This is a genomic window from Frigoribacterium sp. VKM Ac-1396, from assembly GCF_015350895.1.
In the GTDB taxonomy this organism is placed as follows: domain Bacteria; phylum Actinomycetota; class Actinomycetes; order Actinomycetales; family Microbacteriaceae; genus Frigoribacterium.
The window spans coordinates 282658-338225 of sequence record NZ_JADKSD010000003.1 but is presented as its reverse complement, the minus strand read 5'-3'; the positions used below and the strand labels follow the sequence as shown (position 1 = coordinate 338225).

Below are 55568 nucleotides of genomic sequence, written 5' to 3'. Positions count from 1 at the left end.
GCTTGAGAATCTCGTCGCTGTGCTCCGGCGGGAAACGCAGCTGCAGACTATCGTCGCCGAGATGTCCTAGCGTGACCAGAATGGGTACGACTCCATTGTCAGTTCTCATGGAGTAAGTGTCACAGACCGTGAGCGTGGTCTTGGTCGCGCACACATGCTCCGCCTAGGGGGCATCGACGAATTGGGGGAACAATGGCAATTAAGAAGCGCTCGGATACGCAGTTACGCGCTGAAACTCCGGAAAAGCTATTTCCTCTGCTACGGAAAACGGGGGCAAATTCAGACACGCTGTGGCCGCAACAAGTCGATCTGCTGCGCGAGTATGCCGAGAAGCGCGTGGGTGCCCGCGATCTTGCGATTGAACTGCCGACTGGTACGGGAAAGACACTGACCGGCCTTCTTGTCGCGGACTGGCGGCGCCGCGAGGGCAAGGGACGCGCTGTTTTCGTCTGCCCTACCAAGCAGCTCGTCCGTCAAGTCGTGACCGCGGCGGAGAACGAAGGTATCGACGTCGTTGATCTCTCAGGGTCTTGGAAGCAGTGGGATGCGTCTGCTCAGAACAAGTACGAGCGCGCGAAGGCTACCGCTGTGGTCACCTACAGCTCGGTATTCAACACCTCACCGAAGTTGATCGAGGCAGACGTCATTGTGTTCGACGACGCACATGCGGGCGAGCAGTACGTGTCCAAGGCGTACACCGTCGAAGTGCCACGCCACCCCTACGGGTCGATTTGGAGCGAGGCGTTAGAGGCGGTCGCGCCGATGCTCCCCCAGGAGCGGTATCAGCAACTCATCGGGAACACCCCCGGTGCAGGCACTCGTGAACTCGTTGATGGTCTCGTCCTTGCTCAACGCGACGACGTACTGCCGGGGCTGGCACGTGCTCTCGGCGCCTTCACGCGTGTTGACCGTTCCGATCGGTTCGCAGCAGCGCAGAAATTTGCCTCCGATGCGATAGGGGGCCACCTCGCTGCATGCACCCTCTATGTCTCTTGGTCGAAGATCGAAGCCCGACCCGTCACCCCGCCCACATTCGAAAACTCGCTGTTTGCCTCGGCAACGCAAAGGGTCTACCTCTCGGCGACGCTTGGAACCTCCGGTGAGTTGGAGCGCGCCTTCGGAAGGCCATCCGTCGCACGTTTGCACCGCCCCGACGGAGCACCGACACCCACCTCCGGGCGTCGCTTCGTTGTGTTCCCGCACCTGGTTCCTGATACAGATCCGGACGAGCTCACGAAAGAGCTCATTAAGGCCGTCGGTAAGTCCATCGTCATCACCCCAAGCGAGAAAGACGCGGAAAACGCCAGCACAACGATCTTGCCCAAGAACTGGACTGTGTTCCGGAAAGGCGACGTCGAGGATTCGCTCGACGATTTTGCTGCGTCGACCAAGTCGGTCGCTTTGCTCGCCAACCGTTATGACGGCATCGATCTTCCCGGCAAGGCCTGTCGATCAGTGACGATGGCTGGTTATCCAGGCGTCACCAACCTCCAGGAGCGGTTTTACGCTTCCCGTGCCCGCGCGTCCGCCATTTCAGCCGAACGGGTGCGGAGTCGCGTGGTTCAGGGCATTGGGCGGTGCACGCGAGGCCCAAGGGACTGGGCGCTCGTCATTGTCGCCGATAGAGATACCACCACATACCTCTCCCGCGAAGAAATGCGGGCGACGCTGTCCCCCGACCTGCAGTCCGAAATTGAGTTCGGCCTGGACCAGTCCGACACCTCCCTTGATGACGTCCGGGAGAACGTCGCGATGTTCCTCGAACAGGGCAAGCAGTGGCGAAGTGACCCAGAGGAGGAGCTCGCGAGAGTTAGGTCTGCTGCCGTGCAGCATGAGCCTGCAGAGGCGCCAGGACTCGCGGAAGCGGCAAAGCACGAGGTCGAAGCGATGGAGAGAATGTGGAACGGAGATTGGAAGGCCGCCAGCGAAAAGCTCCACCTGGCGGCGACCGCCTTGACCTCGTATCCAGCGGTGCGGGGCTACCAGGCCACGTTGCTATTCCGCGCCGCAGTCACCATCGATAAGGCCGCCCGCGACGCGAACGACCAAGAGTTGGCCGTGAGGGCGGATGCGCTTGCCGAGCAAGCGGTCGACGCCGCCAAGCCCGCGACGTGGATGGCCGCGTTTCTTCCGTTCCAAGGTCGGCAAGCGCTCGCTCCGAGTGCACAACTTCTGAGCGCAGCATCGCGGCTCAGCGTCTACATCGACGGGGTGGGAAGTCCCGCGAAGTTCAAGACCGCGTTTAGGAACATGTTCGATGGCCTCTCGCAGATCGACCATAAGGCTTATGAACCCGCGCTCACACAGCTAGGGCTGTTCCTGGGGGCATACGCCTTCAAGCCGAAGGGCAACTCGCGCACTGATTCCGCTTGGTGCTGGGACGAGACACAGTGGATCAGCGTCGAGGCGAAGAGCGAACACAAGATCGATGGCGTTATCGGTGTGACCGACACCTTGCAGGTGAACGGGCACCTGGCGCTTGTGGCTGAAGACAGAGCAGCCGCTGTCCCTGAGATCAGTGCAGCGGTCATGGTATCCCCGCGCACGCTCGTTCATAAAGATGCGATTGCCGTTGCCGACAAAGACAGCTACCGCGTGACACCCGACGACATCCGCGTACTCGCGACAGACACCGAGCGGCTCTGGGAAGGTCTGCAGATACTGCGCAACATAAAGGTGCCGAGTGAACGAACCGATGGAGTTGTGAAGTTGCTCGATCAGCACCGGCTCCGGCCGGAAGACGTTCTCGACAGGCTTACTGTCACACGTATCGGAGAAGTTTGACGGCACCGTCTGCCGCTCGTGCCCTCGCGAGGGATGAGGAGTGCCCGTCAGCCACGGGCGGGGCCCCGAGCGGATAGATGCCGTCCTTGCCGGGGTGGAAGAAGCCCACCCGCAACTTGGGGACCTGATCTCAGTCGTGCTCTAGACCCGTCTGCTCCTGGCGGCGGCGCAGACCACGTCGGCCCGCGGGGGTCAGGCCCAGGCCGGCGAGTAGAGCGGCGGCTCCGATGAGGGCGGCAGCTGATGTCGCACCTACGTCCGAGCCCGTGAACGCGAGGGCGCCGCTGGAGGCGGCCGCGTCCGCACCGGCCGCGTCCGCACCGGCCGCGGGTGCCGGCGTCGGGGCCGGACCGGCTGCTGCCGCGACGTAGTCGACCACGAGGCGGCCCGTCACGGCGGTGCCGTCGGTCCGCTCGGCCACGAAGGTGATCGGGTCGGGGTCGCCGACGAGGGTGCGGGAGGGCGTGAAGACGACCTCGCCGGTGGTGGGTTGCACCTGCCACGTGCCGTCGTCGGTCGTGACCTCGGTGGCGGGTGCCTCGTTCGGCTGGATCAACACCACCGACTCGGGCACGACGTCGGGCAGGGCCGCGGGCAGGTCGAAGACCGCCGGGGCACCCGCAGGCGGCGTCACCACGACGTCGGGCACCGTCACCACCGGCGCCGGCGGCACCACGGGGGCCGTTGTCACCGATGGCGTCGCCGTCGACTCGACGGCGACGCCATCGACGGTGTCCACCCGGTACGACACCGGCGTCGCCGTTCCGACGAAGTCGGGCTCGGGCGTGAAGACCAGCTGACCGCCGTCGACCGTCCAGGTGCCCTCCCCGGGCACCACCACGGTCGTCGCGTCTTGGCCGTTCGGGTCTACGAGACGGAGGGTGGCGGGGTCGACCGACGCCGCGCCTCCATCGTTGTCGGTCACCGCGAGACGCTGGGCAACTCCCTGCACACCGGTCGACGTGTCGGGCGTCGCGACCGCGGTCACCGTGGGCGTCAGCGTCGAGGTGGCGGTCGCGCCGGCCGCATCGGTCACCACGTACGGCACCGGCGTCGCCGTGCCCGTGAAGGCGGGCTCGGGCGTGAAGGTGACGGTTCCGGAGGCGCGGTCGAGTTCGTAACGCCCCTCACCGGGCACCACCACGACCGTTCCGTCGGCGTCCACGGTGGCACCCTCGGGCGCCTCGAGACGGGTGGCCGTGGGGTCGAGCGGCACCAGCGGGTCCCCGGCGGTGGCCACGACCGGGAGGGTCTGCGGGGCTCCCTGCGTGCCGGTCACGGCGGTGGGCGTGGCGACCGGCTGCACGGCCGTCGCGAAGACGGTGCTGACGAGGTCGAGGCCTCCGTCGGTCGTCTCGTTGGTCGTCGTCGTGAACGGACCGGTCATCGAGGTCTCGTCATTGCCCACCAGCGAGACGCCGTACAGGGGCTGCCCGGGCTGCACGCCCAGATCGGTCAGCGAGACCGAGACGCCCGCGATGGTCTGCGCCGCCGTGTAGTCCAGCGGGCGGTAACCGGTCGTGCCGGGTAGCTGCTGCAGCACCGTCGACGTCACCCCGGTCAGGATCGGACCCCACGCCGACCTCGGCACCGACACGATCGGGCCCTATGCCACCGGCGCTCCAGCCCCGTCGACCGCCGTCACGGCCGCCAGCTTGAACGCGTCGTTGCCGCCACGCTCGACGATCGAGACCGCGACGGCAGCCGGGTCGGAGGCGGTCAGCGGCGACTCGCGCAGCACGCTGAACCGCTCGACGTCGTTGGTCGTCACGCCTCCGGTGTTGCCGAACAGGTTGTCCGACCCCTCGGTGACGAACGGGCTGCTCAGCACGTCGGCCATCGTCCGGCCGGTCGGGTCGCCCGAGACTCCGGTGAAGGGCGAGCCGGCGGGGGAGTTCGCGACCCAGATGTTCTCGCGGTCGCCCGTCGCGGTGGCGTTGTCGACTCGCAGCACCTCGGCGCTCACGGCCGTGTCGTCACTCGGCAGCACCGTGAACGTGCGCCCACCGGCCTGGTACGACACGAGCTGCTGCTGCGTGCCCTGGCCGTAGCGCATCGTGACGGCGCTGCCGCAGCGGACGCGGCCCGTGTTCACGAGGCTCGACCCGCACGTCGCCGCGAGGGTCGTGGGGACGTCGGCCGGTGTGCCGGCGACGGGCGTGACCACGGCGCCGGTCATGCCGATCGGGGCGGCGAGGGCCGCCTGGGACGGGATCACCGCGGCGAGCCCCGCGATGGCGGTCGCAGCGACCAGCGCGAGCGAACGGGCCAGGAGGCGAGGCGGACGGCGGGAGGCGGAGGAGGCGCGCATGGGTGATCCGGGTCTGCTCGAGGTGTCGGGGCGGGGACGCAGGTGGGGGAGGGGCGCGCGGTCGGGCGCCGCGCCTCCTCGGGTCGTCGTTGACGTGCTGGCGCCGCACCCGACGGGTGTCGTCGGCGTGGGGCGGGACGCTGGGCGACACCTGTCGCCCACGCCTACCCTGGTCCACATGACCGACCTGCCTGCCCGCACCCGTTTCGCCACCGTCGACGCCGAGCGCTCGGTGGCCTTCGCGGAGGTCGACCTCGAGGCTCCGGGGGAGCAGCAGGTCGTGGTGCGCATCCGGTACACGGGGGTGTGCGCGACCGACACGCACGGGTGGGCGTCCGGCGGCCTCATCCCGGCCGCGGTGTTCGGCCACGAGTGGACCGGCACCGTCGTCGCCGCCGGCAGCCAGGTCACGACCGTCACCGTGGGGGACCGCGTCGTCGCCAGCGTCGGCCCACCCTGCGGCTCGTGCGCGATGTGCCGTGCCGGACACCCCGACCACTGCGACACCGCCTTCGCCGAGGCCAACGGCATCTCGCCCGACGCCACCACCCACGGAGCCTTCGCCCAACACGTCACCGTCAACGAACGCCGCGTCCAACGCGCCCTCGACGGCCTCACCGACGAACAGCTCGGTCTCGTCGAACCCACCGCCGTCACCTTCCACGCCGTCCGCCGCGCCGGCCAGCGCCTCGGCTCGGTCGTCGTGGTGCAGGGCGCCGGCCCCATCGGCCTGCTCACCGCCCAGCACGCCCGCCACGCCGGTGCCGGAGCCGTCGTCATCGTCGAACCCATGGAGGCGCGGCGCGAGACCGCCCGCCGCCTCGGCTTCACCGACGTCCACGCTCCCGGCGAGGGTTTCACGGCTCGGGTGCTCGAACTGACCGACGGTCTGGGCGCGGACGTCCTCTACGAGTGCACCGGCGCCTCCTCGCTGTTCCAGTCGAGCGCCGAGCTGGTCCGCCGCGGCGGCACGCTCGCGCTGCTCGGCTACCCGATGACCACTTCGGAGGTCTCGTACGGCGACTGGCAGAGCCGCGAGCTCACCGTCATCGGCAGCCTGGCCTACACGCACTCGGACTTCGTCGGCGCGATGCGCGCGCTCGCCGACGGTTCGGTCGAAGCGGGACCGCTGATCACGGGGACGGTCGGGCTGGACGAGCTGCCGGGGTTGCTCCAGGAGCTGGACAGCGGGAAGACCGAGCATGCGAAAGTGCTCGTCGCGCCGAACGGGTGACGTGGGGCGCCGGCTGCGGCGCCCGCGCCCGCCGCGCGCGATCGAGTTGCCGCTCGTTGCGGCTTCGGGCGGCTCGTACCCGCAACCATCGGCAACTCGACCGCGCCTCGCAGAGCCGACCCGCGCCTCCTCGGGTCAGGGGCGGTCGGGGACGCAGACGTAGTCGTCGCCGAAGGCCTCGGTGACGCGGCGGATGGCCTCAGGCGTGCCCCACTGCTCGATGTGCTCGCACGCGTGGTCGGCCCGGGCGGCGTACATGCCGAAGGCCCCGACGTCGACGTAGGTGTAGTCGTGGCCGCCGTCGGAGCGGCCTCCGGTGCCGGGCTCGTCGGGCAGATCGATGACGTAGCCGTCGGGGAAGCGCAGCTCGACTCCGTGTGGTGCGCAGGTCGGCAGGGTCTCGGTCGCGAGGTCGGCGACGATCACCGCCTCGTAGGTCGTGCAGTACGGGATGCGTGCGTCGGCCCCGGACAACGACAGCGGCACGTCCGGGTCGGCCCGCACGGCGAGCACCAGGAGCACCGTCACCACCAGTACGGCGGTGAGGAGGCCGGCGAGGAGCTTCATGGGGCGACCGTACCGCCGCGCCGCCGGTGGCGGTGGACGGACGCCGGGATCGGGGGAGGCGCAGGTCGCGCGACCGACGCCCTCGCATCGTGAGCGGATCGAGGGGGAGCACGTTCCGGTACGGGCCGTGTTCGCGTGCATTCCTCACTTCCCTTGGGCCGTGCCGATGCAGTACGTTCAGCGCCACGGCTACTCGTCGGTAGCGGACCATGTCGGTGAGCGGTCGGGGGCGCGATGGCACAGCAAGCGGATCATGCCGTACTCGTCGGCCAGCTGCTGGGTGAGGTCGGCACGGTGGATGCCTCGGGAGAGATTCGGTTCGTCGTCGCGATCCGTCAGGGTTACGAGGTGCGCGAGTTCGACGCGGGCGATGCCGCCGTCCTCGAGCGCCACCGCTCGCCTCAGGCGATGGAAGGTGACCGGGTCGAGGCACTCGTCGACCGAGGCGCCCTCTTCCGGTTCTCGGAGGGTTCGAGCCTGACGACCCGGGGCCTCCGGGCTCTGGCGACGGGTGATGCGATCGGCTTCGACGACCAGAAGCTGGGGTTCCGGCTTCGAGGGGCCGGAGGGCAGGAGACGCTCGTGTCCGAAGCGGTCTACTGGTGCTGGGTGTACGCGTCGACCGCGGCCTCGGTCGAACAACTGACGGAGATCGCGGCCGCACTGCTCCCCGACGTGGACGCCGCGTCGATCCGCGCCGATCTCGAGGCTGCCCTGCCCCGCCTGCTGCTCACGCGGTGCCTGACGCTCGACCGGCAACTCGAGTCCGAGTAGGCCCCTGTGAGCATCGGTGACTCGCTCGCGCGGTCTGCCCGCCTGGCAGCCGCGAGACGAGCCACCGCCGAGTTCCTCCGATCGAACGACGGACGGTTGACTCGCATCGCCGAGCGCTTGGACGGGGCGACGGAATGGGGTGAGGCGCTCTTCGACAGCGTGGAGGCAGGCCTGGAGGTCGCCACGAAGCGCGCCGAGGAGGTCGGCTGGGACCTCGAGGCGGCGGGGATCAAGCCGGTCGCGGACAAGGCCGTCAAGGAAGCGAAATCGTTCGTCGCCGCATCACGGGTCGTGGCCGCGACGGGCCGGATCGCAGGCGCGACCGGCATCGTTGCCGCCTCGTTCCTTCATCGACCCGAGGGTGCGGCTGCCGCACGAGAGGAACGCCGTGTCGCAGTGACGGCGATCGTCTCGAACACGGCCACGATCATCGCGAAGGCCCCGAAGATCTTGGTTGCCGCGACTGTCTTCTGGCCCGCAGTAGCTCCGGTGGCCGTCATGGCAGGGGTGGCGGCGCCCCTGCTCGCCCTCGCGGTCCGTAGGTACGCGGAACGCCGGAAGGCCGCTGACGAGAGACCTTCGGCACCCCACGCGACCGACGCCGGCCCACCTCGGTCTGCCGTCGGAGGGTCAGGTCAGCCGCTCCACACGTCTGGCGCCTCCCCAGGTCGAAGTTCGACGCCGTCTGCGCCCAGGGCGGTCCCAGGGCTCGTAGGGACCGCCGTCGTGTCACCGCTCGTCGCATCGTCTGCGCCCCCCAGCGCGTCACCCCCGCCGACCACCCAGAGTGAAGGAACGTCCATGGCCGTCCACGCCGACCCCGAGGTGTTGCGCACCTACGCCTCCGCCGTCCGACAATTCGCCTCGGATGTGGAGGCAGCCCGGAGCGTCTTGGAAGCAGCCCGGTCCTCGGCGTCCGAGTCGTGGGCCGACTCGTTCTTCGACACCACCGAAGGCGACGTCGAGGAGATGCTTTCCCAGGCAGACGTCGGGGAGACCGCGCGGAACATCGCGGAGAAAGTCGACGCGAAGGCCGCCGTCCTCGACGAGTACTCTTCGTGACCCTCAGACTCGAGCAGCATCCGGACGACCATGCTTCCGCGGTGCGCTGGTTCGACCGGCGATCGGCAGAGCTCCTCTGGCTCGCCCGTCGGGTGGACGAGCTCGAGCGCGAGGAGGTCGACGCCCACACGCAGGGTCTCCAGGCCGCGGGCCGGGCTGCCCGGGCTCGCGACCGAGCCGTCGTCACCGAGGAGATCGCACGCGCCGAGCGAGCCATCGCCGAGCTCGAGAGGGTCCTGGGTCCGCGACTCACAGGCCACTGGGCGGATGACGTGTGGGCTGCCGGGCTCCGAGCGGAGTCACCCGGCGCACGTCCTGGGGACTTGATGCGGGTGGGGCACCTGCACGAATCCGCCGCGCCGGTGTTCATCGACCATCCGGCTCGTGCCCACCTGCACATCCGTGTCGCTGCCGGTCTCGAGGAGCAGGTCTCGCCCCTGCTCGACTCGATCCTGCTCCGAGCCCTCCTGACGACGTCAGACCCCGTGGTCCACACCGTCGACACGCACGGAAACGGCCGCCTGGTCGCCGCGTTCTCTCCGGGGAACACCGCTGTCGTCCCGCGGACGAGCGTCACGGACCAAGCGACGGCGAACCAACTCGACGACCTGTCGATGGTCGTCGCCGACATCACGGCAGCGAAGCTCCGGGGTGCCTACGCCGACGTCGACGACTACAACGAGTCGGCGCTCGCCAAGGGCTTGCTGCCCGAATCCCACCGATTCGTCGTCGTCATCAGTCCGGCCGCCCTCGACCGCCGTGCGACGGTCCAACTCGCCCGTCTCGTCCGGACCGGGCATGAAGCCGGCGTCCACATCATCACGATCTCGTTCGACGGGAGTCATTACGACCCCACGGCTGCCGGCACACGTGTGGACCTCCTGCCCGACGGTGCCGTCGTGCACGCCGAGGGGACTCGGCTGCGCTTCCAGGTCGATCCGGGCCCGGACGTCGCACTCATCCACCGGTCGGTCGAGACGGTTGCCGACGCGTACAGAGAGCGTCTCGTAGCTCGCATGATCGATCTCACGTTGTTGCACGACGAGGCCGACCGGTGGCGCGAGCGTCCGAGCACGTCGGTGTCGACGCCGATCGGGATGGCCGGCGAAGAACGAGTGGACATCGGTCTCCACATCGAGCGCGGCGACGTCCACGCCTTGGTCGTGGGGCAGACCGGAGCCGGCAAATCGAGCCTGTTGCACGCCCTCATCCTCGGGCTCGCCGAGACGTACTCGCCGGACGATCTCCAGTTCCTCCTCGTCGACGCCAAAGCGGGTGTCGAGTTGGGGTCGTACGCGGACGACGTCAGGTCCGGGCGACCAGGCCTGCCACACGCGCGAGTGGTCGCCGTCGAGTCGGATGTCGAGATGTACCTCTCGGTGCTCGATCACCTGGGCGCCGAGATGCAACGACGAGCCCTGCTGTTGAAAGACCACGGCGTCGCCAACTTGGTCGAGCTCGACCCCGTCCGGCGACTGCCCCGGCTCGTCGCGGTCCTCGACGAGTTCCACGTCCTCCTGAACGACGATCGGTACCGTGCTGAGGCCGCGCGACATCTCACCGACATCGCCAAGCAAGGTCGCTCGGTGGGCATCCACCTGGTGCTTGCCACGCAATCGACCGCGGGCCTCGGTTCACGCGGAGAGAACAAGGCCCTCTTCGACAACGTGGGCCTGCGCATCGCCTTCCGAACCGACGCGATGACGAGTGAACAGATGCTCGACGGAGACGCCGGGGCCTCGAGGATCGCTGGTGCCGGGCAGGCCTACGTGAAGCGCAGCCTGGGCGTCGATGTCGGCGAACCCCGACTCGTGCAGGTCGCGTTCGAACCCCGTCCACGACGCGAAACCCGCATCGCCGAACTGGCCGCCACCGCCGTGGAACGGGGAGTCATCGGCGTCCCCCGGAACGAGCGTCACGTCTTCGGGGACGCCGCGGGAGAACCTCTGTCTCGATGCCTCGAACTCGTCCGCTCACTCCGCTCACCCGTCACCGACCGGCAGATGTGGGTGGGGTCGCCCACGACCATCGACCCTCTGTTCGCTCCTGTCCTGCGGAGACGGTCCGGGGGCAACGTGCTCCTGATCGGGGGAAGCGCGACCCTGGTCGCGAGGACGGTCCTGCCGATGCTGCTGGGAGCCTCGTCGACCACGCGTCCTGTTCGCATCGACATCGCCTCGCCTCGCGACCTCGAGGCGACGCGCGCGATGTCGGAATCACTGGCTGAGTTCGCGACCGCCGCGGGCATCCCTTTCCGGGATTGGGGCGACGACCCCACCGAACTGCTCGCGGAGGTCGAGACGACAGTGGTGGCCGGGCCGGTGTCCGACCGTCTCGTCGTCGTCCTCGACACGCACGATCGAGCGGAGGGTGGCTCGTTGGAGCACATCCTCAAGGCGGGACCTGACGTCGGGGTCCACACCTTCCTGTGGGTGCGGAACCTGTCGCAGCTGGTCTCGCAAGTCCTCGGCCGTTCCATCGGTGGCCCGGCCAAAGTCCTGGGTCTGTTCGCCACGCAGATCGAGGCCGACGTCAACCACGCCGACCGTTCCGCGCTCGGCCTGCCCCGTCACACCGTGCCGAACAGCGGGAGGACCGTGGTCTGGAGCAACGACGACGCCAACACCACTCGTACGGTCGTACCGTTCTGCACGCCACGCCCCGGTGAGATCCGGGAACTCGTGACGGGGCACTCGGCCATCGGCCCGGGGGATGACGCTCATGACTGATCCGTCCGCCGACGGTCTGCGCGGCCTCGCCCGTGACGCCCTGTCGATCCTGGCGACGGCACCCGCCGACCTCCGGGTCCGCGAGCAGGCGTCGAGCGAGAAGGAAGAAAAACAGATCCGTTCGATGCGGGCAGCGTCGGAGGAGCGTCGACGGTGGGCGGCCGAGAGGGCTGCTGAAGCCACCGGTGCCCGAGACGTCGTGCAGGGCAGCGGTGCCGCTCTTCGCGAGGTCCCCGTGCCGCCGGTGGATCTGCAGGCCGGGTGCGACGCAGCCATGGTGGCCGCACTAATCGACACGAGGGCCCAGGAAGTCCGCACCGTCTACGAGGACCTGCCGCGACTGCAGATGAGGGGAGACCTGCGACGAAAGGACGCCATCGCGCTGCCGCTCGTCGGTGGCGTGACGCTGCTCGGTGTCCTCAGCGTCATCGCCACCAGCGGGGGCTTCGCGGGGTTCTTCGAGGTGCTCCTCGCCGGTGCCGTGACGGGACTTCTCGCTACGGTGCCGATCGCCGTCCTCGGGGGGCGGTTCTTCCCGGAGCTCGCCGGTGGCCGCCCGTCCGTCCCCGGCGGTGCAACCCCGAAGAAGGGCGTGTGGTTCGCCTTCCGTGCGTCGTTCGGTGTCGTGACCTTGATGGGTGGACTCTTCCACCTCTCGTCCTTCGGCTGGTGGATCGTGTTCGTCGCAGCCGTGCCTCTTCTCGCGACCTCCCTGTTCCGTCTTTCCAGGGCCGTTCGCGCCATGTCGTGACATCCGGAGGCGCTGGTCGGGTGACCAGCGCCTCCTTCTGTCGTCCGCCGCGTCAGGCCGCGACGTCGAAGACGACGACCCGGGCGGACGCGTCGCCGAGATAGGTCGCCACCGGCTGGTGCGACGGGTGGGGGAGGTAGGCGTCGCGGGCGGCGGCGTCGCGGAAGCGGACCACGAGCATCCAGTCGAAGCCGGCCTCGAGCTGCTCGGGGCTGACGCTCTCACCAGCCGACACCGACAGCACGCCGTCGATGCCGGTCAGGTGCTCGGTCGACAAGCGTGACGCCTCCTCGGCCACGTCGGCCGGCGCCCCCTCGGCCCACTCGACCAGCACCACGTGCACGATCTCGTCCGTGTCGGTCATCCGCGAACCCTCCAGTCGACGCTGCCACGAGAAGCGGCAGGTCACCTGATCCTGACACGGGCACCGGCCGGGCGGTCGGCCCGGGCCACCACCGCCACCACGCGCGAACGCAGGAGGCGCGGGTCACGCGACCCGCGCCTCCTGCGTCCGGTCGACGCGGCCTAGCGGCGGACGGCGTCGATCTTCAGCATGCGTGCGATGACCGAGTCGAGCTGGCTGTCGTCGAAGATCTTCTTCCAGTCGTCCTTGACGATCGACTCGCGGCCGTAGCCCATCGCGATGTGGCAGGCGTCGCTGAACGGGTTCGAGCCGCGCAGGCCGTTGGTCAGGGCGATCCAGGTGTGGCCGTAGAGCATCGCCCGAGCCGCCTCGTAGGGCACCCCGACGCCGTCGACGGTCTCTTCGAGCGCCTCCTTCAAGAACGCACCGATCATGCAGGCCATCGTCTCGACCAGCGTCGGCTCGAGCACGGCCAGCTGCTTCACCGTCACGTAGTGCACGGCGATGACGGGCGCGTAGATCGTCGAGATGACCTGCGTCATCAGCTCGCGGACGGGCGAGTCGTCGGCCACGCCCTCGAGCGCCGCGACGACCTCCTGCGGAGCGGCCACGCCACCGAACGTGTCGGCCCACTCCTCTTTCGTGGTCCGCTCGAGGAACACGCTGGGGTGGCAGGGGTGCGCCACCGCGTAGTGGATGTCCTCGCGCACGGCGAGCAGGCCCGCGTAGGCGGCCGCCGGGTCGAGGGTCAAGATGACGGCGCCGCTCTTCATCGCCGGGACGACCTGCTCGGACACCTTGCCGAGCACCACGTCGGGCACGGCCAGGATGACCACGTCGGCGTCCGCCACGGCCACGTCGGTCGCGGTGACCGTGCGGCCGAGCGACTCGATCAGCTCGACGCCGGCGGGCGACGCCTCGCTGTAGAGGGTCGTGTAGGCGCTCTTGGCGAGGTTGTTCGAGACCCGCTGGCCCATCTTGCCGCCGGCGCCGATGACGGCGACGGTGACGTCGGACGAGCCCTGGCCGTCGGCGTAGGTGACGGTGCTCTCGGGGGCGGTCGTGTCGAGGGTGTCAGTCATTGTTCTTGCTCCTTAGTTCAGAGATGGTTCGTGTCGTCCACTCGGCTTCGAGCCGCGTGGTGGTCTCGGGGTCGCCCTGCCAGGGCAGCCAGTGCTCGACGACCTGGTTGACGCTCGTCGCGCCTCCGTCGCGCTCGTCGAGCGCCGCCCGGATGCCGTCGTAGTCGAGTCGTCCCTCGCCGAGCGGGGTGCTGGTCAGGGCGAACCCCACCCAGCCGTCCTTCCGCGAGAACGCGAAGTCCTTCACGTGCCAGTTCGCGACGAACGGCAGGCAGCGGGCCGTCACGTCCGCCGGGTGCTCGAGGTTCGCCACGGTGTTCGCCGGGTCGAGCACGATGCCGAGCCGCGGGCTGCCGACCGCACGCACGACGGCCACGAGCTCGGTCGACCCGACCTGCTCGTAGGTCTCGAGGGCGAGGGTGACCCCCGCCTCCTCGTACTCGGGCAGCACCTCGCGCAGCCGGCGCTCGGTCTCGGCCGCGTCGGGACGGTCGTCGCCCGCCGTCCACATGCTGCGGACCAGGGAGGCGCGGAGCGCGACCGCGAGTCGCAGCCACGTCCGCAAGACGGTCGGCCCGGTGCCCCGGGTGCCGAGTTCGAGCGTCAGCCCGAGCTCGTCGGCCAGGCCCCGCAGCTCGGCGAGCTGCTCGTCGGAGTAGCCGGTCAGGGCCTCGTGGTCGCAGATCTGGAACAACCGGACGCCCTGCGCGGCCGTGTCGCGCAGCATGTCGTCGAGCGTCATCGGCCCCGGGACCAGGTCGCTGCCGCGCCAGAAGTAGGCGTAGGTGCTGAGGCCGATCACGAGGTCACCCGGTCTCGCGGCACGGCGGTGTCGGCGGTGGCCGTCGTGGCGGCCGAGCCGGCCAGCGTCTCGTCGAGCGCCAGCGCCTCGTCGAGGATGCGCTCCACGGCGGAGGCGTCGTGGGCGAAGCGGCCGAGGAACAGCCCTCGCACCCGACCATCCAGCCCGGTCAGCAGCCCCGGACCGGCGCTGCCGCCGTAGATGACCCGGCTGCCCGCGCGATCGGGCAGGCCGGCGAGGTGCTCCTCGACCGCCGCGACCACCGCGGTGATGTGGCCGGCGGACGCCGGGACCGGGGCGCCGATCGCCCACAGGGGCTCGTAGGCGACGAGCAGCGCACCCGTCAGCCCGGCCTCGTCGGCCGCGGCCAGGGCCAGGTCGAGCTGCTGCGTCACCTCGAGCGCCGCGAGGGCGGGCGACGTCTCGTCGGCCTCGCCCACGCAGAGCAGCGGGGTGATGCCGTGGCGCAGCGCCGCGGCCGTCTTGGCCGCGACGACCGCATCGTCCTCGTGGAAGAGCGCGCGGCGTTCGGCGTGGCCCATCTCGGCGAGGGTGCAGCCGATCTCGGCCAGCTCGGCGCCGCTGACCTCGCCGGTGAAGGCCCCGGCGTCGTCGGTCGCGAGGTCTTGGGCACCGAGGCGGACCGGGGTGCCGGCCAGCGCCTCCTGCACGGGGACGAGCGACGGGAACGTCGGCACGACGAACAGCTCGACCACGCCCTGCCGCACCGCGGGGTGGCGCCGCGCGATCTCGGCGATCTCGGTGCTCCACTCGAGGGTCCTCGCGTGCGAGAAGTACATCTTGAGGCTCACCCCGATCGTGAAGCGGGCCGAGGGGGGCCGGACGGGTGCGGTCGCCACGTCGGTCACGCCGCGTCGATGCCGACGGGCTCGCCCGAGCCGTCGTAGCCGCAGATCGCCGCGACCTTCTCGGCCGAGGCGCTCGAGGTGTCGAAGCGGTAGGTGAGGAACTCCTTCGCCAGGCGGCGCATGAGCTCGACGCCGATCACGCGCTGGCCCATGCAGAGCACCTGCGCGTCGTTCGACAGCACGGCGCGCTCGACCGAGAACGTGTCGTGCGCGGTCACCGCCCGGATGCCGGGCACCTTGTTGGCCGCGATGGCGACGCCGAGCCCGGTGCCGCAGATGAGGATCGCCCGGTCGGCGCGGCCGTCGGCGACCATGCGGGCCGCCTCGACGGCGACGTGCGGGTAGGCGGTGTGGCCGTCGGCGGCGACCCCGACGTCGGCGACGCTCGCGACCCCGTCGTTCGCCTCGAGGTCGCTCTTGAGGATCTCTTTGTAGTCGTACCCGGCGTCGTCCGATCCGACGACGATGCGCAGCTGGTCAGCCATGGTGGTGCCTTTCGTGGAGGGTGGGGAGGAGGGGGTCACGCGGCCGGCTGCGGCGCGAGGACGCGTCCGACGGCTCGCGTGATGAGCCCGAGCGAGGTGGCGCCGGCGTCGGGCGTGCCGAGGCTCTTCTCGGCGTGGGGCCGGGCGCGGCCCATCTTGGGCAGCAGGTCGGCCGTCGCCGAGGCCGCCGTCACGGCGACCTCGGCCGCCGTGGCCCAGGCCGTGGCGAGGTCGGCCCCGTCGTCGACCGCGGCGGTGAGCGCCGCGTCGAAGGGGACGAGCACGTCGACCATGGTCTTGTCGCCGACCGTGGCGCCGAACTCGAGGATCGCCTCGGTCGCGGCCGAGACGCCTCGGGCCACGGAGGCGCGGTCGGGGGCCGCCTCGTCGCCCACGGCCGCTCCGAGGCTCGCGAGGGCGGCACCCCAGAGGGCGCCGGAGGTGCCACCGGCGCGGTCGGACCAGGCGTCGCCGGCGAGGTCGAGGACGGTGCCCGCCCCCGCACCGGCGAGCACGGCCTCACGAGCCGCGGCGACGGCGGCGTGGACCCCGCGCTGCATGCCGATGCCGTGGTCGCCGTCCCCGGCGACGGCGTCGATGCGTCCGAGCTCGTCGACGTTCTCCTCGACGGTGGCCCGAACCGCCTCGAGGGCGGCGAGCACGAGGTGGGCGGACTGCTGCGACGCGGGGGTCGCGGGCGGGATCGTGATCGCGACCCGCGCCTCCTGCTCGGCGTCGTCGGCCCGCAGCGCGGTGTCGACGGAGCCCTTCTTGTAGGCGGGTGCGTCGACGGGGGCCGCCCAGAGGCGCTCGAGTTCGTCGTCGAGCCAGAACAGGGTCAGTGAGACGCCGGCCATATCGAAGCTCGTGACGAGCTCGCCGACCTCGGGCTCGACGACCTCGACGCCCGCCTCGCGCAGCAGGGCGTCGACCCGGGCGTAGACGACGAAGAGCTCTTCGTACTTGACCGAACCGAGCCCGTTGAGCAGCACGGCGACGCGCCCGCCGCGCGCCTCGTCGACGCCGTCGGGCAGTTCGTCGGTCGCGAGCAGCGACTCGACGAGCAGCTCGGCGAGGCCGTCGGCCGTGGGGACGTCGGTCTCGCCGATGCCCGGTTCGCCGTGGATGCCCATGCCCACGGCCATGCGGCCCTCGGGCACGGTGAAGAGCGGTTCGTCGGCGCCGGGCAGCGAGCAGCCCGAGAACGCCACGCCGACGCTGCGGGTGCGCTCGTTCGCCTTGACGGCGACGCGGACGACGTCGTCGAGGTCGGCGCCCTCTTCTGCCGCGGCCGCGGCCGACTTAAAGACGGTGAGGTCGCCCGCGATGCCACGACGCTTGTGCTTCTCGGCGATCGACGCGCTCGAGATGTCGTCGGTGACGACGACCGTGCGCGTCTCGACGCCCTCGTCGATGAGCTTCTGCTGGGCCTTGTCGAAGTTCAGGACGTCACCGGCGTAGTTGCCGTAGCTGAGCAGGACGCCGCCGCCGTTCTGGGCGGACTTGGCGACGGACCGCACCTGCTGCCACGAGGGCGACGCGAAGAGGTTGCCGAGGGCGGCGCCGTGGGCCAGGCCCTGGCCGACGAGCCCGCCGAAGGCCGGGTAGTGACCGGAGCCGCCACCGACGACGAGGGCGACGCTGCCGGGGGTCGAGCGGGTCGCCCGGACCACGCCGCCGTGCACCCGTCGCACCCAGCGCTGGTTGGCGGCCACGAAGCCGTCGATCATCTCGTCGGCGAAGTCGCCCGGATCGTTGAAGAGGCGTGTCATGAGAACTCCAGGAGGCGGTGGTCCGGTCGACGGCGCGACGGCACGGCGACGGGGCGAAGAGGGGGGCGGGGCCCGGGTCGGTGATCGTCCGGGCCCCGCGGGGGTGGGGTGTGACCGTCGGTCAGTCGAGCCCGGCGGTGGCGGCGAGGTCGGCCTGCTCGCGGGGGCTGAGGGTGCCCTCGGGCTTCTTCATCCGGCTGAGGGCGATCATCAGCGCGGCCGACAGCAGCATGAAGAACCCGACGATGAACATCGGCGCCCTGTAGTCGCCGGTGACGTCGGTGACGAGTCCCGTGATGTACGGCGCGCTGAAGCCGGCGAGGTTGCCGACGGTGTTGATCAGCGCGATGCCCGCGGCCGCCGCGACCCCGGTCAGGAACTGCGTGGGCAGGGTCCAGAAGTTGGGCAGGGCCGCGAAGATCGCCATGGCGGTGACGGCGATCACCGCGATGGTGAGGGCGGGGGACTGGGCGTAGAGCGCGAGCGGGATGCTCACGCCGCCGACGACCGCGGGGATGACGATGTGCCAGGTCTTGAGGCCACGACGCGAGGCGTCACGCGACCAGAAGTACAGCGCCAGGGCGGCGGGGACGTAGGGGATGGCCGTGATGAAGCCGCGCTGGGTGACGGTGAACTCGGTGCCGAACTGCTCCTGGAAGCCGCCGATGATGGTGGGCAAGAAGAACGCGAGTGCGTAGAGGCCGTAGATGAAGCCGAAGTAGATGAACGAGAGCATCCAGACGCGGCCGTTCTTGAAGACGACGCCGAGGCCGGGGTGCTTGCCGGTGGTCGAGACGGCGCCCGTCTTGGTCGAGGCCTCCTTCACCAGGGCCTGGGTGAGCCAGACCTGCTCCTCTTTGGTGAGCCACTTGGCGTCCGCGGGCTTGTCCTTGAGGTAGAACCAGGCGACGATGCCGACGACGATCGCGGGGATGGCGACGCCCATGAACATGAAGCGCCAGCCCTCGAGGCCGAAGAAGACCCCGTCGTGGCTGATCAGCCAGCCGGCGAGCGGGGCGCCGATGACGGTGGTGAGGGGCTGCGCCAGGTAGAAGAGGGCGAGGATCTTGCTGCGGTGGGCGGCCGGCACCCAGAGGCTCAGGAAGAGGATCGCGCCGGGGAAGAACCCGGCCTCCATGACGCCGAGCAGGAAGCGCAGGGCGACGAGCTGCTCGAAGTTCTGCACCCAGGTGAAGAGCAACGCCACGATGCCCCAGGTCACCATGATGCGGGCGAGCCACTTGCGGGCGCCGAACTTGTGCAGGGCGAGGTTCGAGGGCACCTCGAGCAGGATGTAGCCGATGAAGAACACGCCCGAGGCGAAGCCGAACTGGGCGGCCGACAGGGCGAGGTCGGACTCCATGCCGTTCGGGGCGGCGAAGCCGATGGCGGTGCGGTCGAGGTAGTTGATGAAGAACATCAACGCCACGAACGGGACGAGCCGGACGGCGACCTTCTTGATCGCGGACTTCTCGACCGCGCTCTGTGGCGCGGACGTTCGGGTTGTGGTGTCCACATCGACTCCTTCGGATCTAACGACGTTGTTGGATGACGCCTTCGACCGATGCCGGTGGCGCGCAGGGACCATCGTGCCTTTTCCGTCCATATCTGTCAACCGGTTGACCAATTGAGCGATGCAGAGGGGCGGCGAGCTCGACGGCGACGGCAGCACCACGGGCCCCGCTGACTAAGCTCGCACCGTGCCGGCATACCCAGAGAGCGACCCCACGAGCCTCGATCTCGAGCTCGAGATGGTCCCGCGCGGCACCGCGGTCAGCGAGGTCGTCAAGCAGCTCGTGGCCCTCTTGACCGCCGGCGAACTCACCCCGGGGTCGCGCCTCCCGCCCGAGCGGCAGCTCGCCGAGCGCCTGGGCGTCGGCCGGTCGGCCGTCCGCGAAGCCCTGGCCGCGCTCGAGATCCTCGGCATCGTCACGGTGCGGCCGGGCTCGGGCACCTACCTGCGCGACCAGACCTCTGAACTGCTGCCGACCACGCTCAGCTGGGGACTCATGCTGAACGCGGCGCGTACGCGAGAACTCATCGAGGTGCGCGGCGGACTCGAGATCCAGGCCGCGGCCTACGCGGCCGAGCGCGCCACCGACGCCGACGTCGAGAAGCTGCGCGGCTTCGTCGAGGTGATGGCGGACTCGCTCGAGGACATCGACGCGTTCCTCCAGGCCGACATCCGGTTCCACCTGCAGATCGCCGTCAGTGCCGACAACGTCGTGCTCAAGGACCTGCTGCAGAGCACCCGGTCGCTGCTGCGGCTGTGGGTCGAGCGGGGGCTGACCGAGAAGGACCAGGCCGAGGCCGCCTACCGAGAGCACCGGGCCGTCTTCCGGGCGATCGAGGCGCGCGACCCCGACGCCGCGCTCGCGGCGATGCGCGACCACATGGCCACCGCCGCCGACCGGGTCCGGAGCGCGACGGTCGCCTAGGCCGGGCCGACGGTCCGACGCGCGAGTCTCGGCGGTTGCGCGAGCACGCGGGGACGCAGGAGGCGCGGGTCACGTGACCCGCGCCTCCTGCGTCTTGTGGTGGTGGCGGTGCGACCCGTCCGGTCAGCCGCGGCCGGTCAGCCGCGCCCCGTCAGCCGCGGCGGCGGAGGGCGCGGTGCGCGAGGCCGGCGACGGCGGCACCGACCAGGGGTGCCACGAAGAAGACCCAGAGCTGCGCGAGGGCGTCGGGGCCGCCGTAGAGAGCCGCCGCGAACGAGCGGGCCGGGTTCACCGACGTGTTGCTCACCGGGATGCTGATCAGGTGGATCAGCGTCAGCGTGAGTCCGATCGCGAGCGGCGCCAGCGCCTTGTACTCGTTCTTGGCGGTGACCGAGAGGATGACCCCGACGAAGACGGCGGTCAGCACGATCTCGGTGACGAGCACGGCTCCGAGGCCGAACCCGCCGGGCGACGAGGCGCCGAAGCCGTTCGACGCGAAGCCCGAGTCACGGGCCGCGGCGAAGTAGCCGGCGGGGCCGTCGGCGGCGACGAGTGCGACGACGCTCGACCCGGCGGCGGCACCGACGAGCTGCGCGACGACGTAGCCGGGCACGCTCGACCACGGGGTGCGACCGGCCAGGGCGAAGCCGACCGTCACGGCCGGGTTGAAGTGGCCGCCCGAGATGTGGCCGACGGCGTAGATGCCCGCCATGACGCTGAGCCCGAACGCGAAGGCCACGCCGAGGAAGCCCACGCCGAGCACGTTGCCCTCGTCGGGGAAGGACGAGGCGAAGACGGCCGTGCCGACGCCGCCGAGCACGAGGAGGAAGGTGCCGAACGCCTCGGAGGCGTAGCGCGCGAGCGGCGTGTACGTCTCGGCGTGCTGGGTGCGCTGCTCTTTGGTGGTCCGGCTGGCGGAGGGGGTGCGGGGCATGGCGGTTCTCTCGTGTGTGGTGGGTGTCGTGAGTGTCGGGGAGACGGACTAGTCGTCGGACGAGGTGAGGTTCTTCACCGTGTCGACGGGGACCGGCGGTACGCCGCGCTTCACGCCGCGCAGGCCCGCGGCGACGAGCACCGCGGTGACGACGGCGAAGACGGCGAAGACGATCAGGGCGGCGGCCCAGAGGGGCACGGCCAGCGCGAGCAGGGCGACGGCGGTGCCGGCCAGGAGGATCACGGTCACGATCGCGAGGACGGCCCCGACGGCGAGCATCACGACGCCGGATCGGGCGTCGCGGGCGCGGCCGGCGATCTCGTCGCGGGCCGAGCTCAGCTCGGCACGGACGGCCTTCACGAAGGGCTCGATGGCCCGGGTGCCCAGCTGGTCGCGGAACCGACCGGCGAATCCGGCCTCGCCCTGCTTCTCGTCGGCTGTGCTCATGGTGGTCCTTCTCTCGCTGAGGCCACTCGGGGCGGTGGCCGGGGATCGCTGTGCCGCGATGCGGACACACCATTCGGACGCGTGCGGTGCCCCACCCGTCATCGACCTCCAGCGAGCTTCCAGCCTCGGTCCGCCGAGCACTCGCGAACCGGCCAGGCGGGGGACAACGCGGGGGCGCCGGGCGCCGCGGGTCAGTCGGCCAGGCGGCCGCGGAGCTCGATGGCGATCTCGGAGGCGTCGAGGTTGGCGAGGGCGTCCGCGAGGACGTCCGCGTCGAACAGGCCGTTGTCGCGGGCGTCGAGCAGGGCCTCGCGCTGAGCCGCGAGCATCGCCAGGGTGTGGGCCATCGAGGCGTCGAAGCCCTCTTTCGAGCGGTCCGCCGTGCGGGGGTCGGGGCCGGGCACCGCGTCGGCGCTCTCGCGCATCAGCTCGAAGATCTTCGTGCGCTCGGACTCGTTCTGCGCGTGCTCCGCGGCCTCGTCGACGGGCGGCGAGAGACGCCGCAGCAGCGGGCCGATCGTGCCGCCCTGCAGCAGCAGCGACAGCGCCGCCACCGCGAACGCGATCAGCACCAGCACCGGGCGCTGCGGGGTGTCCTCTGGCAGGGTCTGCGCCGCCGCGACCGTCACCGCCCCGCGCATGCCCGCCCAGACGACCGCCGTGCCGTCGCGCCAGCCGAGCGGCTGCCGCAGGAAGTACTCGATGTCGGCCAGGCCCTGCGTCACGCGCCGCGTGAACTGGTCGAGCGTGCGCTGCGAGGGGGTGCGCGCGGTGCGGGTGCGCGGGGCCCGGGTGCGCGGGGAGCGGTCACCTTGCGAACCGCGGCGGGACCCGCGGCGCGGGGTGCGAGGTGACCCGTCGACCGGCGCGACCTGCTCGTCGTCGTCAGCCGCGCCTCCTCGGATCGCGTCGTCGGCGACGCCGGCCTCGAGCTGCTGGGGGGCTCCTCGACCCCGCCGGTTGAGCTCGGCGAACGAACCACCGGCGCCCTCGGCCTGGATCTGCTCCTTCATGCTCTGCACCCGCGGCTGCATCGCTTCGGCGTGGCGGGCGCGCGCCGACAGCACCCGCAGCAGCGGCGCGACGTACGCCGCCCGCACGACGATCGTCAGCACGAGCGCGCCGACCGCGATCAGCAGGGCCGGCAGCACCCCGGCGTGGTCCTCTTGCACGTCGGTGACGATCGACCGGATCTGCAACCCCATGGTGAGGAAGACCGCGCCCTCGAGCACCAGCTCGACCGTCCGCCAGTTCTGCGAGTCGGACAGCCGGTTCTGCGGCGACAGCTCGCGCGGTGCCCGGAACCCCGTGACCAGGCCGGCGACGACCGCCGCGACGAGGCCCGACGCCCCCACGGCGCTCGCCGGCAGCGACGCGACGAACGGCACCGCGAACGAGATAACCGTGTTGACGGTCGAGTCGGTCACCCTCCGCCGGACGGCCAGGTTGGCCGCACCGACGACCAGGCCGATCACCAGCGCGACGACGACCGAGTAGGCGAACGTGCCGAGCGCGCCCCAGAACGAGAAGGAGGCGGCAGTCGCCACGATCGCGGTGCGCAACAGCACCAGCGCGGTCGCGTCGTTGAGCAGGCTCTCGCCGTCGAGCATGGCGACGACCCGCTTCGACACCGACGTCTGCTTGACGATCGACGTCGCGACCGCGTCGGTCGGGCTGATCACGGCACCGAGCGCGACGCCCCAGGCGAACCCCAGGTCGGGCAGGACGAGCTGGAAGAACACGCCGAGCACCAGCGCGGTCGCCACGACGAGCACCACCGACAGGCCGCTGATCGCCCCGAACTCGCGGCGGAAGTTCATCGCCGGCATCGAGACCGCCGACGAGTAGAGCAGCGGCGGCAGCACGCCCGCCAGGATCAGCTCGGGGTCGATCTCGACCGACGCGAACACCGGCAAGAAGCTCGCCGCGACCCCGACGGCCACGAGCAGCAGGGGAGCGGCCACGCCGAGCCGCGGGCCGACGACCGTCGCCGCCGCGATCACCACGAAGCCCGTGACGAGCAGGACGAGCAGCTCGGCGATCTCCATCAGACGTCGAGCAGGACGCGCATCGCTTGGATCAGGGCCCGGTTGCCGGCGCGGAGGGCGGCGACCTCGGCCTCGAGGGCGCCGACGCGGGTGCCGGCGGGTGCCGGGGCGGGGGGTGCCTCTGCGGCGGGTGCGACTCGTTCTGGTGCGGCGGGTTCGGGCTCGGGTGCGTCGATCGGCACGGGAGCGGCTGCGGGCTCGGGCTGCGGCTCGGGTTCGCTCTCGGGTGTCGGCTCGGAAGCGGGTTCGGGTGCCGGCTCGGGCTCGGGCTCAGGGGCAGGGTCGGACTCCGCCCAGGGGTCGCGCTCGGGTTCGTTCGCAGGCTCGAGTTCGCCCGCGGGCTCCGGAGCTGCGGCTGATTGCGGTGCCTCGGCGGGCTCGTCGTCCGTCGGGGACTCGACCCGCGCCTCCTTGGTGGTCTTGACGACCTGGGAGAACTTGGGGCGGGGCTTCCGCTGCGCCTTCGGGGACTCGGGTGACGCCTCGTCGACCCAGTCGCTGAGGGTCTGGCGCGGGACGCTGAACTCTTCGGCGACGACCGTCAGGACGTTGCGGTCGGTGGGGTTGGTCATCCGCCGCTGCAGCACGCGGGCCGTCGCGGCCTCTCGCGTCGCGTCGTCGTACCACTCGTCGAAAGGCATGCTGAGAGTCTAGGGACGCCCGCCCCCTCCGTTTCAGCCCTCGGTGAGGGCCGCCGCGTAGGCGCGGACCGACCGGTGGTAGCGCGGCAGGGTCGGCTCGACGGCCTCGATCGCCACCCGCAGGGCCTCGTCGGGGCGGCCGGCACTGTGCAGGGCGAGCGCGAGGAAGACCCTGGGGGCGGCTCCGGTGGCGGGGTGCACGGGGGCGTCGCGCAGCATCGTGATCGCCTCGTCGACGCGGCCGAGGTTGCGCAGCGTCGAGGCGTGCTGCACCACCATGCGGGCGGCCCGGTCGGGGTCGGCGGCGTCGAGGCCCGCCTCGGTCGCGGCGGCGTAGTGGACGTGGGCCTCGGCCTCGCGTCCGCCCGAGTCGTGGGCGCCGCCGAGCTCGAACTCGCCCAGCGCGGGGTGCGGGGCGGCGGCGGCCAGCGCCGTCATGTGCTCGATGCGCTGCTCGTCGCCGACGGTCTCGTCGGCCCAGAGGGCGGCGACGCGGTCTTCCCACTCGGCGGTGCTCATCCGGTCACGCTAGCGCGGAGGGCACGCCTCGGGGTGCGGCTGCTCCTGGCGCAGCCCGGTCACGAGCAGCGTGATCATCCGGCGCGCGTCGTAGTCGGGGTCGCGCGGGCTGAACGCCACGAGGTCGCCGATCGCGCGCAGCAGCTGGTACGCCGTCGCGGGCGCGACGATCTCGCCCGACGTGCGCGCCGCCTCCATCAGGTCCGAGAGCACCGGCACGAGCCGCTCGACGAACAGGCCGTGCAGCGACGAGAACTCGGCCGCTTCGCCGTCCCACACCCGACCGAGCCCGTGCTTCGTGTCGAGGAAGTCCACGAAGAGGTGCACCCAGTCGAGCACCGCGTCGAACGGCGACTCCGCAGAGGCCAGCAGCTCGGGCCCGGCCTCGGCACAGGCGTCGATCTGGTGCCGGTAGACGGCCACGACGAGGTCGGACCTCGTCGCGAAGTGCCGGTACAACGTCGCGACCCCCACGCCGGCGGCCGCGGCCACCTCGCGCACCGGGGCGTCCACCCCTGAGGTCGCGAACACGGCACCGGCCGCGTCGAGCAGGGCCTGCTGGTTGCGTTCGACGTCGCGACGCCGGGGTCGCGTAGTCGACGGAGCCGACGGAGCCGGGGGAGCCGGGGGAGCCGGGGGAGGCGCGGGGTCGGAGGCGGTCACCCCGCGATCATCCCATGGCGGCGCTCGAAACGAAACCGCGTTCCACTTGGTCTTGCGGAACGGATTGCCGTTCCGTATCGTGACGGAACGGCGCTCCGTTTCGGGCGTCGCACCACCGATCCGAGAGGCCGACATGCCGACCGTCCCATCCGCCACCGCCACGAACACTGCCACCGCGCCCGACACCGCACCCGTCCCGATCCACAGCGTCCGCCCCGTCGTGCTGCCCGCGCCCTCCCGCGGCGACGACCTGCAGGTGCGCGTCTCCGCCCCCGCCACGGGCACCGACCTGCCGGTCATCGTCTTCGCCCACGGCTACGCGCAGTCGATGACCGACTACGACCCGCTCGTCGACCACTGGACCGCGAACGGCTTCGTCGTCGTCCAGCCCACCTTCCTCGACTCGGCCAAGCTCGGCCTGGCACCCGACGACGCGCGCACCCCGACGATCTGGCAGACCCGGGTCGACGACCTCGTGCGCGTGCTCGACGAACTCGACGCGCTCGTCGCGGCCCTGCCGGGTCTCGCCGGGCGGGTCGACCTCGGGCGGATCGCGGCCGCGGGCCACTCGTGGGGCGGGCAGACGGTCGGCATGCTGCTCGGCGCCCGCGTCGTGGGCCCCGACGGCCGGCCGGGGGCGAGTCGTCGCGACGACCGGGTGACGGCCGGCGTCCTGCTCGCCACGACGGGACTCGGCGAAGACGACCTGACCCCGTTCGCCGCCGAGCACTTCTCCTTCATGAGCCCCGACTTCGACGAGCTGACCGTGCCGTCGATCGTCGTCGCCGGCGACCACGACCAGTCTGCCCTGTCGACCCGCGGCCCGGACTGGTTCACCGACGTCCACCACCTGAGCCCGGGCTCGCGCCACCTGGTCACGCTGGTCGGCGGCGAGCACAGCCTCGGCGGCATCCACGCCTACGGCTCGGCGAGCACCACCGACGAGAGCCCCGCGCGCGTCGACGCCGTCCGGCGCACGACGACGGCCTTCCTGCAGGAGGCGCTGGGCACCCGCCCGGGAGCCTGGGCGTCCGCGGCGGCCTCGGTCGACCCCGACGTCGCCCGCGTCGAGTCGAAGGAGGCGGCGACGCTCCGTCGCGTCGACGGCTCTCGTCCGGACCGGTCGCGGCGCTGACGACGGGCGCCTCGAGGGGGTGACCCGCGCCTCCCGGGGCCGTCCGCGTCAGCGGCCGGTCGAGGCGCGCAGCGTGTCGGACGGGCGCTCGCCGAAGCGTGCCGCGTAGGCCGCGGCGAAACGGCCGTGGTGGGTGAAGCCCCACCGGGCCGAGACGGCGGTGACGTTCGCCCCGCCCGGTGCGGCCGCCACGAGGTCGTCACGCACCCGCTCGAGCCGCAGCCGGCGCAGGTAGGCCGTCGGGGTCGTGTCGAGCGACGCCCGGAACCCCTCTTGCAGGCTGCGGACGCTCGTGGCGGTCGCCGCCGCGAGGTCGGCGACGCTCCAGTCGCGGGCGGGGTCGTCGCGCAGCAGGTCGACCGCCTGCGAGACCGCCCCGGCACCCGCCGCCGGCACGGGTGCCCGCAGCGCTTCGAAGTGGTTGTGCCCCTGCGAGAAGAGCAAGGCCTGCACGAGCGACCGCTCGAGGTGCCGCACGGCCAGCGGGTGCTGCAGCACCCCGTCCACGTGCCGGGACGCCTCGTCCACGACACGCACCGCCTGCAGCACGAGCTGCCCGCCCGCCGTCAGGTCGAGCTCGGGGTCGAACTCGACGGGAGCCAGCGAGGTCGACTCGAGCAGGCTCTCGATCTCTCGCTGCACCTCGACGCGGGGGATTATCAGGGCGACCTGCGCGAAGCCGTCGCCGCAGTCGAGGTCGACCGGTCGGCCCGGCATGAAGACGGCGGCCGACCGCCGCCTCGCCTCGACCGGGCGCCCGCCGGCGGCGCACAGGGCGGCCCGACCGGCCGTCGGGATGTCGACGTGGTAGTTGTCGGGCTCGGACGTCCGGATGCGGACGGCCCGGTCGAACCGCATGTAGCCCAGGGTCAACCGGCCCGTGCTCAGGGCGTTCAGCTCGAGGCCGAGTCGGCCCGAGGCGCCCGCGGTCGGGAACTCGACGGGCAGGAAGGCCTCGCCGAGCACCCGTCGCGCGTCGTCGACGCCGCGGCACGTCGCCACGCGATGTGCCGCGAACACCTCCGGGTCGTCCACGCTCATGGGCCGACACTACCGAGCGCCGGGGCCGTCACCCGACACCCGCCCGCGCGAATCGGACGGGACGCCGCGCCGGGCGGATGGCGGTCGACACCGGGGGCTGCCACCGTGGAGGTCCGCCGATGCTCACCATCTCGGCGACGAACGGTGGCCCCACCCGTCGGGGGGAGGGGCCACCGTTTTCTCGTGGGCGGGCAGGTGCGGGCGGCGTCCCGGGTGGGCGACCCGCGCCTCCTCGTCCCCCGGTCAGGCCGGGGTCGTCGAGCCGACGCGCGTCGCGAGCACGTCGCGCACGGTCGTCCAGCGGGCGGGCGCGTAGCGGGCGCCGTCGACGTGACGCAGCTGCGCGTCACCGCTGAACATGTTGACGAAGTACTGCATGCCCTGCCACGCGGGGAAGGTGTCGTCGTCGTCCTTCGAGGTGCGCCGCATGACCGCCGCCATCGCCGAAAGCGTGCCGGTCGTGCCGGCCCACTGCGGCTTGAACGGCGTGCCCGTGAGCTCGCTCATCGTGCGGGCGACCTGACGGGCGGTCACCCGGTCGCCGGCGACCTCGACCACGCGCGGCGCCTCGGGGTCGAGCGCGACCCCGGCGACGACGTGGGCGACGTCGTCCTTGGTCGTGAAGTCGAGCACCTGGTCGGCCGACGACCAGAACAGCACGCGCTTCCGGTCGAAGAGCACCATCGGCGCGTCCCCGGTCAGCAGGTCGGTGAACATGCCGTTGAGCACCGACGTCGCCCGGATCGGCGCCGCGTCGAGCACTCCGGCGAACTCGCGCCGCAGCTCGAAGTTGCGGTTGCTGCCCGGCGGGATGCTGCGGTAGTCGGCCGAGTAGTCCGACGGCACGAACCGCGGCACGCCCGCCGCGACGGCCGCCGTCAGCAGCGCCCGCTGCGCGTCGACGATCACCGGGCGGACTCCGCTGACGGCCGACACCACCACGTCGGCCCCGCGCGCGGCCTCGGTCAGGGCCGGCACGTCCGCGTAGGAGGCGCGGGTCACCTCGACCCGGTCGTCGTCACCGAACAGCGTGGTCGTGTCGGTGCTGCCGGGGCGGGTCAGGACGCGCAGGCGCACGTCGTCGGGGGCGTCGCGGCGGGACAGCAGCTCGCGGGCGATGCGCTGCCCGAGGTCGCCGGTCGCGCCGGCGAGGAGGACGGTGGTGGTCATGGGAGGGGCTCGTTCCGTCGGGGGTCGGAGGCCAGTCTGCGCGCTCGGCGGTGGTGCGGGTGCGGGTGCGGGTCCGGGTGCGGGTGCGGCGGGTGCGTGTGTGTGTGCGGCTGCGGGTCGCACGACACCACGAAGTGGACACCGCACCACGACAAGGGATGGCGCTGTGTCCACTTCGTGGTGTTGTGCCGGTCTCGCGGGGCGGGGCGGGGCCGGGCGTCGCTAGGGTCGGGGGATGGGAACCACCGGTGTCGTCCTGCTCGTCGTCGGAGCCGTGCTCTTCGTCACCGGCTTCGCGCTCGCCCTCCGCCTGCGCCGGCAGGGCGGAGCACCCGTCATGAGCGGCCGCTGGCTCGGCGTCGTCGCCCCGACCAGCATCGGTGCGGTCGTCATGGTGGTGACCGCCACCTCGAGCTGGTCCTAGAGCGTCGGCACGACGACCGTGCCGACGACGAAGGTCGCCGCGAGCGTCAGGGTGGACAACACGACGACGATCCAGGCGTCGCGCCGCTTCTTCGCGACGTCGGGGGCAGTGGCAGCCGCGTGCCCGCTCCGGCGCCGGGAGCGGACGAGCACGACGATCGACCACACGAGGAACGCCACCGAGAGGGCACCGACGCTGCTGAGCACCCGCCCAGCGTGCCAGACCGCGGGCAGCCGGGTGCAGTGGGGTGCCGGGGTGAGGAGGCGCGGGGGAGGCGACCCGCGCCTCCTCGTGCCCCGGCGTCGGCACCGGGGCACGCCGCGAAGGAGCACGATGGCGGGGACCCGCGGCGCGCGCGGGCGATCGGAGACGACCCCATGAGCACCACCGACCCCGACGACTTCGTCACCCGTGCCGCACGCCGGGCCCGCGAGCTGATCGAGACCGCCGACGTCCTGCCGCCCGACGCCCGGGGCGCTTTGCGCGACCTCGCCGACCGGGCCGAGACGGCAGTCCGCGACGTGGCCGACCGCGCCGGGTCGTCCGCGCACGACTTCGTGGACCGGGCCGAGGACCTCGCCGACCGCGCCGAACGGACCGTCCGCGACGCCGCCGAGACCGTCGCCACCGCCGCTCGCGAGGCCACCGACGACGCCCACCGCCGCTACCGCCACCGCACCCGCGTCACGAACGCCGTGGGGGCCGCCGTCATCTCGGGGCTCGTCGTCGCACTCGTGGCGAGCCGGCGGCGCGAGTAGCCGGCGGCGCGAGTAGCCGGCGCGACCAGCCGGCGGCGGGGCTGCGGGGACGCCCGCTCGCGTCACCCCGCCACGCGATAAACACGCCGCCACGTTTAAACGTGGCAGCGTGTTTACATCGTGGCGGCGTCCGGCGTCCGGCGTCCGGCGTCCGGCGTGCGGCCGACCGGCGGCTCAGCCGACCGGCGTCCAGACCGACCCGGCCCCGGACGACCGCTCGACCGCGTCCAGCACCCGCTGCACTTGCAGCCCGTCGGCGAACGACGGCGTCGGCTGTCGGCCCGCGGCCAGGTCGGCCACGAGGTCGCTCAGCTGGTGGGTGAACGCGTGCTCCCAGCCGAGGCCGTGACCCGCGGGCCACCACGCGCCGACGTAGGGGTGCTCGGGCTCGGTCACCAGCACGCGGCGGAACCCCGAGTCGGGGCCGTCGACCTCGAGCAGCTCGAGTTCGTTCGGGCGTTCGAGGTCGAACGCCACGGCTCCGCGCGAGCCCGAGACCTCGAGCCGGAAGGCGTTCTTCCGGCCGGTCGCGAACCGGGACGCCTCGACCGACGCGATCGCGCCTCCGTCCATCCGGGCCGTGAACCAGGCGGCGTCGTCGACGGTCACCGCGCCGCGCTCCGAACCCGCGACGCCGCCGAGGCCCGAGGTCGCCACCGACTCGTCGACCAGCGGCCGCTCGGTCACGAACGTGTGCAGCGTGCCCGAGACCTCGGTCACGTCGAGGCCCGTCACGAACTGCGCCGCGTCGACCGCGTGCGCCCCGATGTCGCCGAGCGCACCCGACCCCGCGACCGCCTTGTCGAGCCGCCAGGTCATCGGGTCGTCCGCGTCGACCAGCCAGTCCTGCAGGTACTGCGCCCTCACCTGGCGCACCTCGCCGAGGCGCCCCGACCGCACCACGTCGCGCGCGAGCGTCACCGCGGGCACCCGACGGTACGAGAAGCCGACCATCGCGAAGACGCCCCGCTCGGCGGCGCTCGCCGCGGCCTCGGCCATGCGCTCGGCCTCGGCCACCGTGTTGGCCAACGGCTTCTCGCAGAGCACGTGCTTGCCGGCCTCGAGCGCCGCCACCGCGATCTCGACGTGGGTCGACCCGGGCGAGCAGATGTCGACCACGTCGATGTCGGGGTCGTCGAGCACGGCGCGCCAGTCCGCGGCGGTCGACCGCCAGCCCCACCGCGCGGCGGCGGCCCGGGTGGCGGCCACGTCGCGGCCGACCAGGGTCGCCATCACCGGGGCGAGCGGCAGGTCGACGAAGGCCGGGGCGACCCGCAGGGCCTGAGAATGCGCCGCACCCATGAAACCGTGTCCGACGAGGGCGAACCGCAGCTCGCCCCCTCCGGTCACCGCGCCTCCTGCAGGTCGGCGCCGTCCACCGCCGAGGAGGCGCGGGCCGGCTCGTCGACGACGCCGCCGTCCGCCGCCGGGTCACCCTGCAGGGCACCCCGCACGGACCGCCACGACTCGAGGCGTGCCCGCACCTCGGGGTCGCGCTCGGCCGCGACGGTCTCGCGGTGCGCGTTCTCGAGCACCTCGTCGACCATCACGCGCTGGCCGCTGCGCGTCGAGGCGATCGCCGCCTCGACCATCACCAGGCTCATCACGTTGCCGTGGACCTCGCCGTCGGGCCGCTCGCCCGACCGCAGCGCCCGCGTGAACGCCGCCAGCGACCCGGCGATCTCGACGCCCACGGTGGGCTGCTGTTCGGCGACCCCCGGCGTGCCGTCGAGGTCGCTCGTGGGCTCGTCGTCGCCCGACCACAGGGCCGTGCCGCCCGAGCCCGAGACGCGCCAGGCGCCGTTCCACGAGGTCTCGGCCCCGGGGCTGCACCACGACCCGTCGTAGCGGTACCGGATGCCGCCCTCGAACTCGACCACGACGCTCGCGGCCGCGTCGCCGCGGTACCAGGACCACGACGGGTTCCACGAGTCGCACCAGACCGAGACGGGGTCGCGACCGATCAGGTAGCGCGCCGAGTCGAAGGCGTGGATCGCCATGTCGAGCAGCAGCACGTCGTCCATCTGCTCGCGGAACCCGCCGAAGTGCGGTGCCCGGGCGAACGACGTAGACACCATGCCGACGTCGCCGAGCAGCCCGGCGTGCGCCCGCAGCGCGACGAGCTGGTCGTTGTAGCGGCGCGACTGCGACACCATGAACAGCTCGCCCGTCACCTCGGCCGCCGCCGTCAGCGACAGGGCCTCGGCGACGGTCTGGGCGGCCGGCTTCTCGCCCAGCACCGGCAGGCCGAGGCGCAGCGCCTGCATCGTGACGGGGTGGTGCGCGACCGGGACGGTCACGTCGAGCACGGCGTCCGGGGAGGTGCGCTCGACCAGCTGCGCCAGGTCGCGGTCGACGGGAAGGTCGGGCAGGCCCGCCGCGACGGCTCCGGCCCGGGCAGCGTCGAGGTCGAGGTCGACGATGCCGACCAGCTCGACGTCGGCCGACTCCGCCACGGTGCGCAACCAGGCGCGGCCCATCTCGCCGGCGCCGACCTGCACGACCCGCAGCGCGCCTCCTCGGCCCTCGACTCGGCGGAAGCCGCCGGGGGCGCCGGTGCTCGCTGACGTGCCGGCGCTCGCTGACGCGCCGGCGCTCGCCGGCTCGGGGGCGGTCACGCCTCGACCGGTTCGTCGATCGGGCCCGAGTAGTCCTTGCCGTCGAAGTACTCGCCGAGGTCGTAGCGCAGCAGGGTGGGCGTCGCGCGCTCGCGCTCGGGGCGGGCCCACTCGGCACCGTTCGAGATCACGCGGCGGACGTCGGGGTGGAAGTACACCGGGAAGTCCTGGTCGCCGGGCGAGAAGAAGAAGATCTTGCCGAAACCGCGGCGGTAGGTCATGCCGCTGCGGAACACCTCGCCGCCGGTGAAGCCCGAGATGAAGATCAGCTCGTCGGGCGTCGGCACGTCGAAGTACTCGCCGTACATCTCTTGCTCGGGGATGACGATCGGGTTCGGCACGCCGCGGGTGATCGGGTGCTGCGGGTTGACCGTCCACACCAGCTCTTGGTCGTGCTCGCTGCGCCAGCGGAGGGTGCAGGTCGTGCCCATCAGCTTGGTGAAGATCTTCGACCAGTGGCCCGAGTGCAGCACGACGAGGCCCATGCCGGCGAGTACGTGGCGGTGCACCCGCTCGACGACCTCGTCGTCGACGTCGGCGTGGGCGGCGTGGCCCCACCAGGTCAGCACGTCGGTCTGCTCGAGCACGCTCTCGGTGAGGCCGTGCTCTGGCTGGTCCATGGTGGCGGTGCGGACGACGGCGTCGGGCAGGTTCTCGGCGATGCCGGCCGCGATCGCGCCGTGCATGCCGTCGGGGTACCGGTCGGCGACGTGCTGCTCGACCTTCTCGTGGACGTTCTCGCCCCAGACGGTGACGCGCAACGGTGTGGTGGTCATGGTGGTCCTCTCGTGTGTCATTTGACCGCTCCGCCGGTGGCACCGGCGGCGATGAACTTCTGTGCCGCGAGCAGCAGCACGATGGCCGGCAGCGAGGCGAGCACCGCGGCGGCCATGACGGTCGACCAGTCGGCGGTGTAGGTGCCGATGTACTGGTAGATGCCCAGCGTGATCGGCCGGATGTCGGTCGTGGTGGTCAGGGTCAGCGCCATCAGGAAGTCGCTCCAGGTGAACAGGAACGTGAACAGCCCGGCCGTGATCATCGCGTTGCGGCTGATCGGCAGCACGATGCTGCGGAACGCCCGGAAGTTGCCGGCCCCGTCGACCTTCGCCGCCTCGACGATCGAGGTGGGGATGTTCAGCATGAACGCCCGCATGATCAAGATGGCGAACGGCACCCCGGCGGTCGAGTCGGCGAGGATCAGCCCGGGGATCGAGTTCAGCAGGCCGAGGTCGTTGTACGCCGCGTACAGCGCGTTCGCGACGACGATGCCCGGGATCATCTGCGAGATCAAGATGGCGAACAGCACCGCCCCGACGCCCCTCACCTTGAACTGCGCCAGGGCGTAGGAGGCGGGGGTCGCGATCACGAGGCTGAGGACGACGCTGCCGAGTGCGATCACGAGGCTCGTGACCAGGTTGCGGCCCTGGTCGGCGAAGGCCTGGGCGTAGCCGCCGAACTGCGCCTGGAACGGGAACCAGTCGGCCTCGATGGCCGAGCCCGCCGGCTGCAGCGAGATGTTCACCATCCAGTAGACGGGAAACAGCATGCCCGCCAGCAACAGCACGCCGACGGCGGTGAGCAGGTACTTCTTCGGGCCCTCGGCCCGGGGTCGACGCGACCGGGCGCCGCGGGCCACGGCCCGGGTGCTCGGCACGCGCAGGGCGGTCTCACTCATCGACGGCCTTCCGGTTGAGTCGCAGGTACACGACGGCGAACACGGCCGAGATGACGATCAGCACGTTGCTGAGCGCGGCACCCGAGCCGAAGTCGAACTGCTGGAACGACAGGGAGTACGACTGCGTCGCGATGGTCTGCGTCGCGTTCGCGGGCCCGCCGTTGGTCAACCCGAGGATGATGTCGAGCACCTTGATCGTGTAGACGACGCCGAGCACCAGCACGACGCTGACCACCGGCCGCAGCAACGGCCAGGTCACGTGGCGGAACCCCTTGAAGCCGGTGGCGCCGTCGAGCGACGCCGCCTCGTAGAGCTCGGTCGGGATGTCCTGCAGCCCGCCGTAGAGGATCGTCGTGTTGAAGGGGATGCCGATCCAGACGTTGACGAGCACGACGGTCAGCAGCGCGACGCTCGGGCTGGTCAGCCAGGGCACGGCGGGGACGCCGAACGACCCGAGGAACTGGTTCAGCACGCCGGAGTCCTGGTCGAGGATCCACTTCCAGACCGCGCTCGAGACGATCAGCGGCAGCAGCCAGGGCAGCAGCAGCAACGAGCGCAGCACGCCGTTCAGCGGGAACGCCCGGCGGAAGAACAGGGCGAACAGCAGGCCGATGACGAACTGGCCGACGATCGAGCCGATCGTGAACAGCGCCGTGTTGAGCAGGGCGGTGCCGAACAGCTGCGAGCCGAGCACCTTGGCGTAGTTCGCGAACCCGACCCAGGGGGCCTCGCCCGTGTAGAACGTGGTGGTCGTGTACGCCTGGAAGCTCATGACGAGGTTCTTGACGACCGGGTAGCCGAAGAACAGCACCAGGAAGACGGCGGCCGGCACGACGAAGAGCAGCTGCGAGACGCGCTCCCAGGTCAGGGTGCGGCGCCGGGGCGAGCGGGGCCCGGCCCGGCCGGGCCGCCGACGCGACACCGTGGCGTCGTCGTCGGCGGCCCGTCGGGGGGCGAGCGGGGTGGCGGTGGTCATGTCACTCGCTCGCCTGGGCGTCGTCGAGCGCTTCTTCTGGCGAGGCCTGGCCGGTGAGGGCCGCCTGGATCGCCGTGTAGATCGCGGTCGCGGCGGTCGGCCATTCGGCCCCGAGCTCGGCCGTGCGCGAGCGGGCACTGGCGACGAGCGTCACGAAGGCCTGCTGGTCGGGCTGCTGCTCGGCGTACGTGTCGGCGACCGAGGTCTTCGACGGGATGGTGTTGCGCTGCTCGGCCATCGCGAGCTGGTTCTCGTCGGAGTTCATGCAGGCGACGACCTTGGCGGCGACGGCCTGGCGGGCCGCGTCACCGGTCTGCGGCACGGTCCACACCTCGCCGCCGAGCGGGGCGACGGCCGTGTCGGAGGCGTCCTTCACGGGGATGGTCACGACGCCGTAGTCGGCGCCGGCGGCGTCGAGGGCGGGCAGCTGCCACGGGCCGTTGACCATCATCGCGGTCTTGCCGGCGATGAACTGGTCGTTGACGTCGGCCTGGGTCCAGTTGAGGACGCTCTTCGACATCGACCCGTCGGCGACCAGGTCGGTCCAGAGCTGCAGGGCCTCGGCGGTCTCGGGGGTCGCGATGTCCTTCTCGTCGCCGCCGTTCGACCACATGAACGGCAAGAACTGCCACGACGCCTCGTACGTGGCGTTGGCGTCGACGGCCATGCCGTAGCGGTCGCCCGAGGTCAGCGCCTTCGCGGCGCTCTCGAGCTCGTCCCACGTCGTGGGCGGCTCGATGCCGGCGTCGGCCAGCACGCTCTTGTCGTAGAACAGGGCGATGGTGTTGACGGTCGGGGCGAGCCCGTAAAGCTCGCCGTCGTAGGTGCCCGACTGGACGACGCCCTCGGCGTACCCGTCCGCGTCGAGCCCGAAGTCGGACAGGGGCGCGAGCGCCCCGGTCTCGGCGATCTGGGCCAGGTCGGGGTTGTCGAGCATGAGCACGTCGGGCAGGGTGCGCGACGACGCCTGCTGCAGCACGCGCTGGATCAGCGAGCCGCCGGGCACCATCGTGCGCTCGATCTCGACGCCGTTCTCGGTGCCGCATTTCTCGAGGAACGACGTGATGACCTTCTCGTCGTTCTCGCCGTAGTAGTCGACGACGGTCAGCTTGGTGACCTCGCCGCCGGCGCTGGTGGCCCCGCCGCCACCGGTGCACCCGGCGAGGACGAGGGGGACGACGGCGACCAGGGCGGTCGCGGTCAGGGACCTTCTGCGGATCGATGCAGGCTTCATTGCTCAGCTCTCTCTTGGCGACTGGTGGGCGGCCCGCGACGTCGGCCACCCGGGCCGGGCCCGAGAGGCGGAGTGCGACGTCGCGGCTCCGTTGCCGAGAAAGTAGCAGTTAACCGGTTAGCTTGTAAAGCGGTTAACAGAAGTCGTCGGGAGCGGTGGTGATCGCGGGGGCCGGGCCGCGCCTCCTCGTCCGTGCAGTCGGGGGCGGCGGCCGTGCCGCCCCGTCGGGGTGGACCGGGCGGCGTCGGTGCCGCCTCGCCGGGGCGGGCCGGGGCGGTCGGGGGCGGCGTCCGTGCCGCACTAGCCTGAGCGGCAGGGAAGGGAGGGCGCCGTGGCGACCATGCGAGAGGTGGCCGCGCGGGCCGGGGTGTCGATCGCGACGGTGTCGTTCGTCGTCAATGGCTCGAGGAGCGTCTCGCCGGCCACCCACCGGCGGGTCACCGAGGCGATGGCCGAGCTGGGCTACACGAACAACGTCGTCGCCCGGGCCCTCGCCAGCAAGCGCACCCGCATCGTCGCGCTGCTCTTCCCCGCCCTCGAGGAGCGCCTCGGCGGCATCGCCCTGCGGATGTTCATGAGCGCCGCCAGCCGAGCCTCCGAACTCGGCTACCACCTGGTGCTCTGGCCGACCGGCGAGACCGACCAGGACGTCCGGGACCTCGTCTCCGGCCGCCTCGTCGACGGCGTGCTCGTGATGGAGGTGCAGCTGCACGACAGCCGGGTCGAGGCCCTGCTCGAGCTCGGCCTGCCCTTCGTGTCGATGGGGCGCACCTCGCAGAACGACCGCGTGCCGTTCGTCGACATGGACTTCGAGGAGGCGGTGGAACAGGCGCTCGACCACCTCGAGTCCCTGGGGCACGAGAGCGTCGGCCTCGTGCTCGAGGACTTCTCGGCGAGCTCGATCGTGGGGTACGGCCCGGCGGCCCGCACCGAGGAGGCGTTCCGGCGCTCGGTGAAGCGACGGGGGCTGCGATCGGCGCTCGTCACGTGCGGGCCCTCGGCCGCGGGCGGTCGTCGGGCCGCACACGACCTGGTGGCGGCGCTGCCCGACGTCACTGGCGTGCTGATCATGAAGGACGACGCCACCGGCGGCCTGCTCAGCGGACTGGCCGCGACCGGGCGGCGCGTGCCGGACGACGTGTCGGTCGTCTCCCTGGCCTCGTCGACGGCGAACGGAGCCGCGACCGAGCCCACCCTCACCACCCTCGACGCCCCGGGGGTCGAGATGGGGCGGCTCGCGGTCGAGTTGCTCGTCGCCCGGCTGGACGCCGGGGTGGGTGCGGGTGCGGGTGCGGGTGCGGGTGCGGGCGGTGCGGGTGCGGGCGGTGCGGGTGCGGGTGCGGGTGCGGGTGCGGGTGCGGGCGCGGGCGGTGCGGGTGCCGGGAGTGCGGGTGCCGGCGAGCTGACGCAGGTGCTGCTGCCGTGCGTGCTGCACGTGGCGGGGTCGAGCGGGCCGGCGCCCGGGGTGGGCACGCGGGGGTAGCGGATCGGCTGACGCGTGCGGCGGCCCGGCCGTGCCCGGCCAGGACGCGCACCGCGCCAGGAGATGGGCACAGCGCCAGGACTAGACCTGGTGCTGTGCCCATCTCGTGGTGTGGTGCGGGGGGCTGGTGCTTCGCCGCCACGAAGTACACACTCCGCCACGCGAAAGGGTGGCGGCATGTTTACTTCGTGGCGGGCTGGCGGGCTGGCGGGCTGGCGGGCTGGCGGAGAGAAGCGGCCAGCGGCGACGGTGCGCCGAAGCCAGCAGTCGCCGGGGCTCAGGGCTGGGCGGGCACGGGCGTGGGCGCGAGGGCCGTCGCGACCACGGTGACGTCGTCGCTGCGCTCGCGCTCGAGGGCGAGCCGCTCGACCACCTGGACGATGCGGGCCGGCTCGGGGGTGGCCGCCAGCAGTCGTTCGAGGTCGTGCAGCGCCTCGAGCTCGACCGGGAACAGGTCGAGCACGCCGTCGCTCACGCAGACGAACACGTCGCCCTCGCCGAGCTGAGAGCGGTGACCCTGCCAGCCGGTGCCCACGCCGATGGGCAGGTCGGCCGAGTTCAGCCGGTCGACGCGGCCCGAGGCGCGTCGGACGAACGCCAGGCCGTGCCCCGCGTCGGCCCACAGCACGCCGCCGTCGGCGTCGATGCGCGCGTGGAACGACGTCGTGAACTGCGTCTCGGTGTCGTACGCGCTGGTCGTCAACCCCACGGAGGCGCGGCGGAAGGCCTCGGACGGGTCGGCGTCGTCGACGCTGCTGCGGATCACCGAGCGCACCGCGGCCGCGATCATGCCGGCGCCCACGCCCTTGCCCATGACGTCGCCGACCGTCACGGCGATGCCCGACGAGGTCGGGTACCAGTCGAAGAAGTCGCCGCCGACCTCGCGCGCCGGGACGCAGGCGCCGAACACGGCGAACGCGTCGGGCAGCGTCGAGGCGTCCGGGGGCAGCAGCGACTGCTGCACCACGGCCGCCCGGTTGAGCTCGCGCTCGACGGCGTGCTGCTGGGCCCTGGCCCGTTCGAGGCGTGCCTTCGCCTGGCGGGCCAGCTCGTTGACCGACGCGGCGACCGTGGCGTAGACGATCAGGGCGAAGGCCAGCCGGATCAACTCGCTCGGCCCTCGGCCACCCGGGCTGAACAGGTACGGCATGAGCAGGGTGACGCAGGTGCCGGCGAGGGGCAGCAGCACGTTGCGGCGACCCGGCCACGAGGCGATCCAGATGACCGCCAGCAGCACGATCGGCAGGAAGACCGACCGCTCGGCGCCCGTGCCGTAGCGCAGCAGGCCCACGGCGACGAAGTCGGCCGCGGGGACGACGAGCTCCCACCGGCGCAACTCGGCGTGGCGGGCCATCACACCGGTGAACGCCGACGCGGCGACTGCGACGACGACGCCGAGCCACATCGTGACGACGTCGGTGACGACGAGCCACGGCAGGGTCGTGCTGAGGACGGCCGCCGAGACGATGAGCACCGAGATGAACGACTGCCGGAACAGCGGGACCTTCTCGACCGGGACGCTCCGCAGGGCCCGGTTGAGCGCCTGCCCGACGGCGTCGGCACCGTCCGTGACACGCCCCATGCTGGCCCCCTCGCCCCGGGTCGACCGTCGACCACGGGTGTCGTCTTGCCTCGTCTTCACGGCGACGCTACAGGGTTCGGCCGTCTGGCCGGGGACCGCAGGAGGCGCGGTGTGCGACCGACGCGCACCGCGCCTCCTGGGGACGAGGCGTCGGGTGGGGGCCGGGGCAGCCTCAGGCGGTCTGGTCGGGGTGGTGCGCGTCCGGGGCGGACGTCGGGCGCGCTTCCGCTGCCGACGTCCCGACAGCCGGGGCCTCCGGCGTCGACCCGACGGACGCCTCCGCGGTCGACGGCACCGGAACCCCCGGGGCTGACGCGGCTGACGCGGCTGACGCGGCTGACGCGGCTGACGCGGCTGACGCGGCTGGCGTGCCCGACGCGACCCGCGCCTCCTGGGCGTAGGCGCCGAAGCGCAGCACGTCGGCTCCGTACGAGGCGAAGAGGGCGGCCAGGTCGGTCACGCGCGCCTGGGACAGCTTCTTCGTCGGGCGCGAGGTCAGCTCGCGGACCACGCCCGCGAGCTGGGAGCGGTGCGAGACGATCGCCGTGGCCGCGCCTCCGTCGGTGGCGTCGCGCTCGGTTGCGAAGACCGTCGCGTCGCGGTGCGAGTAGAAGACGCAGGTGTCGAACCAGACGCGCGCCCCGACCTCGGCCTGCACCCGGTCGGACAGTCGCTGGGCCTGCCGGCGCACCTGCGAGGCGGGAGCGTCGCGGCCGAGGTGCGTCCGGACGGTCAGCACCGTGGGGGAGTCCTTCACGACCTGCAGGGCGAACGGCGGCGTCATCGTGCTCTCGTCGAACAGGCCCGCGAAGGCCGGGAACACGCTGCTCGGTGTCAGGCCGTCGAAGACGATGCCGTTCCAGCCCTTGTTCTCGATCACCATGACGCCGGTCTCGCTGAGCAGGACGTGGTCGACCTGCGCGACGAACCGCGAGGAGGCGCTGGTCGCCACCGGCACGAACACCACGTTGGTCAGCAACACGGCGTCGACGCCCAGCTGACGGCAGGCGTCGGCGATGTCGTCGCGCGAGGTGGCCTCCCACTTCAGGCCGGCTGCGACGAGGTCTCGGGCCTGCTTCGCCTCGGTGAGGGCGGCCTGGCGTTCGGCGCCCAGGGTCTCGCGCTCTCGGGCGCGCTCGGCGGCGACCCGGGCGAGGGCGTCGTCGTGGGCGGCGGCCAGGGCCTCGTGCTGTTCACGCGCGGCCCGGGCCTGCTCGTCGGCGGCGGCCTTCGCGGCGGCCACGGCACGTCGGGCGCGGGCCCGCAGCACGACGGCGACGACGATCAGGGCGATCAGCAGGACGGCGGCGATGATCCACGGGACGAGGGTCTGGTCGAACGGCATGCCCCCAGCAGAACACGGGGCGCGGGCGGGGCGGCGGTGCCTCGCCGGGCTCGGGCGGGGTCGGGGTCGGGGCCCGGCTCGGGCCGGGTCGGCCGGGGTCGGGCACGGCCGGGGTCGGGCACGGCCGGGCTCGGGCACGGGCGCGGGCTGCGTCGTGTCGGCGCCGAGCCTGGCGAAGGAGGCGCGGGTCGTCAGCCCGGGACGCCGCGGCCCCGCCAGGTGCCCAGCTCGGCGACCTCGCTCCAGCCGAGGCTCTCGTAGAGGCGGCGACCGTCGACGCTGGCGAAGAGCAGGCCCGTCGTCGCCCCTCGGGCGGCGGCCCCGTGCTCGAGGCCGGCCATGACGCGGCTGGCCAGCCCGCGCCTCCTGAAGTCGGGTACGGTCGCGATGCGGTCGAAGACCGCGTGGTCGCCGACGACGGCCGCCTGTCCGCGGGCGGCGACGACGCCGTCCGACTCGACCCGCACGTGCACGACGCGGTCGGCGTCGTCCACGATCACGTCCGGGGGCAGCGGCGTCGCCGAGACCGGGGCGGTCATCATCCGTTCGGCGTGGGCCACGGCGTCGAGCCGGGCGAGAGCCCCACGGGCGTCGTCGTCGAGGGGGCCGACGACCGACAGCCACACGTCGGGAGCGGCCGTCGCGGCGACGAGTCGGGCGAGCTCGTCCGAGGTCGGCCGGGCCACGATCCGTTCGACCGCGCGGGTCGCGGCGGCGACGTCGACCCGCCAGCAGTCGCCGTCTCGGTGACGGGCGGCTCCGCGCGAGAGCGACCAGCCCTCGACCCACCGGTCGACGAGGCGGGTGAGGTCGTCGGGCGTCTCGGGCACGTGTCGAGCGTAGGGCTGGTCGACACGACGCCGTCGCTTCGGCACGACGCCACGAAGTGGACACGACGCCACGACTAGTCCTGGTGCGGTGTCCACTTCTTGGTGCCGTGACCACTTCATGGCGTGGTGGGCTCGCGCCTCGTGGCTCGTGGCTCGTGGCTCGCGGCTCCCGGCTCCCGGCGGACTCAGGGTGTCGCGTCGTCGTACACGCCGATCAGCCGGTCGAGGAACCTCTGCACGATCGCCCGCTCGGTGTCGTCCATGCCCTCGACGAGCCGTTCGATGCCGTCGATCATCGGCAGCACCTGCTCGTAGGCCCGGTCGGCCGACGCCTGCTCGGCCGTGACGACGAGCTTGCGGCCGTCGGAGGGGTGCCGCTCGCGCCGCACGTGACCGGCCGACTCGAGCCGGTTCAGCACGAGGGTCATCGCCGCCGTCGACACCTCGACGCGCCGTGCCAGCTCGCTCGGGGTCGCCGGGCCGGTCGTGATCAGGTGGTCCATGGCGTCGAGCCCGGCCCGGTCGACGCCCAGGCGCTCGGCCAGGTGCCGCTCGAACCGCTGCTGTCGGACGGCCACCTGCTGCACGCGGGCGCGGATGTCGTCGGCGGGCAGCTCGCGCCCGTCACGCCGGGCCCGGGTGCGGTCGTCGCGATCTGAGCGGTCGTCACGCTCGGGCGGCTCGGGGCGCTCGGGGCCGTCGGCGCGCTCGCGGGGATCGATGTCGGTCACGACTCGAGGATAACCGTGTAGATTGCCAATCTCGTTGATAATCAATCCAGGGAGCAATCTGTGACCTTCACCCTCCCGCGCACCCGGGTCCTCATCTCGGGCGCCAGCATCGCCGGTCCCGCCCTCGCCCACTGGCTCGACCGCTACGGCTTCGAGACGACGATCGTCGAACGCGCCCCCGAGCTGCGCACCGGCGGGCAGAACGTCGACGTCCGCGGGGCCGGCCGCGAGGTCACCCGCCGCATGGGCCTCGAAGACGACGTCCGCGCCGCCACGACGGGCGAGGTCGGCACCCGCTTCGTCGGGCCGACGGGCGGCACGGTCGCCGAGTTCCCCGCCGGCACCTCGGATTCAGGAGGCGCGACCGCCGAACTCGAGATCCTGCGGGGGGACCTCGCGCGGCTCCTCGTCGGGCACACCACGGGCGACGGCCCGGGTGGTGGCACCACGTACCGCTTCGGCGACCGCATCACCGGCATCCGCGAAGACGACGGGGGCGTCGTCGTCTCGTTCGAGCACGCCCCCGACGAGCGCTTCGACCTCGTCGTCGCCGCGGACGGCATCGGTTCGAGCACGCGGCGCCTGGTGTTCGGCGACGAGCCGACGATCCGGTCGCTCGGGCTCGAGACCTCGTACGCGACGATCCCCCGCACGACCACCGACGACGACTGGTGGCGCTGGTACAACGCCGCCGGGGGTCGGTCGATCACGTTGCGCCCGGACGCGCACGGCACCATCCGGGCTGCGATGTCGTTCGTCACCGACCGCGCCCGCGAGCAGGCCGGGGCCGAGCGTCGCACCGTCGACGAGCAGCGGACCCGCCTGCGCGAGGTCTTCGGCGACGCCGGCTGGGAGGCCCGCCGCGTGCTCGACGGCTTCGACCACGCCGACGACCTCTACTTCGAGTCGATCGGGCAGGTGCACGCGCCGCGCTGGTCGTCGGGCCGGGTCGTCCTGCTCGGCGACGCGGCGTACTGCGCCTCACCGGTGAGCGGCATGGGCACGAGCCTGTCGCTGGCCGGGGCCTACGTGCTGGCCGGCGAGCTCGCCTCGCATCGCCACCACCGCGACGCGTTCGCCGACTACGAGCGCCTGATGCGGCCCTACGTCGAGCAGGCCCAGAAGCTGCCGCCGGGGGTGCCGCGGGTCGCGAACCCGACGTCGCGTGCGGGCGTCGCGTTGTTCCACGCGGGCGTCCGGCTCGCGGCGACGCGCGTCGCCGGACGGCTCGGGGCCCGTTTCACCACGCCGCCGGCCGACGCGCTCGACCTGCCCGACTACTCGCACCTCGAGGCCTGACGGGCCGGGCCGGGCCGGTCGGCCGGTCGGCCTGTCGGTCGGTCGGTCGGTCGTCGAGTGGTCCCGAACCGTCCTCCCCCGCGCGGGGAAGGACGATCCGGGACCACTCGACCACGGCCCGGACGAGGAGGCGCGGGTCGGGCATCCGACGGACGGCCCTGCCACGCAGAACGGCCAGGCCACGCGGAACGGGCGGGTCCGGGTGAGCCGGGCGTCCGAAGACGCCCGTCCACACCGGACCCGCCCGTTCGTCCGGAGGGGTCGGCCGACCTAGCGAGCCGAGGCGGTCTCGCCGACGCGCGTTCCGTCGACGTCGGTGTCGGACGCGTCCGACCCGTCGCCGTCGCCGCCATCGCGACGGGCACGCGCCCGCACGAACAGGCTCGACGCGTACACCAGCACGAGCGACGCGAGGATCGCCACGATCACGGCGACCTGCCCGCCGGCCAGGCTGATCTGGCCGAACAGGATGCCGACGACGCCGTAGTCCGAGTCGGAGAAGGTCGAGTTCGACAGTCCGATGTCGCCCAGCACCGGCAGCAGGAACAGCGGCAGGAACGTGATGGCGAGGCCGTTGGCGAAGGCGCCGAGCACGGCACCGCGTCGACCGCCGGCGGCGTTGCCGATGACGCCCGAGGCGGCACCGGTCATGAAGTGCGCGACGACGCCCGGGATCACGATCGCGGTGCCCGCGAAGATCATCACCGACATGCCGACGATGCCACCGACGAAGCTCGCGAGGAACCCGATCAGCACGGCGTTCGGGGCGAACGTGAAGGTGATCGGCACGTCGAGCGCCGGGATCGCGTTCTTGACGAGGCGCTCGCTGATGCCCTTGAACGCGGGCACGATCTCGGCCAGCACGACGCGCACGCCGGCGAGGATCACGAAGACGCCCGCCGAGAAGGTCGCGGCCTGCATGACGACGTAGACGATGTAGTTCTGGCCGCCGCTGAGCTCGGTCTCGACGAACGAGGCACCGGCGAACAGCGCGACGATCACGTAGATGACGGCCATCGACAGCGCCACGATCACCGTGGTGTCGCGGAGGAACCCGAGGCCTTTCGGGAACGTGATGTCCTCGGTGGACTTCGACGGCGTGCCCTTGCCTCGGGTCAGCGTGGCGACGAGGCCGCTCAGGGCGACGCCGGCACCGCCGGTGTGGCCGAGGGCGACGTCGTTCGACCCCGTGACCTTGCGCATGAACGGCTGCACGATCGCCGGCGACAGGGTCGTGACGAGCCCCTGCAGCAGCGAGCCCCAGAGCACGACGCCCCACACGGGGAACCCGGCGACGCCGAGGATCACGGCGATCATCGCGGCCATGTAGAAGGCGACGTGACCCGAGAGGTAGATGTACTTGAAGTGCGTCGTCGCGGCGAGCAACACGTTGACGACGAACCCGAAGAAGAAGATCAGCGCGGCGGCCGAGCCGTAGTCGAGCAGCACCTGGCCGACGATGGCCTCGTTGTTCGGGACCACGCCCTGCACGTCGAACGCCTGCTGGAACATGGCACCGAACGGGTCGAGCGCGGCGACGACCACGCCGGCGCCGGCGGCCAGCACCAGGAACCCGACGAGGGTGCGCACGGTGCCCTTGAGCACGTCGCTGAACGCCTTGCGCTGCAGCAGCAGGCCGACGAGCGAGATCAGCGCGACGATGATCGCCGGCTGGCGGAAGACGTCGAGGAGGACGGAGAGCACGCCGTCCATCAGTGGGCCCCGGCGTCGGGCACGGTGACGCCCTTGCGGATCGCGGTCTCGCGCACCTTCGTGCGCAGCTCGGCCAGGTCGATGATGCTGTCGAGCACCACGACGTCGCCGAGGCCGCCGACCGAGTCGGCCAGGTCGGCGCCGACGAAGATCACGTCGGCGGCACCCGGGCCCACCGAGCCGAGGTCGGCGTGGTCGACGTCGACCCCGGTGATGCCCTGCTCTTTGAGGACCTTCTCGATGTTCATGTGGACCATGAAGCTCGAACCGAGGCCCGAGCTGCAGACGGCGAGGAATTTCATGCGTTCTATCCGATCTTGGTGAGGACCGCCAGGGTGTCGGCGGGGGTGGAGGAGGCGAGCAGCTCGGCGCGGAGCGTCTCGTCGGAGAGCAGGGTGGCGAGGGCCATCATCGTGTCGAGGTGGCTCTGCGGGTCGGTCGCGGCGAGGCAGAAGAAGAGGTCGATCGGGTGCGCCGGGTCGTCCGCCAGCAGCACGGTCTCGTCGACGCGCAGGCTCGACAGCCCGGTGCGCACGACGCCGTTCTCGGGCCGGCTGTGCGCGAGGGCGATGCCGAAGCCGAGGTCGATGTAGGTGCCGCCCGCGGCGATCGAGTCGGTCATGGCGGCGACGTAGTGGTCGCTGATCGCCCCGCTGTCGAGCAACGGCTGCGCGACGCGCTCGACGGCGTCGCGCCAGCCGTCGACGCGGTCGGCGAAGAGGATGGTCTCGGGGGTGAGGAGGTCGGTCAGCACTGTCGTTCCTGGTGGGGGTCGGTGACGTCGGCGTCGGGACGGGCGTCGGAGGTGGTGGTCGGGTTCAGGAGGCGCGGCTCGGCAGCCGAGGAGCGCCCGGTCGGTCAGCCGTGCAGGCCGAAGAAGATCTCGCTGTTCTGCGGGGTGAAGTGGCTGGTGCCGTAGGCGACGGCCCGCTCGTCGCCGTCGAACACGGTGGACGCGATCTTGAGCAGCGTCGTGCCGAGCGGTACGTCGAGTTCGTCGGCGTGGAGGGTGCTCGCGCCGTCGAGCGAGACGAGCAGGTCTTGCCGGGCGAGCGTCACGCCGTGCTCGCGGTCGAGGTGGCCGTAGAGGGAGCCGTCGGTGAAGTCGACGGTCGACGTCTCGGGGAACAGCGCGTACGGCAGCCAGGTCACCACGAGGTGGTGCAACGAGCCGTTGACGAAGCGGAGGCGCGTGAGCTCGACGACCTCGTCGGCCGAGTTGATGTCGAGGTGGCTCGCGACGGTCTCGCCCGCGCGGACGACCTTCTGGTCGAGCACGCGGGTGCTGACCGCGAAGCCCTCGCCGGTCTGCTGCGCGTGGAAGCCCTTGACCTCGTCGGCGAAGCGCTCACGGTAGTGCAGGCGGTACTGCGGCTCGGTGACGAAGGTGCCGCGGCCGTGCTCGCGCACGAGGTGGCCGTCGGCGATCAGGCCGTCGACGGCGTGCCGGAGGGTGATGCGGCTGACGCCGTACTCGTCGCAGAGCACGGGCTCGGCGGGCAGCTGCGACCCGGCCTCGAGCTTCTGGATGCGGGACAGCAGGTGCTCGCGCACGGCCACGTACTTGCTCGTGCCACTCGTGGTGCTCATCTGGTGCCTCCGCGCCGTTGCTGAAGTGGGTGGTGCCCGACCGGGATCGTCAGGTCGTCGAGTCGTCGAGTCGTCGCGTCGTCGAGTCGTCAGGTCGTCAAGTCGTCATGATGACTTCGACGAGGTTACGACGCAGTGACCTCCCGTGCAAGTCGACAGTCGTCTTGATTCATCATGACGTCCTGATGACCGACGCTACGGTCGTCGGAGACCCAGCCCGCCCCTCCTCGAACCGGAGCCCCCCGTGATCCACGCTCTCGACCAGCCCCCTCTCGACCACGCCGCCGTCACCACCGCCCGCCTGCTCGCCCTCGACGCCGTCGAGCGGGCCGGGTCCGGCCACCCGGGGACGGCGGCCGCGCTGGCCCCCGTCGCGCACCTCCTCTTCCAGAAGCACCTGCGTCACGACCCGCAGGCACCCGACTGGGCCGGCCGCGACCGCTTCGTGCTGAGCTGCGGGCACGCGAGCGTCCTGCTCTACACGCAGCTCTTCCTCACCGGGTACGACGTGTCGCTCGACGACCTCAGGGCGTTCCGCACGCTCGGGTCGCGCACCCCCGGGCACCCCGAGCTCGGCCACACGCCCGGCGTCGAGACCACGACGGGCCCGCTCGGCCAGGGATTCGCCACGGCCGTCGGCATGGCCATGGCCATCGCGCACGAGCGCGCCGTCAACGACCCCGACGCGGCCCCCGGCGAGTCCGTCTTCGACCGCCGGGTCTTCGTGCTCGCCTCGGACGGAGACCTGCAGGAGGGCCTCTCGTACGAGGCCGGCGCACTCGCCGGACGTCACCGCCTCGGCAACCTGACGGTGATCTACGACGACAACGACATCCAGATCGAGGGCGACACGAGCCTCACCTCGAGCGAGAACGTCGGCGCCCGGTTCGCCGCGCAAGGCTGGCGCGTCGACCACGTCGGCCTCGCCTCGGACGGCGACGTCGACGTCGAGGCCCTCGACGAGGTGCTCTCGGCCACCGATCGGCGCGGCGACCGCCCGCACCTCGTCGTGCTTAAGTCGCAGATCGCCTGGCCCGCCCCGAACGCCCGCAACACCTCGGCCTCGCACGGCGCCCCGCTCGGGGCCGCCGAGGTCGCGGCCACGCGGGTCGAACTCGGCGTCGACTCCGAGCCCTTCACCGTCGACGACACCGTGCTCGCCCACACCCGTTCGGCGCTCGAGCGGGGCCGCGCCGCCCGTGAGGCCTGGCAGGTCGCCGCCGACGCCTGGGAGCTCGCCCACCCCGCGGCCGCCGCCGAACTGCGCCGCTCGCGCTCGCGCACCCTGCCCGCGGACCTCGCGTCGCGCCTCCCCGTCTTCTCTCCCGGCGAGACGCTCGCCACCCGCGACGCGTCGGGCAAGGTGATCCAGGCGCTCGCCGACGCACTGCCCGAGCTGTGGGGCGGCTCGGCCGACCTGGCCGAACCCAACCGCACCGCGATCGCAGGAGGCGCGTCGTACCTCCCCGAGGACGGCCCCGGCACCGGCCGCGCCGGTCGCAACGTCCACTGGGGCGTGCGCGAGGGTGCGATGGCCTCGGCCATGAACGGCATCGCCCTGATCGAGGGATCGCGGTTCTTCGCCGGCACGTTCTTGGTCTTCAGCGACTACCAGCGGCCCGCGATCCGCCTGGCGGCGCTCATGCAGCTGCCCGTGACGTACCTCTGGTCGCACGACTCGGTGGCCCTCGGCGCCGACGGGCCGACCCACCAGCCGATCGAGCACCTGGCGAGCCTGCGAGCGATGCCCGGGTTCTCGGTGGTGCGCCCGGCCGACGGCGCCGAGACGGCCGCGGCCTGGCTGGCGATCGTGGAGAAGGACGGCCCGGCCGGGCTCGTGCTGGCCCGCCAGCCGCTGCCCGTCGCCCCGACGCCGGCCGAGGTGGTGCGCGAGGGCGTGCGCCGCGGGGCCTACGTCGTGCAGGACGGCACCCGGGCTGATGGTTCGGCCGACGCCGTCTCGGCGGACGCCGGCGCCGCCGCCGGAGCCCCCGACGTGGTCGTCGTCGCGACGGGCAGCGAGGTCGCCCTCGTGCTCGAGGCCGTCGCGCAGATCGACGATCTCGCCGTGCGCGTCGTGTCGATGCCGTGTCGCGAGTGGTTCGACGCCGAGCCCGCGGAGTACCGCGAGCAGGTGCTGCCCCGCGCGGTGTCGGCTCGGGTCGTCGTCGAGGCCGCCGCGAGCTTCGGCTGGGAGGGCGTCGCCGGGCCCGACGGCGTGATCGTCGGCATCGACGAGTTCGGCCTGTCCGCGCCGGCGGCCGACGCGCTGCGCGAGCGCGGCATGACCACCGAGCGCGTCGTCGCCGCGGTGCGCGCTGCCGCTGCCCGCGCCGCGGCGGCCTGACCCGCGAACCCGACCGCCTTCAGGAGGCGCGGTGCGGCACCTCGCGCACCGCGCCTCCTGGGGTCGAGGCCAGCGCCCGCCCGACCTACGGCTGGCTGGGCGAGGTCACCGTCACGGCGCCGCTCGCGATCTGGTCGCGCAGGGCGTCCAGCTCGGCGGACAGCTCGGGGCTGACCGACGACTCGAGGTCGTGGAACGGCGCGATGTCGACGCCGCCGTTGTCGAGCGTGCCGACGTAGGGCTCGTTGGTGAAGGTGCCGTCGGTCGACGAGACCGCGATCTGCTGGACGGCCTTCTCGGTGTCCTTGATCACGCTGGTCAGGACGACGGGCCGGTACTCGGCGGGCAACGTGTCGTAGCCGTCGTTGTCGACCCAGATCACGTCGACGCCACCGGTGGCGAGTGCCGCCGACGCCGCACCCTCGCCGACCTGGCCGGCGACCGGCATGATCACGTCGGCACCCTGGTCGATCAGGGCCTGGGCGAGCTGCTTGCCCTTGTTGACGTCCTCGAAGTCGCCGGTGAACGAGCCGTCCTGCGCCTCCTTCGACCAGCCGAGCAGTTGCACGCTCGTGCCGTGCGCGGCGTTGTAGGCGTCGACGCCGTCCGAGAAGCCGTCCATGAACAGGGTGACCGGGGGCTGGTTGCCGCCGCCGAAGGTCGCCACCTTGCCGGACGTGCTCACACCCGCCGCGAGATAGCCGGCGAGGTACGAGGCCTGCGCCGTGTCGAACAGGATCGGCTTGACGTTCGGGGCGTCGACGGTCTCGTCGACGATGGCGAAGTCGATGTCGGGGTTGGCCGCGGCCTGCTCTTCGGTGGCGGGGGCGAGCTCGTAGCCGACCGTCAGCACGAAGCCGCAGCCCGAGCCGACGGCCTGCGCGACGTTCGGGGCCAGGTCGTTCTCGGTCGTCGAGACGAGCACGCGGGCCTGGATGCCGTCGTCCTTCTCCGCCTTCTGCAGGCCCGCCCAACTCGACTGGTTGAACGACCGGTCGTCGAGGCCGCCCGAGTTCGTCACCATGCGGGCGCAGTTCTCCCCCGCGGCGGCGCTGCCCGAGGGGCCCGCCTCGGACGGAGCGCTCGCGCAGCCCGCCAGCAGGGCCAGGCCGGCGAGGCCGCCGGCGACCCCGAGGAGGCGCGGGTGGCGGAGGCGCGACGACGGACCGTGCCCGGCGCGGCCGGCTCGAGGGCGGGTGGCCGGGCGTGCCGGTGCTGCGGGTGTGGGTGCTGCGGGTGCTGCGTGTGCGGGTGCGGCGGGGCGGACGGGCATGAGGCGGGACCTCCGGGAACGGGTGTGCTGTGGGGTGCCGGCTGTGCGGGCCGGGCGGTGGACACAGTCAACTGCCTGCGGGCCTCCGTGCCAAGCGCGTGACGCGCACGACCGGTGCCTCGGGCCTGCCCGCGCCCGCTGCGTTCGCTGCGCGCCTGCCGTCGGCAACTCAGGGGATCGGCGCACGCCGCGCCTCCTGGTGGTGTCGGGGTCGTCGTTTTCCTGAGTTGCCGGCGGTTCGCGTGCATGTCGGGTCGGCGGTTCGCTCCGCGTGTGCTGCGTTCGCTGCGCGCTCGGCGTCGGCAAGTCAGGGGATGGGCGCACGCCGCGCCTCCTGGTGGTGTCGGGGTCGTCGTTTTCCTGAGTTGCCGGCGGTTCGCGTGCATGTCGGGTCGTCGGTTCGCTCCGCGTGTGCTGCGTTCGCTGCGCGCTCGGCGTCGGCAAGTCAGGGGATGGGCGCACGCCGCGCCTCCTTGCGGTGTCGGGGTCGTCGTTCTCCTGAGTTGCCGGCGGGCGGCGCGCGTGTCGGGTCGGGGACCGGGCTGGCGGGCGGGGGGTGCGGCGGCGTCCAGGCGGGCGGGGCACACTGTCGGCATGTACCGAGGCATGCCGACCATCTCGTTGCCCGAGCCCGAGCGTCCGCCGTTCGTCGACCGGCTCCGGCGGGCACTCGACCTGGCCGCCGCCGAGGAGAGCGGACGGCTGCGTGTCGTCCACTCGTGGGTCGGCGACGAGGTGCCGGGCACGACCCTGCGCCGGGTCGGCTGGCAGTCGCGCGTGCTGACGATCACGGGCCCGCGACGGGCCCCGATCGACGTCTGGTTCGACGCGGACGACGGCGACGTCACGGTGATCGGCGACGTGTCGGTGCCCGACTGGTCGCTGCACGACGCCGAGGCAGAGTCCGCCTGCCTGGCTGCGTCCGGGCAGCTGCTGCACGACCTGGCAGCCGGTCGCCTGCCGCGCGGTCGCCGCTCGGACTTCGTGCGCTCGAGCACCGTCCTGGCCCTGCTCGGTGCGGGGGCCGTGGTCGGCGCCGTCGTCGTCGACGTGCTGCGTGCCCGCGGCCGGGGTCGCTCGGCCTGACGGGTCCGGCCCGCCCGGTGAGGGCGCCGTGCCTCCTCGGGATGCGACCCGCGCCTCCTCGGCGAAGCCCGGCCCGAGCTAGCGGGCGTGCCGTTCGAAGAAGGCGGTCGACGGGGGCAGCAGCATCAGCAGGCAGGCGACGGCCGCGCAGGCGACCGAGGCCCAGGTGAGCACCCCGCCCCCGTTCGCCCCGCTCAGGGTGCCGAGCACCTGCAAGATCGTCAGGACGAGCAGCGCGGTCCGCGCCCACCGCCGCCCGTCGCGCATCGACCGGGCGATGGCGAGCTGCACGAGGGCCAGCACGATGGCGAACACGCCGCCCGCGATGTCGGCTCCGCGGGGGCTGGCGAGGGTGCCGCCCGACGTCGACACCCGTGCCGGGCCGCCGAACAGCATCACGACGACCGCGCCCACGACGCCCAGGGCGACGACCACGATCCAGAGCACGTGGGCCGTCGAGATCGTCGCGGGGGCGGGTGGGGCGGCGTCGCGCATCGATCCTCCTCGGGCGGCGGGCGGGGCCTCCAGGCTAGGCCCGGCCGGTGTCGGTGGTGCGGCGTAACCTCGACGCCACGAACGAGCCTCCCCCGAGAGGCCGGGGGTGGCGGCCGGGCACGGCCGGCCCCGACGAGACGAGCGCAGGAGGCGCGGCGCATGACCCCAGATCCCGAACGTCGACCGCCCGAACGTCGACCGCCCGGTCGAGACCACCGCGTCGAGGCGGCGCGCTACCGGGTCGACGGCGACGTGCCGAGCGACGACGCGCCCCGCGACACCCGCACGGCCGCCGAGATGCGGGCCTGGGCGCGCACGGCCATCGACCTCGCGATGGCCCGCGGCGAGTTCGACGACCTGCCGCTGGCCGGCAAGCCGCTGCCCGGCCTCGCCGGCGGAACGGTCGACCCCGACTGGTGGCTCCGCGGCCTGATCGAGCGTGAGGGCCTCACCGGGCTCGCCCCGCCGGCCCTGTCGCTGCGGGCCGAGAGCAGCGGGCTGCACGCCGAGCTCGACCGGTTGCGCTCCGAGGCGGCCGTGCGGTCGCACCTCGACGACTTCAACGCCCGCATCGTCGAGGCGCGACGGCAGTTGTCGGGGGGCCCGCCGGTCGTGACGCCGACGCGCGACGTCGACGCCGAGGTGCTGCTCTGGCACGAGCGACGGCAGGCGCGGCGGGCGGCCGAGGCCGCCGCCGTGCCGCCCCCACCGCCGAGCTGGCGCGAGCGGCGGGCACTGCGGCGAGAGGTCCGGCGGCGTGACGCCGGGCGAGGGTGACCAGGGATCACCCGCCGACGAATCACCCGCATGATCCCGTGACCGATCTGTGACCTTTTTCCGGGCTCAACTACACCTGAAGGATGATGCGCGCTAGGGTCGAGTGTTCGCACCACCCCCTGACGAGAGGACCGCACGCGTGACGAAGCCCGCTGGCCCGACCTCGACGAGTCAGGGTGGCGCGACCTCAGGTCACGACGAAAGTGCTGGTCAGGCCCCGTCGGCACAGGCTGCCACCGGGCCCCGTCCGCTCGGTGAGCGCTCGGCCCGACTCGCCGTCGAGCGTCGCGAACGCCGTGCCCGTCGCGACGTCCTTCCCACCTCGCATCGCGAGTCGTTCGTCGAGTGCGCCGCCCTCGTCGGCGCCGCCGAGGCCGCCGTCGCCCCCCGCGTCCGACCGCGCCGCAGTGACGCCCCCGCACGCATCAGCCCCACCCTGGGCCTCGAGACCTCCGCCGAGACCGACGCGGGTCGCGCTTCGGTCGCGGCCAGCGCCTCCTCGGGTACCGCCCGCGACGCCTCGACCCGCGCCGCCTCGACCCGCGCCGTGTCGACCCGCGCCGCGTCGACCCGCCTCTCCCGTCGCGTGCGACGGGCGCAAGCCGCGGCCGTCCGCCCCGCCTCGTCGCCTCGTGGAGGCACGGCTCGCACCGGGGCCGCCCGCACCGTCGGCACCGCCGTGAAGAAGCTCTCGATCGTCACCGCCATCGTCGGGTTCGCCGCCAGCGGCGTGCTGCCCCTGCTCGCCACCACCGGAGACGAGGCGCAGGCCGTCGCGTCCGGCGCCTCGGCCCGTTCGGCGATGGGCTCGCAGAGCTTCTCGGTCGACACGGCATCGTTGACCGACGAGTCCGACGAGACCGCCCGCGACGCCTACTCGGCCACGTCGATGGTCGACGTCGTCACGCAGAACCTGCAGAACCGCAAGGCCGCCGCGAACACGACCTACGAGGGTCCGACGACGGCCGACTACCTCGCGACCCCGCTCTACCCCGAGCTCGACCGCGACCAGGTGCTCGCCGTGGCGCTGCAGTACATCGGCACGCCCTACGTGCACGGCGGCGAAGACCCGTCGAAGTTCGACTGCTCGGGCCTGATCACGTTCGTGTACGCGCAGTTCGGCATCAAGTTGACCCACTACGTGCCGACGCAGAACACCGAGGGCCGGACGATCCCCGAGTCCGAGGCGGTGCCCGGCGACCTCGTCGTCTTCGACAACCTGGCCCACGACGGCATCTACGCCGGCAACGGCATGATCCTCGACGCCCCGAAGCCCGGCGGCTTCGTCGACGTCCGCCCGATCTGGAACCAGGCGCACCACTACGTCCGCATCGACGGCTGAGCCGGGTCCTCGGGCCTCGGCCGCCTCAGGTCGCCACGCGCCCTGAGCTGACGACCCGCGCCTCCCGGGTCCGGTCGTCCTGACGTGGCGAGCCACGCCTCAGGGTTCCGCGTTCCGGCAGGTCCGCCGCCGGCCCATGGCCATCGTGCCGCTCGCGACCGGTCACACGGTCGGCGACGACCGGGGCGGACGTCGGCGCAGGCCGAGGAGGCGCGGGTCGAGCCCCCGCACCGACCTGCTCACCCGAGGCGGCCGGTCAGCCTCCCGTGGAAGGCCTCGCTGCGATCGTCGAGCCCGACGAAGGTCGCCGTGACGCCGTGCGCCCGGAACTTCTCGTCGACCGAGTCGAGGGCCGCGACGCTCGACGCGTCCCAGACCTGGGCGCGTGAGAGGTCCACGACCACGGTCGCCGGGTCGTCACCGTAGGAGAAGTGCTCGACGAGGTCGTTGCTGCTGCCGAAGAACAGCGGGCCGACGACGTCGTACCGCACCGTCTCGGGGGCCGGGGCTCCGTCGACGACGGCGCCCGCGCCTCCTGCGTTCGAGGCGTCCGAGGCCTCCGAGGCGTCCGAGGCCTCCGAGGCCTCGGCGGCGCGAGAGCCGGCCTCGGCGACGCCACCCGCACCCGGCGTCACGTGGCGCTCGACCGTGATCACGTGGGCCACCCGGCGGGCGAACAGCACCATGGCGAGCAGCACGCCGACGGCGACTCCGAGGGCGAGGTTGTTCGTCGCGACGACCACGGCGACCGTGACCACCATGACCAGTGTCTCGGGCACGGGCATGCGTCGCAGGGTCGACGGCCGGAGCGAATGCCAGTCGACGGTGGTGATCGCCACGATCATCATGACCGCCGCCAACGCGACCATCGGGATCGTCGACATCACGGCGCTCAGCCCGGTGACCAGCAGCAGCAGGAAGAGCCCCGCCACGATCGTCGACACCCGCGTACGGGCCCGGCCGATCTTCACGTTGACCACGGTCTGCCCGATCATGGCGCAGCCCGCGATGCCGCCGTAGAAGCCGGCCGCGATGTTGGCGACGCCGAGCGCCCACGACTCCTTGCCCTTGTGCGATGGCGTCTCGGTGATGTCGTCGACGAGCTTGGCGGTGAGCAGGGTCTCCATCAGTCCGACGAAGGCCACGCTGAGCGCCGTCGGCCAGATGATCTGCAACGTCTCGAGCGTGAACGGCGCGAGCCACGGGGTCAGCCCGGGCAGGCCGCCGCCCATCGGGCCCTCGTCGCCGACGGTGTGCACGTCGAGGCGGGCGGCCACGGCGATGACCGTCACGACGACGATCGCGACGAGCGGAGCCGGAACGGCCTTGGTCACCTTCGGCAGCAGCACGACGATCGCGATCGTCAAC

General features: G+C 72.1%; 53 protein-coding genes (2 of these 53 only partly in view). 16 read left to right on the top strand and 37 right to left on the bottom strand.

Going from position 1 to position 55568, the window contains the following annotated elements; genetic code table 11:
- Positions 1-109, bottom strand: the 5' end (the start) of a protein-coding gene (locus tag ITJ55_RS13855; protein WP_194595918.1) for a hypothetical protein. Its footprint begins 314 nt before the window's first position; 109 of the gene's 423 nt are visible here — the first part of the coding sequence; its start codon is at positions 107-109; its stop codon lies beyond the left edge, outside the window.
- 83 nt (positions 110-192) lie between these two features.
- Between ITJ55_RS13855 and ITJ55_RS13850 the strand changes: the two genes are divergently transcribed.
- Positions 193-2784: a DEAD/DEAH box helicase family protein gene (locus ITJ55_RS13850; protein ID WP_194595917.1), complete on the top strand. Its 2592-nt coding sequence runs from the start codon at positions 193-195 to the stop codon at positions 2782-2784.
- A 130-nt stretch (positions 2785-2914) separates the two neighbouring features.
- Here the strand turns inward: ITJ55_RS13850 and ITJ55_RS13845 are convergent, their stop codons facing one another.
- Together ITJ55_RS13845 and ITJ55_RS13840 are read right to left on the bottom strand one after the other, a co-directional pair.
- On the bottom strand, positions 2915-4339 hold the full coding sequence (locus tag ITJ55_RS13845; RefSeq protein ID WP_194595916.1) for a hypothetical protein: 1425 nt from the start codon (positions 4337-4339) through the stop codon (positions 2915-2917).
- A gap of 51 nt (positions 4340-4390) precedes the next feature.
- Positions 4391-5095, bottom strand: a complete 705-nt coding sequence (locus ITJ55_RS13840; RefSeq protein WP_194595915.1) for a hypothetical protein — start codon at positions 5093-5095, stop codon at positions 4391-4393.
- Positions 5096-5273: 178 nt separating this feature from the next.
- On the opposite strand from ITJ55_RS13840, the gene ITJ55_RS13835 reads away from it, so the two are divergent.
- Positions 5274-6329, top strand: a complete 1056-nt coding sequence (locus ITJ55_RS13835; RefSeq protein WP_194595914.1) for a zinc-binding dehydrogenase — start codon at positions 5274-5276, stop codon at positions 6327-6329.
- Between the two features lie 135 nt (positions 6330-6464).
- Here ITJ55_RS13835 and ITJ55_RS13830 read toward each other — a convergent pair whose 3' ends face one another.
- A complete protein-coding gene (locus tag ITJ55_RS13830; protein WP_194595913.1) occupies positions 6465-6896 on the bottom strand; it encodes a hypothetical protein in 432 nt (143 codons plus the stop codon).
- 234 nt (positions 6897-7130) lie between these two features.
- Here ITJ55_RS13830 and ITJ55_RS13825 point away from each other — a divergent pair, with 234 nt between their 5' ends.
- From ITJ55_RS13825 to ITJ55_RS13815, 4 genes are all read left to right on the top strand, one after another.
- On the top strand, positions 7131-7670 hold the full coding sequence (locus ITJ55_RS13825) for a hypothetical protein (protein ID WP_194595912.1): 540 nt from the start codon (positions 7131-7133) through the stop codon (positions 7668-7670).
- Between the two features lie 6 nt (positions 7671-7676).
- Complete coding sequence (locus ITJ55_RS16095) at positions 7677-8732, top strand: hypothetical protein (RefSeq protein ID WP_228498528.1); 1056 nt, start codon at positions 7677-7679, stop codon at positions 8730-8732.
- 326 nt (positions 8733-9058) lie between these two features.
- Positions 9059-11461 carry an FtsK/SpoIIIE domain-containing protein gene (locus ITJ55_RS16090; RefSeq protein ID WP_370544191.1) on the top strand — a complete coding sequence of 801 codons (2403 nt, stop codon included), beginning with the start codon at positions 9059-9061 and terminating at the stop codon, positions 11459-11461.
- Positions 11454-12212: a hypothetical protein gene (locus tag ITJ55_RS13815; RefSeq protein ID WP_194595910.1), complete on the top strand. Its 759-nt coding sequence runs from the start codon at positions 11454-11456 to the stop codon at positions 12210-12212. Before ITJ55_RS16090 ends, ITJ55_RS13815 begins: the two co-directional genes overlap by 8 nt.
- Positions 12213-12264: 52 nt before the next feature.
- Here ITJ55_RS13815 and ITJ55_RS13810 read toward each other — a convergent pair whose 3' ends face one another.
- The 7 genes from ITJ55_RS13810 to ITJ55_RS13780 form a co-directional block, all read right to left on the bottom strand.
- On the bottom strand, positions 12265-12576 hold the full coding sequence (locus tag ITJ55_RS13810; protein ID WP_194595909.1) for a Dabb family protein: 312 nt from the start codon (positions 12574-12576) through the stop codon (positions 12265-12267).
- Between the two features lie 161 nt (positions 12577-12737).
- Entirely contained in the window at positions 12738-13658 is a 921-nt protein-coding gene (locus tag ITJ55_RS13805; protein ID WP_194595908.1) for a phosphogluconate dehydrogenase C-terminal domain-containing protein, read from the bottom strand.
- Positions 13651-14460: a sugar phosphate isomerase/epimerase family protein gene (locus ITJ55_RS13800; protein WP_370544180.1), complete on the bottom strand. Its 810-nt coding sequence runs from the start codon at positions 14458-14460 to the stop codon at positions 13651-13653. Before ITJ55_RS13800 ends, ITJ55_RS13805 begins: the two co-directional genes overlap by 8 nt.
- Entirely contained in the window at positions 14457-15329 is an 873-nt protein-coding gene (locus tag ITJ55_RS13795; protein WP_370544179.1) for a triose-phosphate isomerase, read from the bottom strand. Before ITJ55_RS13795 ends, ITJ55_RS13800 begins: the two co-directional genes overlap by 4 nt.
- Complete coding sequence (locus ITJ55_RS13790; RefSeq protein ID WP_194595907.1) at positions 15326-15814, bottom strand: ribose-5-phosphate isomerase; 489 nt, start codon at positions 15812-15814, stop codon at positions 15326-15328. The genes ITJ55_RS13795 and ITJ55_RS13790 overlap by 4 nt, the downstream gene beginning before the upstream one ends.
- A 35-nt stretch (positions 15815-15849) precedes the next feature.
- Positions 15850-17586, bottom strand: coding sequence for a dihydroxyacetone kinase family protein (locus ITJ55_RS13785; protein WP_194595906.1), 1737 nt, complete (start codon positions 17584-17586; stop codon positions 15850-15852).
- 121 nt (positions 17587-17707) lie between these two features.
- Complete coding sequence (locus ITJ55_RS13780; protein WP_370544178.1) at positions 17708-19102, bottom strand: MFS transporter; 1395 nt, start codon at positions 19100-19102, stop codon at positions 17708-17710.
- Between the two features lie 184 nt (positions 19103-19286).
- Between ITJ55_RS13780 and ITJ55_RS13775 the strand changes: the two genes are divergently transcribed.
- The gene (locus tag ITJ55_RS13775) at positions 19287-20024 is read left to right on the top strand and encodes a FadR/GntR family transcriptional regulator (RefSeq protein ID WP_370544177.1); all 738 of its coding nucleotides are present in this window, start codon (positions 19287-19289) and stop codon (positions 20022-20024) included.
- A gap of 151 nt (positions 20025-20175) precedes the next feature.
- On the opposite strand, the gene aqpZ is transcribed toward ITJ55_RS13775, so the two are convergent.
- From aqpZ to ITJ55_RS13745, 6 genes are all read right to left on the bottom strand, one after another.
- A complete protein-coding gene (aqpZ, locus tag ITJ55_RS13770; protein ID WP_194595904.1) occupies positions 20176-20958 on the bottom strand; it encodes an aquaporin Z in 783 nt (260 codons plus the stop codon).
- Positions 20959-21006: 48 nt separating this feature from the next.
- Entirely contained in the window at positions 21007-21405 is a 399-nt protein-coding gene (locus tag ITJ55_RS13765; RefSeq protein ID WP_056260301.1) for a phage holin family protein, read from the bottom strand.
- A 191-nt stretch (positions 21406-21596) separates the two neighbouring features.
- Complete coding sequence (locus tag ITJ55_RS13760) at positions 21597-23453, bottom strand: sodium:proton antiporter (protein WP_194595903.1); 1857 nt, start codon at positions 23451-23453, stop codon at positions 21597-21599.
- Positions 23453-24094, bottom strand: coding sequence for a hypothetical protein (locus ITJ55_RS13755; protein ID WP_194595902.1), 642 nt, complete (start codon positions 24092-24094; stop codon positions 23453-23455). The genes ITJ55_RS13760 and ITJ55_RS13755 overlap by 1 nt, the downstream gene beginning before the upstream one ends.
- A gap of 33 nt (positions 24095-24127) precedes the next feature.
- The gene (locus ITJ55_RS13750) at positions 24128-24613 is read right to left on the bottom strand and encodes a tetratricopeptide repeat protein (RefSeq protein ID WP_194595901.1); all 486 of its coding nucleotides are present in this window, start codon (positions 24611-24613) and stop codon (positions 24128-24130) included.
- Between the two features lie 9 nt (positions 24614-24622).
- Positions 24623-25276 carry a TetR/AcrR family transcriptional regulator gene (locus ITJ55_RS13745; protein WP_370544176.1) on the bottom strand — a complete coding sequence of 218 codons (654 nt, stop codon included), beginning with the start codon at positions 25274-25276 and terminating at the stop codon, positions 24623-24625.
- A gap of 133 nt (positions 25277-25409) precedes the next feature.
- Between ITJ55_RS13745 and ITJ55_RS13740 the strand changes: the two genes are divergently transcribed.
- The gene (locus ITJ55_RS13740; protein ID WP_194595899.1) at positions 25410-26411 is read left to right on the top strand and encodes a chlorophyllase; all 1002 of its coding nucleotides are present in this window, start codon (positions 25410-25412) and stop codon (positions 26409-26411) included.
- A 48-nt stretch (positions 26412-26459) separates the two neighbouring features.
- Here the strand turns inward: ITJ55_RS13740 and ITJ55_RS13735 are convergent, their stop codons facing one another.
- Positions 26460-27452, bottom strand: coding sequence for a helix-turn-helix domain-containing protein (locus ITJ55_RS13735; protein ID WP_194595898.1), 993 nt, complete (start codon positions 27450-27452; stop codon positions 26460-26462).
- Between the two features lie 243 nt (positions 27453-27695).
- Positions 27696-28622, bottom strand: a complete 927-nt coding sequence (locus ITJ55_RS13730; RefSeq protein WP_194595897.1) for an NmrA family NAD(P)-binding protein — start codon at positions 28620-28622, stop codon at positions 27696-27698.
- A 235-nt stretch (positions 28623-28857) separates the two neighbouring features.
- Here ITJ55_RS13730 and ITJ55_RS13725 point away from each other — a divergent pair, with 235 nt between their 5' ends.
- Complete coding sequence (locus ITJ55_RS13725; RefSeq protein ID WP_194595896.1) at positions 28858-29046, top strand: hypothetical protein; 189 nt, start codon at positions 28858-28860, stop codon at positions 29044-29046.
- On the opposite strand, the gene ITJ55_RS13720 is transcribed toward ITJ55_RS13725, so the two are convergent.
- The gene (locus ITJ55_RS13720; RefSeq protein WP_194595895.1) at positions 29043-29252 is read right to left on the bottom strand and encodes a hypothetical protein; all 210 of its coding nucleotides are present in this window, start codon (positions 29250-29252) and stop codon (positions 29043-29045) included. The two genes, ITJ55_RS13725 and ITJ55_RS13720, sit on opposite strands and share 4 nt — an antisense overlap.
- A 171-nt stretch (positions 29253-29423) precedes the next feature.
- Between ITJ55_RS13720 and ITJ55_RS13715 the strand changes: the two genes are divergently transcribed.
- On the top strand, positions 29424-29804 hold the full coding sequence (locus tag ITJ55_RS13715) for a hypothetical protein (RefSeq protein WP_194595894.1): 381 nt from the start codon (positions 29424-29426) through the stop codon (positions 29802-29804).
- 174 nt (positions 29805-29978) lie between these two features.
- Here the strand turns inward: ITJ55_RS13715 and ITJ55_RS13710 are convergent, their stop codons facing one another.
- The 6 genes from ITJ55_RS13710 to ITJ55_RS13685 all read right to left on the bottom strand — a co-directional run bounded on the left by ITJ55_RS13710 (position 29979) and on the right by ITJ55_RS13685 (position 36307).
- Positions 29979-31154 carry a Gfo/Idh/MocA family protein gene (locus ITJ55_RS13710; RefSeq protein WP_370544175.1) on the bottom strand — a complete coding sequence of 392 codons (1176 nt, stop codon included), beginning with the start codon at positions 31152-31154 and terminating at the stop codon, positions 29979-29981.
- Entirely contained in the window at positions 31151-32314 is a 1164-nt protein-coding gene (locus ITJ55_RS13705; protein WP_194596062.1) for a Gfo/Idh/MocA family protein, read from the bottom strand. The genes ITJ55_RS13710 and ITJ55_RS13705 overlap by 4 nt, the downstream gene beginning before the upstream one ends.
- A gap of 104 nt (positions 32315-32418) precedes the next feature.
- Positions 32419-33198 carry a ThuA domain-containing protein gene (locus ITJ55_RS13700; RefSeq protein ID WP_194595893.1) on the bottom strand — a complete coding sequence of 260 codons (780 nt, stop codon included), beginning with the start codon at positions 33196-33198 and terminating at the stop codon, positions 32419-32421.
- Positions 33199-33215: 17 nt separating this feature from the next.
- Entirely contained in the window at positions 33216-34097 is an 882-nt protein-coding gene (locus tag ITJ55_RS13695) for a carbohydrate ABC transporter permease (protein ID WP_194595892.1), read from the bottom strand.
- The gene (locus ITJ55_RS13690; protein WP_194595891.1) at positions 34090-35073 is read right to left on the bottom strand and encodes a carbohydrate ABC transporter permease; all 984 of its coding nucleotides are present in this window, start codon (positions 35071-35073) and stop codon (positions 34090-34092) included. The genes ITJ55_RS13695 and ITJ55_RS13690 overlap by 8 nt, the downstream gene beginning before the upstream one ends.
- 1 nt (position 35074) lies before the next feature.
- Positions 35075-36307, bottom strand: coding sequence for an ABC transporter substrate-binding protein (locus tag ITJ55_RS13685; protein WP_194595890.1), 1233 nt, complete (start codon positions 36305-36307; stop codon positions 35075-35077).
- A 340-nt stretch (positions 36308-36647) separates the two neighbouring features.
- On the opposite strand from ITJ55_RS13685, the gene ITJ55_RS13680 reads away from it, so the two are divergent.
- Positions 36648-37790 carry a LacI family DNA-binding transcriptional regulator gene (locus tag ITJ55_RS13680; protein ID WP_194596061.1) on the top strand — a complete coding sequence of 381 codons (1143 nt, stop codon included), beginning with the start codon at positions 36648-36650 and terminating at the stop codon, positions 37788-37790.
- 277 nt (positions 37791-38067) lie between these two features.
- Here the strand turns inward: ITJ55_RS13680 and ITJ55_RS13675 are convergent, their stop codons facing one another.
- The 4 genes from ITJ55_RS13675 to ITJ55_RS13660 all read right to left on the bottom strand — a co-directional run bounded on the left by ITJ55_RS13675 (position 38068) and on the right by ITJ55_RS13660 (position 42278).
- Positions 38068-39372 carry a PP2C family protein-serine/threonine phosphatase gene (locus ITJ55_RS13675; protein WP_194595889.1) on the bottom strand — a complete coding sequence of 435 codons (1305 nt, stop codon included), beginning with the start codon at positions 39370-39372 and terminating at the stop codon, positions 38068-38070.
- Between the two features lie 172 nt (positions 39373-39544).
- Positions 39545-40717: a nuclease-related domain-containing protein gene (locus tag ITJ55_RS13670; RefSeq protein ID WP_194595888.1), complete on the bottom strand. Its 1173-nt coding sequence runs from the start codon at positions 40715-40717 to the stop codon at positions 39545-39547.
- Between the two features lie 191 nt (positions 40718-40908).
- Positions 40909-41547: a GNAT family N-acetyltransferase gene (locus tag ITJ55_RS16565; RefSeq protein WP_194595887.1), complete on the bottom strand. Its 639-nt coding sequence runs from the start codon at positions 41545-41547 to the stop codon at positions 40909-40911.
- 185 nt (positions 41548-41732) lie between these two features.
- On the bottom strand, positions 41733-42278 hold the full coding sequence (locus ITJ55_RS13660; protein WP_370544174.1) for a MarR family winged helix-turn-helix transcriptional regulator: 546 nt from the start codon (positions 42276-42278) through the stop codon (positions 41733-41735).
- 60 nt (positions 42279-42338) lie between these two features.
- Here ITJ55_RS13660 and ITJ55_RS13655 point away from each other — a divergent pair, with 60 nt between their 5' ends.
- Complete coding sequence (locus tag ITJ55_RS13655; RefSeq protein WP_194595886.1) at positions 42339-43577, top strand: FAD-dependent monooxygenase; 1239 nt, start codon at positions 42339-42341, stop codon at positions 43575-43577.
- 270 nt (positions 43578-43847) lie between these two features.
- Here the strand turns inward: ITJ55_RS13655 and ITJ55_RS13650 are convergent, their stop codons facing one another.
- The 4 genes from ITJ55_RS13650 to ITJ55_RS13635 all read right to left on the bottom strand — a co-directional run bounded on the left by ITJ55_RS13650 (position 43848) and on the right by ITJ55_RS13635 (position 46880).
- Positions 43848-45281 (bottom strand): PTS ascorbate transporter subunit IIC, encoded by a 1434-nt coding sequence (locus ITJ55_RS13650; protein WP_370544173.1) that lies wholly within the window; start codon positions 45279-45281, stop codon positions 43848-43850.
- Positions 45282-45289: 8 nt separating this feature from the next.
- A complete protein-coding gene (locus ITJ55_RS13645; protein WP_194595884.1) occupies positions 45290-45592 on the bottom strand; it encodes a PTS sugar transporter subunit IIB in 303 nt (100 codons plus the stop codon).
- Positions 45593-45597: 5 nt separating this feature from the next.
- Entirely contained in the window at positions 45598-46044 is a 447-nt protein-coding gene (locus ITJ55_RS13640; protein WP_194595883.1) for a PTS sugar transporter subunit IIA, read from the bottom strand.
- A gap of 104 nt (positions 46045-46148) precedes the next feature.
- On the bottom strand, positions 46149-46880 hold the full coding sequence (locus ITJ55_RS13635) for a GntR family transcriptional regulator (RefSeq protein WP_194595882.1): 732 nt from the start codon (positions 46878-46880) through the stop codon (positions 46149-46151).
- Between the two features lie 244 nt (positions 46881-47124).
- On the opposite strand from ITJ55_RS13635, the gene ITJ55_RS16560 reads away from it, so the two are divergent.
- On the top strand, positions 47125-49227 hold the full coding sequence (locus ITJ55_RS16560; RefSeq protein WP_194595881.1) for a transketolase: 2103 nt from the start codon (positions 47125-47127) through the stop codon (positions 49225-49227).
- A gap of 85 nt (positions 49228-49312) precedes the next feature.
- On the opposite strand, the gene ITJ55_RS13625 is transcribed toward ITJ55_RS16560, so the two are convergent.
- Positions 49313-50500, bottom strand: a complete 1188-nt coding sequence (locus ITJ55_RS13625) for a BMP family protein (RefSeq protein WP_194595880.1) — start codon at positions 50498-50500, stop codon at positions 49313-49315.
- A gap of 594 nt (positions 50501-51094) precedes the next feature.
- Between ITJ55_RS13625 and ITJ55_RS13620 the strand changes: the two genes are divergently transcribed.
- Entirely contained in the window at positions 51095-51586 is a 492-nt protein-coding gene (locus ITJ55_RS13620; protein ID WP_194595879.1) for a hypothetical protein, read from the top strand.
- Positions 51587-51664: 78 nt separating this feature from the next.
- Here the strand turns inward: ITJ55_RS13620 and ITJ55_RS13615 are convergent, their stop codons facing one another.
- Positions 51665-52081, bottom strand: a complete 417-nt coding sequence (locus tag ITJ55_RS13615) for a hypothetical protein (protein WP_194595878.1) — start codon at positions 52079-52081, stop codon at positions 51665-51667.
- 159 nt (positions 52082-52240) lie between these two features.
- Here ITJ55_RS13615 and ITJ55_RS13610 point away from each other — a divergent pair, with 159 nt between their 5' ends.
- Complete coding sequence (locus tag ITJ55_RS13610) at positions 52241-52858, top strand: DUF1992 domain-containing protein (protein ID WP_194595877.1); 618 nt, start codon at positions 52241-52243, stop codon at positions 52856-52858.
- A gap of 139 nt (positions 52859-52997) precedes the next feature.
- Positions 52998-54200, top strand: a complete 1203-nt coding sequence (locus ITJ55_RS16555) for a C40 family peptidase (RefSeq protein ID WP_194595876.1) — start codon at positions 52998-53000, stop codon at positions 54198-54200.
- Between the two features lie 239 nt (positions 54201-54439).
- Here the strand turns inward: ITJ55_RS16555 and ITJ55_RS13600 are convergent, their stop codons facing one another.
- On the bottom strand, positions 54440-55568 hold the 3' portion of the coding sequence (locus ITJ55_RS13600; protein WP_194595875.1) for a SulP family inorganic anion transporter. 518 nt of this gene lie beyond the right edge of the window; 1129 of the gene's 1647 nt are visible here — the last part of the coding sequence; its start codon lies off the right edge, out of view — the gene reads right to left on this strand; it ends in the stop codon at positions 54440-54442.

Excerpts from the sequence above, each read along its gene's own strand:
- ITJ55_RS13610 (WP_194595877.1), top strand. The coding sequence starts at position 52,241 with ATGACCCCAGATCCCGAACGTCGACCGCCCGAACGTCGACCGCCCGGT.
- ITJ55_RS13715 (WP_194595894.1), top strand. The coding sequence starts at position 29,424 with ATGAGCACCACCGACCCCGACGACTTCGTCACCCGTGCCGCACGCCGG.
- ITJ55_RS13815 (WP_194595910.1), top strand. The coding sequence starts at position 11,454 with ATGACTGATCCGTCCGCCGACGGTCTGCGCGGCCTCGCCCGTGACGCC.
- aqpZ (WP_194595904.1), bottom strand. The coding sequence starts at position 20,958 with ATGCCCCGCACCCCCTCCGCCAGCCGGACCACCAAAGAGCAGCGCACC.
- ITJ55_RS13645 (WP_194595884.1), bottom strand. The coding sequence starts at position 45,592 with ATGAAATTCCTCGCCGTCTGCAGCTCGGGCCTCGGTTCGAGCTTCATG.
- ITJ55_RS13805 (WP_194595908.1), bottom strand. The coding sequence starts at position 13,658 with ATGACTGACACCCTCGACACGACCGCCCCCGAGAGCACCGTCACCTAC.
- ITJ55_RS13840 (WP_194595915.1), bottom strand. The coding sequence starts at position 5,095 with ATGCGCGCCTCCTCCGCCTCCCGCCGTCCGCCTCGCCTCCTGGCCCGT.
- ITJ55_RS13700 (WP_194595893.1), bottom strand. The coding sequence starts at position 33,198 with ATGACCACCACACCGTTGCGCGTCACCGTCTGGGGCGAGAACGTCCAC.
- ITJ55_RS13740 (WP_194595899.1), top strand. The coding sequence starts at position 25,410 with ATGCCGACCGTCCCATCCGCCACCGCCACGAACACTGCCACCGCGCCC.
- ITJ55_RS13680 (WP_194596061.1), top strand. The coding sequence starts at position 36,648 with ATGCGAGAGGTGGCCGCGCGGGCCGGGGTGTCGATCGCGACGGTGTCG.
- ITJ55_RS13785 (WP_194595906.1), bottom strand. The coding sequence starts at position 17,586 with ATGACACGCCTCTTCAACGATCCGGGCGACTTCGCCGACGAGATGATC.
- ITJ55_RS13825 (WP_194595912.1), top strand. The coding sequence starts at position 7,131 with ATGGCACAGCAAGCGGATCATGCCGTACTCGTCGGCCAGCTGCTGGGT.
- ITJ55_RS13735 (WP_194595898.1), bottom strand. The coding sequence starts at position 27,452 with ATGAGCGTGGACGACCCGGAGGTGTTCGCGGCACATCGCGTGGCGACG.
- ITJ55_RS13730 (WP_194595897.1), bottom strand. The coding sequence starts at position 28,622 with ATGACCACCACCGTCCTCCTCGCCGGCGCGACCGGCGACCTCGGGCAG.
- ITJ55_RS13725 (WP_194595896.1), top strand. The coding sequence starts at position 28,858 with ATGGGAACCACCGGTGTCGTCCTGCTCGTCGTCGGAGCCGTGCTCTTC.
- ITJ55_RS13835 (WP_194595914.1), top strand. The coding sequence starts at position 5,274 with ATGACCGACCTGCCTGCCCGCACCCGTTTCGCCACCGTCGACGCCGAG.
- ITJ55_RS13790 (WP_194595907.1), bottom strand. The coding sequence starts at position 15,814 with ATGGCTGACCAGCTGCGCATCGTCGTCGGATCGGACGACGCCGGGTAC.
- ITJ55_RS13625 (WP_194595880.1), bottom strand. The coding sequence starts at position 50,500 with ATGCCCGTCCGCCCCGCCGCACCCGCACACGCAGCACCCGCAGCACCC.
- ITJ55_RS13810 (WP_194595909.1), bottom strand. The coding sequence starts at position 12,576 with ATGACCGACACGGACGAGATCGTGCACGTGGTGCTGGTCGAGTGGGCC.
- ITJ55_RS13685 (WP_194595890.1), bottom strand. The coding sequence starts at position 36,307 with ATGAAGCCTGCATCGATCCGCAGAAGGTCCCTGACCGCGACCGCCCTG.
- ITJ55_RS13850 (WP_194595917.1), top strand. The coding sequence starts at position 193 with ATGGCAATTAAGAAGCGCTCGGATACGCAGTTACGCGCTGAAACTCCG.
- ITJ55_RS13760 (WP_194595903.1), bottom strand. The coding sequence starts at position 23,453 with ATGGAGATCGCCGAGCTGCTCGTCCTGCTCGTCACGGGCTTCGTGGTG.
- ITJ55_RS13755 (WP_194595902.1), bottom strand. The coding sequence starts at position 24,094 with ATGCCTTTCGACGAGTGGTACGACGACGCGACGCGAGAGGCCGCGACG.
- ITJ55_RS13670 (WP_194595888.1), bottom strand. The coding sequence starts at position 40,717 with ATGCCGTTCGACCAGACCCTCGTCCCGTGGATCATCGCCGCCGTCCTG.
- ITJ55_RS13620 (WP_194595879.1), top strand. The coding sequence starts at position 51,095 with ATGTACCGAGGCATGCCGACCATCTCGTTGCCCGAGCCCGAGCGTCCG.
- ITJ55_RS16090 (WP_370544191.1), top strand. The coding sequence starts at position 9,059 with ATGCGGGTGGGGCACCTGCACGAATCCGCCGCGCCGGTGTTCATCGAC.
- ITJ55_RS13675 (WP_194595889.1), bottom strand. The coding sequence starts at position 39,372 with ATGGGGCGTGTCACGGACGGTGCCGACGCCGTCGGGCAGGCGCTCAAC.
- ITJ55_RS13765 (WP_056260301.1), bottom strand. The coding sequence starts at position 21,405 with ATGAGCACAGCCGACGAGAAGCAGGGCGAGGCCGGATTCGCCGGTCGG.
- ITJ55_RS13690 (WP_194595891.1), bottom strand. The coding sequence starts at position 35,073 with ATGACCACCGCCACCCCGCTCGCCCCCCGACGGGCCGCCGACGACGAC.
- ITJ55_RS13695 (WP_194595892.1), bottom strand. The coding sequence starts at position 34,097 with ATGAGTGAGACCGCCCTGCGCGTGCCGAGCACCCGGGCCGTGGCCCGC.
- ITJ55_RS13750 (WP_194595901.1), bottom strand. The coding sequence starts at position 24,613 with ATGAGCACCGCCGAGTGGGAAGACCGCGTCGCCGCCCTCTGGGCCGAC.
- ITJ55_RS13635 (WP_194595882.1), bottom strand. The coding sequence starts at position 46,880 with ATGAGCACCACGAGTGGCACGAGCAAGTACGTGGCCGTGCGCGAGCAC.
- ITJ55_RS13615 (WP_194595878.1), bottom strand. The coding sequence starts at position 52,081 with ATGCGCGACGCCGCCCCACCCGCCCCCGCGACGATCTCGACGGCCCAC.
- ITJ55_RS13830 (WP_194595913.1), bottom strand. The coding sequence starts at position 6,896 with ATGAAGCTCCTCGCCGGCCTCCTCACCGCCGTACTGGTGGTGACGGTG.